The following is a 55959-nucleotide window of genomic DNA, read 5'->3' as shown; positions in this document are numbered from 1 at the left end:
CCCGCGCGGCCGGGGCGGGCCACCGGAAGAAAGTGAGATGTGTCAGGATTCCGTCACCGCTCCGCACGAGAGCCGTCGGCGACGCCGGCTTATCCGGGGACAGGTCGGGCCCGACACCGGGAAACCCGCCGAATGGTCAGCGCCGATCGGCCATTTCTACGCGGGCTGCCCACACCCGGGCAGGCTTACCGGAACGTGAGCAGACTTTCCCTCGTCGTTCGGATCGGGGACACTCAAGGCCACGGTCAGGTCCAGCTGTGCCGTGGACTGCCCGGCTCGGTCGAAAGGGAGCGACAGACTCTGATGCCCTCACCCCATTTGGCCGAGAGCGACGCCGACGGTCTTGCCCTGATGGCCTACCTGGGCTGGCTGCGCCGCCGCTGGTGGATCCTGCTGCTCGCCGCGGTCCTCGGGCTGGGCGGTGGGCTCGTGCTGAACCAGATCCAGGAGGCGCGCTACACCTCGACCACGTCGCTGCTCGTGCGCCCGCTCGGCTCGGGCGCGGAGAGCAACCCCAACACCAAGGTCAACCTCGACACCGAGGCCCAGGTGGTCCGTTCCCTGGTCGTGGCCGAGCGCGCCAAGGCGCTGATGAAGGTCGACACCGGGGCCGACCAGCTCGTCAAGTCGGTGACCGTCAAGGTGCCGCCGAACAGCCAGATCCTCCAGGTGGTCTACGAGGCGAACAGCCCCGAGGGCGCCCAGTCGGGCTCGCACGCGTTCGCCCAGGCGTACCTGGACCTGCGCAAGGCCACCGCGCAGAAGACGCTGGAGAACGAGACGAACGCGCTCAAGCAGCAGATCGCCGAACTGAACAAGCAGTTGAGCGCGGTCGCCGGGCGGATCGCGGCGGCGCCGTCGAACTCGCCCGAGCGGGAGCGGGCCGAGGCCGAGCGGAGCGTGCTAACCAACCAGATCACCGGCCTGAACAACCGGCTCAGCCCGCTGGTGTCGGCCGGCTCCGACCCGGGCGAGATCATCTCCGACGCCCGGCTGCCCGAGTCGCCCAGCTCGCCGAACCGCACGCTCAACCTCGCCAGCGGCATGGGTGCGGGCCTGCTGCTCGGCATCGTGCTGGCGCTGGTGCTGGACCGGCTCGACACCAGGATCCGGCGCGGTCGTGACATCTCCGACCGGGTCGGCCTGCCGCTGCTCGTGGAGCTGCCGTCGCGGACGCCCTCGCTCGCAGTCCTGCCGGCCACCCACCGGGTCTCCCGCGAGCTGGGCCGGCTGCGCAACGTGCTGCTGTCCGCCGTGCCCGAGCCGGCACAGGGTGGACGCGGCCGCCAGTTGCTGCTCTGCGACGCCTCGGCCGGCTCCGCCGCCGGGTTCGTCGCCGCCAACCTCGCCGCCGCGTACGCCCGTACCGGCCAGCAGGTCGCGCTGATCACCACCAAGCCCGACTCGACGGTGGGCGCCATCACCGGCGTGGCCGAGGGGCGGCACAACCTGGCGTCGGTGCTGCGCCGCGACGTACCTCCGCTCAAGGCGCTCGCGCCGGTGCCGGGGCTGGGCCAGCTCCGGGTGCTGGTGCCGGGCGACCTGGACGCGGAGGTCGAGCTGCCGGTCGCCGGTCTGCTGGAGATCATGCACGAGCTGTCCGCGCGCTTCGACCACGTGATCATCGAGACCGCGCAGCCCACGTTCGCCGTGGAGGCCCAGGCCCTGGGCCGGTACGTCGACGCCGTGATCATGGTGGCCGAGGCGGGCAAGACCCGCAGCGGCGAGATCACCGCCGCCCTGCAGCAGTTCGAGCAGGTGAACGCGCCGGTGATCGGTGCCGTGCTGGCCCCGCGCCTGCCCGTCCCGGCGGCCGGCGCCGCCCGGCCGGCGTCCTCGGGCGGTTCGGGCACGCCGAGCACGTCGAGTGCCCCGGTGGCACCGGCCAACCGGCCCAAGCCCCGGCCGAGCCCCGGCCCGTCCGCCGAGTCGACGATGGTGCTGCCGCGCATGCAGTCGTCCCGCCCCGCCCCGGTCAAGCCGGCACCCGGCAAGGCCACCCCGCCGCCGAACCCGGGCAACCAGGGCATGCCGGGCAAGCCGGTGCCGCTCAACGGCACCGGCGGCACGTACCGCTCCCGGGGTGACGGCGACGGCCGCAGCTACGCCCTCGACTCCGGCGAGGATCTGGGGTGAACCGCCGGCAGATGCTCCGCGCCGCCATCGCCCCCGCCGTCGTCCTCGGCGTCGGTACCGGGTGCAGCGAGCCCGAGCCCAAGCCGGGCAAGGTCCAGGTGGTGGACCCGGGCGACGTCACCGCCTCGCCGTCATCGGCCAGTGCCTCGCCGACTCTGCCCACCGGCCCGCTCACCGGCGCGCCGGTGAGCACCCCGGCCGCTGCCACCCGCCAGGCGGTCGCCGTGCCGCTGCGGGTGAGCACCGCGACCACCCCGGCCGGCCTGGACGCCGCCGACCTGGTCTACGCCGAGTTCGCCGAGTCCGACACGCTGCACCTGACCGCCGTGTTCCACTCCAAGGACGCCACCAAGATCGGCCCGGTCACCGAGATCCGGCCGGTCGACATCCGGTCGCTCGCCGTGCTGCGCCCGTTCGTCGGCTACGACGGCGGCCCCACCGGCTTCCTCACCCAGTTCGAGAACTCCGACCTCGACGGCGTGACGCCCGACGACGACAGCAAGGTCTTCTCCGGCGACTACACGTCGACCGCCGCGCTGCTCAAGGCCGCCCCGAAGGGCGGCCAGCCGCCCACCCCGCCGATCGACCACGCCGGCGAGGGCGACGCGCTCGCCGTCCGCGACCTCGCGCCGGCCACCGAACTCACCGTCACCGTCTCCGGCGGCCCGCCGATGGTCTGGCGGTACGACCAGGCGAAGTCCCTGTGGGCCGGCAAGGTCGGCAAGGTCACCGTGACCGCCGCCTCCGTCATCGTGCTGACGATGGAGTACCGCACGCTGGAGGTGCGTAAGCCGTCGGCCCGCTCGCTGCCGTCGGCGAACGTCTTCGGTGAGGGTGCCGTGGTCGCGGTGTCCGGGCCGAACAGCGCGAAGGGCCGGTGGCGCAAGCCCGGCCTGGCCATGGTCTGCACGTTCGCCGACACCGGCGGCGATCTCCTGCACCCCCAGCCCGGCAACGCGTGGGTGATCTACGCGCCGACCACCGCCAAGGTCACCGTGAAATGAGCACCGCCACCCCGCCCCGCACCGCGCGCGGGACGGTTCCGGTCGGGGCGGTGTCGCCTCCGGACGGGAACCGCCTGCGGACGGTGACGGTACGGCCGGAGAGCTGGTCGTGGCGGCTGCCGACGGCATGGCCGCTGATCTCGGTCTTCCTGCTGTACCCGCTGTGGTGGGTGCTCGGCGTGTCGAGCTTCGTCTTCGTCATCTTCGCGGTGCCGATGGTGGTGCAGATGCGCAAGCGGGGCCCGATCCGGGTGCCGCCCGGCTTCGGGATCTGGATGGTCCTGCTGCTCTGGGTGTTCCTGTCCGTGCTCACCCTCGACCTCACCGCGCCGAACACGCTGCCCCCCGGCGGCAGCGGCAAGTACATCGGCTGGGGCATCCGGCTCGCCAACTACGTCGCCATGACGGTGACCATGCTCTACGTCTACAACCTGCGGGAGCGGGAGCTGTCCCAGCGCCGGATGGTCCGCCTGTTCGGGTTCATGGGCGTGGTCGTGGTGCTCGGCGGCTGGATCGGCTCGCTGTACCCGAACCTCACGTTCGTCGCGCCGCTGCGATTCGTCCTGCCCCAGTCGATCGCCGGTCACCCGTACGTCACCTCGCTCATGGAGATCAAGTTCGCCCAGGTGCAGCAGGTGATCGAGGGGGAGGCCAGCTCGCCCCGCCCGTCCGCGCCGTTCACCTACACGAACTCGTGGGGCCAGAACACCGCCATCCTGCTGGTCTGGCTGATCGTCGGCTGGGTCGTGCTGGGCAAGCCGATGCGCCGTACCGCGGGCGTGGCGATCGCCCTGGCGGCGATCTTCCCGATCGTCTACTCGCTGAACCGGGGCCTCTGGATCGGTCTCGGCATCGCCGCCGCGTACGTCGCGCTGCGGCTCGCGCTGCGCGGCCGGATGGTGGTGCTCGGCGGGCTCGCCCTGGCGGTCGGGCTGATCGGGGTGCTGATCGTCGCCACACCGCTCGGCCGCACCTTCGACGAACGCCTCCAGAACGGCCACAGCGACGACATCCGGACCACGCTGTCCCAGGGCGCGGTCACCGCGGCCAACCATTCGCCGATCCTCGGGTACGGCGGCAACCGGGCGCTGATCGGCAGCAACCGGTCCATCGCCATCGGCAAGTCCGAGGACTGCAAGCAGTGCGGCAACCGGGAACTCGGCAGCAACGGCCAGGTCTGGGCGCTGCTCGTCGGGCAGGGCTGGGTCGGCGCGATCTGCTACAACGCCTTCTTCATCTACTGCATCTGGCGCTACCGCCGCGACCACAGCGCGGTCGGCATCGCCGGCACGCTCGTGCTCATCCTCATGCTCTTCTTCCAGTTCACCTACGGTGCGATGGAAGCGACACTCGCCTACGCCCTGATCACTGTCGCCCTGCTGGCCCGCAACGACCGGATACGTCGGTCGCTCGCGCCGGCGCCACCCCAGGGCACGATCGCCGGGCTACGGGCCCGACTGGAAAAGACCGGTGACAGCTGATGGTGTTCCGCGTACCCCCGGACGGCGACGGCCGCGCCGCGTACCTCGGTGAACTGGCCGGGCTGATCTGGCCCGCGCCGGCCGAGCCCAGCCTGCGCCGCGGCGGCGCCGGCTGGGTGGTGGTGCCCTCGGCGTCCCGCCCCCGGCTGCTCGTGCCGACCGGCTCGGGCCGGGCGGCGGCGAGCGCGGTCCGGCACTCCACCGAGGCGGTCGGCCGCAAGGCCAAGCTGGTCCGGCAGGGGCTGTCCACCGCGTTCCGGCTCGGGCTGGGCCCGCTGGTGTTCCGCGACCGGCTGGTGGTCGACGGCGGCGGGCTGGACGCGTACCTGACCGAGGTGCTCGGCGAGCCGGCGCTGGTGAGCCTGCACATCGGCCCGGCCCGGGCGAACCGCAAGCCGGTGCTGCAACTGCTCGCCCCGGACGGCCGGGCCCTCGGGTACGCCAAGCTCGGCGTCGACCCGCTGACCCGCGCGCTGGTGCACGCGGAGGCGGACGCGCTGCGCCGCCTCGCCGAGGTGCCGTTAGGCCCGGTGGTGCTGGCCGGGGTACGCCACCACGGCGACTGGCACGGCCACGCGCTGCTGGTGCAGGAGGCGCTGCCGGTGCGGCTGCCCCGGGCCACCCCGGCCGCCGCGGAGGCGGCCGAACGCGACGCGATGGTGGCGGTCGCGGGCTGTCTCGGCGTACGTCGGCAGTCGTGGGCGGCAAGCGGGCACGCGGCCCGGCTCACGGCCGCGGTGGACGCGCTCGGGCCCCGGCCGGAGGCCGGGCGGCTGCGCGCGGCGCTGAAGTCCGTCGCGGACGCCGACCCGGTGGTGGCCTTCGGCGCCTGGCACGGGGACTGGAACGGCGGCAACAGCGCGGTGCTGGCCGACGGCCGGGTGCTGGTCTGGGACTGGGAACGGTTCGAGGCGGACGTGCCGGCCGGGTACGACGCGCTGCACCTGGCGGTGCAGGGCGCGATGAGCCACGACGGGGTGGAACCGGTCGAGGCGGCCCGCGCGCTGATCGCCGGCGCCGAGGCCACCCTGGCGCCGTTCGACCAGACCGGTGGGGGCGCCGATCTGGTCGCCGTGCTCTACCTGGTGGAGCTGGCGGCGCGCTACCTGCGGGATCGGCAGGCGGAGGCGGGTGCGCGACTGGGGCACGTCGACACCTGGCTGCTGCCCGCCGTCGAGGAACACCTGGCCCGCCGGGCCGGGTGAGAGTGAGGAGTGGGGACGTGACGCTGGCCAAGGAGCAGGCGCTCCGCGCGGTGAAGTCGGTGAGCCGGACGGTCGGCCGGCTGACCGCCGGTTCGCGGATGGTGCCGGGATTCCTGATCGTGGGGGCGCAGCGCTGCGGCACCACCTCGCTGTTCAAGACGCTGTCGCAGCATCCCGGAGTGCTGCCGCCCGCGTACCACAAGGGCGTGCACTACTTCGACATGGACTACCACCGGGGGATGAGCTGGTACCTCGGGCACTTCCCCACCACCGGCAAGGCCGAGGCGGTGAAGGCGCAGATCGGGGTACGCGGGATCACCGGCGAGTCCAGCCCGTACTACATGTTCCACCCGCTGGCCGGGCAGCGCATCGCCCGGGACCTGCCCTCGGTGAAGCTGCTTGTGCTGCTGCGTGACCCGGTGGAGCGCGCCTACTCCGCGCACTCGCACGAGCTGGCCCGGGGCTACGAGACCGAGGCGGACTTCGAGCGGGCGCTCGCGCTGGAGGAGTCCCGTACGGCGGGCGAGCGGGAGCGGATGATCAGCTCCGCGTCGTACGCCAGCGAGCACCTCCAGCACAACGCGTACCTGGCCCGGGGCCGCTACATCGAGCAGCTGGAGCGCCTGGAGGCGCTGGTCGGCCGGGACCGCATGCACGTCATCGACAGCGACGACTTCTTCGCCGACCCGCGTCCCTCCTTCGACGCGGTGTGCGACTTCCTCGGGCTGCCCCGCTGGGCGGACATCGCGTTCGGCAAGCACAACTCCCGGTCCCGTTCGCCCATGTCGGCCGAGCTGAGGACCCGGCTGGAGGACCACTTCGCGCCGTACGACGAGCGGCTGGCGACGTGGTGGGGACGCGTGCCGTCGTGGCGGCGGTGACGCAGGCGGACGCCGGCGGCACCCCGACGCTCACCGCACCGCCCCCCGGGCCGGGCGCGGGGCTGGGCGGCGCGGCCCGGCAGGGCTTCGCCAACCTGGTCGGGGTCGGGCTTGCCGCGGCCGCCGGCTTCGGCCTGAACATCGTCATCGCCCGCGGCTGGTCGGTCCGCGAGGCGGGCATGTTCTTCGCGGCCACCAGCGCGTTCATGATCGCCGCGTCGGCGGCGCGGCTCGGCACCGACGTCGGCACCGTCTACTTCGTCAGCCGCCAGCGCACCCTCGACCGGCGCGACCAGATCCGGGGCACCATCCTGGTCGGGTTGCTGCCGGTGCTCGTGGTCGGCACGCTGCTCGGGCTGGCCGGCTGGCTGGCCGCACCGGCGCTGGCTCGGGCCACCATGCCGGAGGCCGGGCCGGAGGCGGTGACCGCGCTGCGCATCCTGCTGGCGTTCGTGCCGCTGGCCGCACTCAACGACTACGCGCTCGCCGCCTGCCGCGGCTTCGGCCAGATGCGTCCGCTACTCACAGTGGAGCGGCTCGGCCGCACGCTGGTGCAGTTCCTGGCCGTCGCGGTGGCCGCCTGGCTCGGGCTGTCCGCCACCGTCGCGCTGCCGCTGGCCTGGGTGGTGCCGTACCTGATCGCCGCGGTGGTCGCGCTGTTCTGGCTGAGCCGGCTGGTCGGCCGGGCCGGCCGGCAGGTGACCCGGCCGGTGCCGGCGCGTGAGCTGGCCGGACCGTTCTGGCGCTTCACCGGGCCCCGTGCGGTCAGCAGCCTGGCCGCGATCGTGGTGCAGCGGCTGGACATCGTGCTGCTCAGCGCGTTGCGCGGTCCGGCCGACGCGGCGATCTACACGGCCGCGACCCGGTTCCTGGCGTTGGGTCAGCTCTCCAGCGTCGCGCTGTCCAGCTCGGTGCAGCACCGGCTGGCCGCCGCGTTCGCCCGCAACGACCGGGCCGAGGCGGGTCAGCTCTACCAGGTCGCCACCGGCTGGCTCGTGATCCTCTCCTGGCCCGCGTACCTGATCTTCGCGGCGTTCGCCACGCCGATGCTGGCGCTGTTCGGGGCCGGTTACGCCGACGGCCGCCGGGTCGTGGTGCTGCTGGCGCTGACCATGCTGCTGGCCACCGGGTGCGGCATGGTCGACATGGTGCTCAACATGGCCGGGCGCACCGCGTGGACGTTCTACAACGCGATGACCGGCACCGTGCTCAACGTGGTCGGCAACGTTGTGCTCATCCCGCGTTACGGCATCCTCGGCGCGGCCCTGGCCTGGACCGTCTCCATCCTGGTCACCAACCTGGTGCCGCTGACCCAGCTCTGGTGGTCGATGCGGCTGCACCCGTTCGGCGCCGGTACCCGGGCCGCGATGGCGCTCGCAGTGGTCACGCTGGGCCTGCCGCTCGGCGTGGCGACGCTGCTCGGTGCCGGTTCGCTCGTGCTCGCGCTGGTCACGGTCGCCGGGCTGGTCGCGTACGCGGCGGGTGTCTGGCGCTGGCGGCGCACCCTGAACCTCGACGCGCTGCGGTCCCTGCGCCGTGGCCGTAACCGGGCCGGGGCGGACCCGGCCGCCCAGTCCTGACCGATCCTGCACCGATGGGACCTTCGATGACAAGCGACTCCCCCGCCCCGCACTCCGGCCTGTCCACGGTGAAGGCCGCGAAGCTCGCCGCGGTCGGTCTGCTGGCGGACCGGAAGGAACGCCGCGAGCTGGAACGGCCGGTCGAGGGGGGCGGCCGCCGGCTCACCCTGAAGGTGGAGCGTCCGATCTTCATCCTGGGCGCCCCGCGCTCCGGCACCACGTTCCTCGGCAGTTGCGTGGGCGCGCTGCCGGACGTGTCGTACCACTTCGAACCGCGCCTGACGAAGGCCGTCGCCCGCTGTGTCTACGAGGGAAGCTGGACGCCGCAGCGGGCCGCCCGCTACTTCCGCGGCTACTACGGCGCGCTGCTCGCCGCGTCCGGGCACGGCGGCCTGCGCTTCGCCGAGAAGGACCCGGAGAACTGCTTCATCGTGCCGTTCCTGACCGAGGTCTTCCCGGACGCGGTCTTCCTGCACGTCTACCGGGACGGCCGGGACGTGGCGGTGTCGCACGCCGAGCAGCCCTGGCTGAACGCCGCGTCCACCGGCACCGGCCGCAGCGGCCGCGGCGGTACGCCGTGGGGCGCCGCGCCCCGGTTCTGGGTGGAGCCGGAGCGGCGCGAGGAGTTCACGCAGGTCTCCGACCTGGGCCGGTCGGCCTGGATGTGGCGGCGGTTCACCAGCAGCGCGCTGACCCAGCTCGCCGAGCTGCCCGCCGAGCGGGTGCGGCACCTGCGGTACGAGGACATCGTCACCCGCCCGGCCGAGGCGGCCGAGGTCGTGGCCGACTTCCTGGAGGTCGGTGACCCGGCCGGACGGGAGGCGCTGCACGCCCGCTTCGCCAAGGCACGGCCGGGTTCGGTGGGCCGGTGGCGGCAGCGACTGACCGAAAAGGATCTGGCCGACGTGATGGCTCAGGCCGGGCCGCTGCTGACGCGACTCGGCTACCCCGCCTGAGCGCCGCGTCACAGGTAGAGTGCCAGGGGTCGCCCGCCCGGCCCGGCGTGCCTCTCCGCCCACGCGGATCCGTCAGGGCCCCCATACCGTGGCCGGCGACCGTCCTGGGGAGAGGTTGCGGTGGTACGACGGTTACGACTGACGATGGCTGCCGTGCTGGGCCTGGCCTTCCTGGCCCCGGCCGTGGCGGCCTGTGACATCGGCTCGGAGCGATCCGACGAGTCGGCGACGGCGGTGCCGCCGCCGCCGACTGTGACACCGCGGACCGCTCCGGTCCGCACCACCGGGTGGGGACCGGAGCCGCCGGAGAAGGGGGCCTGGCTCGGCACCTGGGTCAAGCCGCAGTACCACAACGCCAGCGGGCGGGCCGCCGCCTTCGACGCGTTCAACCAGGCGGCCGGCGGCAAGCTCACCATCGCGCACATGTTCCACGAGTGGAACGAGCCGTTCCCGAGCGCCACCGAGAAGTTGTTCCAGTCCCGGGGCAAGCTCCAGATGATCTCGTGGCAGGGCACCGACACCCGGTCCACCGTCAGCGGCGTCTACGACGCGCTGATCCGGGAACGCGCCAAGGACGTCAAGGAGTTCGGCGTTCCGGTGCTGCTGCGCTACCGGTGGGAGATGGACCGGCCGAACCTGGCCGCGAGCATGCACTCGCCGGAGGACTACGTCGCCGCCTGGAAGCACGTCCGCGGCATCTTCGCCGAGATGGGCGTCACCAACGCCGGGTGGGTGTGGTGCCCGCACGCGGACGGGTTCGCCGAGCCGCAGCGCCGGGCCGCCGCCTACTACCCGGGCGACGACCAGGTCGACTGGCTCTGCGCGGACGTCTATCCCAGTCCGGAGTGGAACAGCTTCTCCAACCGGATGGACCACTTCATGGCGTTCGCCAAGAAGCACCCGCGGCCGGTCATCATCGGCGAGTACGGCCTGACCCAGGACGGGCGGCCGGGCCAGCGCGCCGAATGGATGCGCGAGGTCGGGCCGTACCTGAAGAAGCACCCGCAGATCAAGGCGGCTGTCTACTTCGCGGCCCGGCAGACGGAGAAGCCCATCTACGACAGCACGTTCGGCAACGACCCGGAGAGCGAGCAGGTCTTCCGGGAGATGGCGACCGATCCGTACTTCCAGCCACCGATGCCCGACCTGAGCGTTTCCTCAGGAACACCCTCCGTGTCCGGGGACTGATCGTCGGTCGTCTTTTCGTGTGACCCGGGCCGTTTCCTCGGCCAAAAAGGCCGAACCCGGGTGGACGGGCGACGGCCGAATGCGAGAAGGTATTGCTCTCACGTCTGCGGTCGGTCGAGTGACGCCCCGCCTCATGTCGGCACCGACCACGATCGCAGCGCCTCCGACGTTTCCCCCCGGAGTAGCCTGTGGCTTCCTCGATCCTGAGACACCGCTCGGTGTCCGCATTCGGCGCTGCCGTGCTCGGCATCGCCACCTTGTTCACACCGGTGCCGGCGCTCGCCGCACCGGCAGCGGCGCCCGCGCCCGACCACAGCACGCTGGTCGGCGAGGTGCCGTCGGACAAGACGCCGAACATCAACGACGGCAACGTCGTGGCCATCCACGACGCCGGCAGCAAGGTGATCGTCGGCGGCTCGTTCACCAACGCGCAGAACCGGGGCTCCTCACCCACCCCGGTCGACCGCCGCGGACTGCTCGCCTTCGACAAGGCGACCGGCAAGATCGACAACGCGTTCGCGCCGGTGCTGGACAACGACGTCACCGCGATCATCGCCGGGCCGACCCCCGGCACGGTGTACGTCGCCGGCAAGTTCAACAAGGTCGGCGACAAGAACTTCCGCAAGCTGGTGCTGCTGAACGTCGCCGACGGCACCCCCGTCGAGGGGTTCAAGGGCCCGGCGTTCAACGGCACGGTGAACGACATCGCGCTCGTCGACGGTCACCTGCTGGTCGGCGGCATCTTCACCACGGCGACCGCGACGATCAACCGCAACGGGCTGGCCTCGCTGAACCCGACCACCGGCGCGGTGGACGAGTACCTCACCGTGGCGCTGACCGAGAACCACAACTGGACCCCGACCAACAACGGCGCCTCGGCCGGTGTCGGCGTGGAGAAGCTCTCCGTCTCCCCTGACGGCAAGCACCTCGTGGTGATCGGCAACTTCAAGAAGGCCGACGGCGTCGTGCACGACCAGATCGTGCGGATCAACCTCGGCGAGAGCTCCGCGACCGTCGCCGACTGGAACACCGACGGCTACTCCGCGGCCTGCAAGTACACCGCGTTCGACTCGTGGGTGCGCGACGTCCAGTTCTCCCCGGACAGCAAGTACTTCGTGGTGGTCACCACCGGCGCGTCGTACCCGGGCACGCTCTGCGACTCCGCCGCCCGCTGGGAGACCTCCGCCACCGGCGCCGGCCAGAAGCCGACCTGGACGAACTTCAGCGGCGGCGACACCTTCCTCTCGGTCGGCATCAGCGAGAAGGCCATCTACGTCGGCGGCCACTTCCGCTGGTCGAACAACCCGCTCGCCCGCGACAAGGCCGGACCGGGCGCGGTGCCGCGGGCCAGCATCGCCGCGCTCGACCCGGTGAGCGGCCTGCCGCTGTCCTGGAACCCGGGCCGCCACCCGCGCGGCTACGGCGTCACCGAGATGCTGGTGACGCAGGAGGGCCTCTGGCTCGGCAGCGACCAGGAGTACATCGGCAACTTCGACTACCAGCGCAAGCGGATCGCCTTCTTCCCGCTGGACGGGGGCAGCACCCCGCACTCGACCAGCACCAAGGGCCTTCCCGGCAACGTCTACCAGGCCGGCCGTGCGGCGCAGACCGAGGTGCTCTACCGGGTCAACGCCGGTGGTCCGGCCATCCCGGCGACCGACGGCGGGCCGGACTGGGCCGCCGACAGCGCCACCGAGCCCAGCCCGTACCACAACACGGGCAACCAGGTCACCAGCTACACCACCAACGCGACGTTCGACTCCACCGTGCCGGCGAGCACGCCGGCCACGCTGTTCAACACCGAGCGGTGGGACGAGGCGACCGCGCCGGACATGCAGTGGGACATCCCGGTCGCCGCAGGCACCCGGGTCGACGTCCGGATCTACATGGGCAACCGCTGGTCCGGCACGAGCAAGCCGGGCGCCCGCAAGTTCGACGTCAGCATCGACGGCGTACTCAAGCTGAACGACTTCGACCCGGTCGTCGCCGCCGGCGGCACCGACCGCGGCACCATGCAGTCCATCTCGGTGGTCAGCGACGGCGTGGTCGACATCGACTTCGGCCGGGTGCTGCAGAACCCGCTGCTGCACGGCATCGAGATCGTCAAGACCGCGCCCACGCCGGACGCCTCCGACGTGCTCTACCGGGTCAACGCGGGCGGCGACCAGCTCGCCGCGCCGAGCGGCCCGGCCTGGGCCGCGGACACCGCCGCCGCGCCGAGCACCTACCACAACGCCGGCAACCAGGTGACCAGCTACACCACGAACGCCACGCTCGACGGCACGGTGCCGTCGGGTACGCCGGTCGAGCTGTTCAACGCGGAGCGGTGGGACGAGTCGCCCGCGCCGGACATGCAGTGGGACTTCCCGGTCCCGGCCGGCACGCCGGTGCAGGTGCGCCTCTACCTGGCCAACCGCTGGTCCGGCACCGCCACCGCCGGCAAGCGCAAGTTCAACGTGTCGATCGACGGCGTGGTCAAGCTGAGCAACTTCGACCCGATCGCCGCGATCGGCGCCACCAACCGGGGCACCATGCGCGCGTTCCCGATCACCAGCGACGGCAACATCGACATCGACTTCGGTCGCGTCCTGGAGAACCCGCTGGTGCAGGGCATCGAGATCGTCAAGCTGCCCCCGGTGCCGCCGGCCACCACCGTCGACAGCATCACCAAGCGGACGTACGACGGCGCCACCTCGGTCGGCAACGCGATGTCGGTGCCGAACGGCGACAACACCGGCTGGTCGAACATCAAGGGCGCGTTCTGGGTCGGCGGTGACCTGTTCTACGGCGTCGGCGGCGACCTCTACAAGCGCTCGTTCGACGGCAACGAGTTCGGCACCCCGAAGAAGCTGGACCCGTACCACGACGCCAAGTGGGACCTGGTCGTGACCGGCTCCGCGCCGGAGGGCTCCACCTACGCCGGCATGACCGGCAACTTCTCCGCGGAACTGCCGAACGTGACCGCGATGTTCTACAAGAGCGGACGCATCTACTACTCGCTGGCCGGTCAGAGCACGCTGTTCTGGCGCGGCTTCACGCCGGACACCGGCACCGTCGGCGCCGAGCGCAACACGGTCACCGGCACCACCGCGTTCGCCGACGCGGGCGGCCTGTTCCTGGACGGCGACACGCTCTACGTCGTCTCCCGGAGCACCGGCAACCTGTCCACGATGGCGTGGTCCGACGGCGTGCCGACCGGCTCCGCCACGGTGCGCAGCGGTCCGAGCGTCGACGACGTGGACTGGCGCGGCACCTCGGTCTTCGTCGGCCCCTGACGGGCGGGCACGACCGAAACGGAACAGATACGACGATGGCCCGGCCGATATCGGCCGGGCCATCGCCCTTTCTCCGGCGCCGCTCGCGCCGGACCACATCAGGTACGGGTCGGCGCGTGCTCACCCGCCCAGACCCGCATCAGGTCCCGTACCGAGATCACTCCCGCCACCTCCCGGCCGTCGAGCACGACCAGGTGACGGAACCCGCCGCGGGCCATCGCCGCGGCTGCCTCCTCGATCGTCCAGTCCGGGCCGGCGTATACGACGTCCCAGGTCAGGTGTGCCCCGGTGCGCTCGACATCCGGGTCGAGCCCGGCGCCGATCGCCTTCAGCACATCGCGTTCGGTCATGATCCCTACTCCCTCGGAGTCCGGGTCGATCACGACCGCCGACCCGACACCGCGGGCCGACATCATCCGGGCCGCCTGCCGGAGCGTGTGCTCCGGCCCGACCACCAGTACCTCGCTGGACATCGCTTCCCGTACCTGCATCACACATCACCCCTGTGGGACGGCGACTGAGTACGGACATGGTGGGCCATCGATGCGTACCGGGACAAGAACGGGCATCGCCGGAGACGGCCCGGATGGCTACTGTCGGAGGGTGCCCACCGAGCCCCTCCGCTGCGCCGGCGCGCTGATCGTCGATGACGACGGCCGCATCTTCATCCAACGCCGATCCCCCGACCGACGCCTCTTCCCGAACTGCTGGGACATCGTCGGCGGCCACCTCGAACCGGGCGAGGAGATCGACGACGCGCTGCGCCGGGAGGTCACCGAGGAGACCGGCTGGGCCGTGTCGCACGTGCTCGGCCTGGTCGGCGAATACCGGTACACCGCCGACGACGGGCTGACCCGGGTGGAGACCGACTTCCTGATCCGGGTGGACGGCGACCTCAGCCGGCCCCGGCTGGAGGCCGGCAAGCACACCGAGTTCCGCTGGCTGGCGGAGTCGGAGATCGCGCTGCTCGACGAGCACCGGGACGTCAACGACGGGCTGATCCGGCGGATCGCTGAGGACGGCTTCGCCGCGCTGCGCTCGATCGGTCTGACGGGCTGAACCACTGCCGCTCCGCGCCCGGCGATATCCTCGCCGGGTGGAATCGGGTCGAGAAGAGGAGCGTGTCGGCATGATCGGGATGGTGCTCGCCGCGGGAGCGGGGCGCCGGCTGCGGCCGTACACCGACACCCTGCCCAAGGCCCTGGTGCCGGTCGACGGGGAGATCACCATCCTCGACATCGCGCTGCGCAACCTCGCCGAGGTGGGGCTGAACGAGGTCGTGATCGTGGTCGGCTACGCGGCCGACGCGGTCGTCGAGCGCCGGGCCGCGCTGGAGGAGAAGTACGGCGTCACCCTCACCCTGGTCCACAACGACAAGGCCGAGGAGTGGAACAACGCGTACTCGCTCTGGCTGGCGCGGGAGCACTTCTCCCGTGGTGTGCTGCTCGTCAACGGCGACACCGTGCACCCGGTGAGCGTGGAGAAGACGCTGCTGGCCGAGCGCGGCCCGGGCATCCTGCTCGCAGTGGACACGCTCAAGCCGCTGGCCGAGGAGGAGATGAAGACCACCTTCGACGCCGCCGGCCAGCTCACCCGCATCACCAAGCTGATGGACCCGGGCGAGGCGTACGGCGAGTACATCGGCGCGACGCTGATCGAGCCGCAGGTGGCGGTGCCGCTCGCGGACGCGCTGGAGGCGACCTGGCGGCGCGACCCGAACCTCTACTACGAGGACGGCTACCAGGAGTTCGCCGAGCGCGGCGGCGAGGTGCGGGCGGCCCCGATCGGTGACGTCTCCTGGGTCGAGGTCGACAACCACGCCGATCTGGCCCGGGCGCGGGAGATCGCGTGCCGCTACTAGCCCGCAGCGTCCTCACCCCGCTGCACATCGACGTGCGGCGGGGCGCGGTGGCCGACCTGGCGGCGATCCTCTCCGACGGGCGGATCTCCGCCGGTGGCGACGTCGCCGTGGTGGTCGGGCCGGGGCAGGGCGAACGGATCGCCGAACTGATCCGGCCGTCGCTGCGCTCGGCCGACGTGTTCACGGTGGCCGGGGGCACGCTCGACGCCGCCGACGACCTGGGGGCGAAGCTGCGCACCCGGTCGTACGACGCGGTGGTCGGCATCGGCGGCGGTAAGACCATCGACGTGGCCAAGTACGCCGCCACGCGTCGCGGCCTGCCGATGGTCTCGGTGGCGACGAGCCTCGCCAACGACGGCATCGCCTCCCCGGTGGCGAGCCTGATCACCGAGGGCCTGAAGGGGTCCTACGGGGTGCACATCCCGATCGCGGTGATCGTCGACCTGGACTTCGTGGAGGCCGGGCCGGAGCGGCACAACCGGGCCGGCATCGGCGACGTGGTCAGCAACATCAGCGCGCTGGCGGACTGGGAACTGGCCCGGCGGGTCCGCGGTGAGCGGGTCGACGGGCTGGCCGCCTCGCTGTCGCGCGCAGGTGCCGAGGCGGTGCTCAACCACCCGGGTGACATGAACGACGACGGCTTCGTCACCGTGCTCGCCGACGCGCTGATCTCCAGTGGCCTGGCGATGGCGATCGAGGGCACCAGCCGGCCGTGCAGCGGCGGCTGCCACGAGATCATGCACGCGATCGACGCGCTGTTCCCCGGCACCGCCTCGCACGGCGAACTGGCCGGGCTCGGTGCGCTGTTCTGCACGTACCTGCGCGGCGACGAGCGCCGGTTCGCCGAGATGGCGGCCTGCCTGACCCGGCACGGGCTGCCCCGGCTGCCCGCCGAGGTCGAGCTGACCGACGACCAGTTCGTCGAGGCGGTGCAGTTCGCGCCGGCCACCCGGCCGGACCGCTACACCATCCTCGAACACCTCGCGATGTCCGCTACCGAGACGCGGGAGCGGCTGGCAGACTACGCCGGTGCCCTCCGCGACCACATTGGCTGAGCCCCGCCCCACCGTCGCCGACTTCCACCGGGTCAACCGGGGAGGCGGCCTGTTCAGCGAGTCGATCAGCCAGTGGATCGGGGCGGCCTTCGCGCTCGCCGCGCAGCGCCTGGGGTTGCGCCCGACCGCGCTGACGCTGACCAACCTGGTGCTGGGACTGGCCGCCTCGGTCACCGTGGTGGCACTCGCCGACGACGTGGCCGCCGGCACCGTACCGGCCTGGGCGGTCGGGCTGTTCGCGCTCGTCGCGTGGCAGATCGCGTACGCGCTGGACTGCGCCGACGGGCAGCTCGCCCGGGTGACCGGTCAGGGCAGCGCGGCCGGCGCCCGGATCGACGTGCTCTGCGACGTGGCCGCCCAGATCGCGCTCGTCGCCGCGATCGGTGCGACAGCCGTGGCGCAGCGCCCGTCCACGCCGGTCTGGCTGGTGGCCGTGTTCGCCGGCACCTGGATGGTCAACCTGGTGACCTCGGTGATGCAGTCCGGGCCGAACGCGGCGAGCATGGTCACCTCGACCTCGCTCCCGGTGCGCCTGGTGAAGCTGGTCCGCGACTACGGCGCGGTGATCTTCGTGGCCGGCCTGGTGCTGGCCTTCGCGCCCGCGCTGGCGTTCTGGGTGATGGTCGCGTTCACCGTCGTAAACGGCGGATTCCTGCTGGCCAGCATCGTCTTCTCCGCCCGCGCCTCCCTGCGCTGAAGCCTCCTCCCGCCCTCGCCTCACTCCGGCTTCGCCGCCCTCGTCGGCCCCTCCGCCGCCGTCGTGCCCTGCGCTGTCGTGCCCTTCGCTGTCGTGCCCTGCCGCGCGTAGTGCTGCCGTCGTCACGCTCAATGAGAAGGCCGCCCTGTCCGACGCGCCGATGGCGCCTGCGCAGGCGAGTCCGTCGCCGCACCAGACGTCAGTCACTGATAGTGACGTCCCCGCGAGGGTGGGCGGTTCACCTTCGGCGCCTTTGCTCTGCAGCCATATGCGCACCAGGAACTCTCGGTCACTGCCGCGTCGATGGCTGCAGAGCAAAGGCGGCGGAGAGGCAACTACCGGCGGAGTCGGCTCTCAGACATTCGAGCAGCTCAAGCCCATGATCGATGATCGAGGGCGCGGATCGACGAGAAACCGCCCGTCACAGACGGTGACCGGTGCAGGTGCACACCTACCAGTAACGCAAAGTGGTCAGATCGCGTCAGGCGCGGCTCTGCAAGCCGGCGTAGATGTCGATCAGGCGCTTGGTGATCACGTCGGGGTGGAAGGTGCGCTCGTAGCGGGACCGGGCCGGACCGGCGAGCGTCCCCGCCTCGGCGGCGGCCAGCGGCAGCGCGGCGGCCAGCGCGTCCACCTCCGGCGCCACCACCCAGCCGGCCTCGCCGCGCTGCACCCCGGCCGGCAACGCGACAAGCCCGTCGCCCGGCGCCGCGGTGGCCACCTCGGCCGGGCCGGTGCCTGCGGGCTCGCGCGGGCCGTCCGCGCCCACCAGATACGGGATGCCGCCGAGCGCGGTGCCGAGCACCGGCCGCCCCGACGCCAGCGCCTCGATGATCACGGTGGGCAGCACGTCGTGCCAGGTGGAGGTGGCCAGCACCACGGAGCTGTCGGCCAGCACCGCGCGTACCCCGGAGCGGTCGAGCTGGCCCAGGTAGTGCACGTCGGGCCGTTCGGCGGCGGCCGCCTCGGCGAGCGGACGGAGCTCGCCGTCACCGGCGATGCGCAGCGGGCCGAGCGCGCCCACCGGGTGCCGCCGCCACGCCGCGAGCAGCAGGTCCAGGCCCTTCTCCGGGCTGAGCCGCCCCATGAAGAGGAAGCCGTTCCCCGCCGGCGCCGGGGCGCCCGGGTCGGGCACCGCGTTCGGCTTCACCACGATCCGCTCGTCCGGGATGCCGTAGTCGCGCAGATGATCAGCCACAGCCGTGGTGAGCGCGATGTACCGGTCCACCGACTTCCAGGTCGGGCGGTGCACGGCGAGCGTGGTCGCCATCAGCGCGCTCTGCGCCCGCGAGTTGCGGTAACAGCGGTGCACGATCGCCGGCACGCCCAGCGCCCGGCCCCGGCAGTCCTGGCAGATCACGCCGTCGCGGAAGTACAGCCCGGAGGAGCAGACCTGCCGGTAGTTGTGCACCGTCTGCACCACCGGCACCCCGCGCTTGTGCGCGGTCCGCACCACCCAGGGCGAGAGCAGAGGGTACGGGTTGTGCAGGTGCAACACGTCCGGCCGATGCTCGGTCAGCAGGCGGTCGAGGTCGTGCTGGGCCTTCGGTGCCCAGATCGGCGAGATCGGCAGCAGCGCCTTTGCCGGCTTGGACATCGACGGGATCTCGTCCGAGCTGCGCAGGAACGGCAGCACCTCCACGCCGGCGGCGGTGAGCTGGGCGATCTCCGCGTCGACGATGGTGTTCTCGCCGGAGGGCTGGGCTTCCCGGTACCGGTTGTGCGCCACCACGATTCTCACGGGAAAGAAGGCTACCGTTGGACGATGCCCGAACTACCGGAGGTGGAAGCGCTCGCCGGTTACCTGCGCGAGCGTGCGGTGGGCCGCCGCGTCGAGCGGTTCGAGGTCGCCGCGATCAACGCGCTGAAGACGTACGACCCGCCGCCGAGCGCGGTCGCCGCCCGCACCGTCACCGGCGCCGGCCGGTACGGCAAGTTCCTGGACGTCCGGTTCTACGAGGGACTGCACCTGGTGGTCCACCTGGCCCGGGCGGGCTGGCTGCACTACCGGGAGGCGTTCCCGTCGGCGGCCCCGCTGCGGCCCGGCAAGGGGCCGATCGCGGTGCGCGTACGCCTCGACGACGGCTCCGGCTTCGACCTGACCGAGGCCGGCACCCAGAAGAAGCTGGCCGCCTACCTGGTCACCGATCCGGCGCAGGTGCCCGGAGTGGCGAAGCTCGGGCCGGACGCGCTGGAGGCGGATCTCCCGACCTTCGCCGAGCGGCTGCGCAGCCGTAAGGGCCAGGTGAAGGGCGTGCTGACCGACCAGTCGGTGCTGGCCGGCGTCGGTAACGCGTACTCCGACGAGATCCTGCACGCGTCGCGGCTCTCGCCGTTCGCGATCACCGACCGGCTCACCGACGACCAGCTCGCCGGCCTGCACGCGGCGACGCGCACGGTCCTCGGCGACGCCGTACGCCGGTCGATGGGCCAGCGGGCCGCGGAGCTGAAGGGCGAGAAGCGCTCGGGCCTCAAGGTGCACGCCCGGAAGGGGCTGCCGTGTCCGGTCTGCGGCGACACCGTGCGGGAGGTGTCGTTCGCCGATTCGAGCCTGCAGTACTGCCCCACCTGCCAGACCGGCGGCAAGCCCCTGGCTGACCGAAGGTTGTCCAGGCTCGTACGGTGAGTAACCGGATCCGCCGGTTACCGAGCGGAATCGACCGGCGATCGCCTAAGGTCCGGTCCGCCCCTCTACCCGAGCCGTCATCCATCGGTATAGTGGCTCGGTCCCCGGCTTCACAACTGATTCGGAGCCGGCCAGATCTCACCGAGCACCAGCGGAACGGCTTCCTCGCGGGGGCCGGTCCGGGCCGGGCCCGCGTGGGAGACTGGGACGGTGAGCGACCCGGGCCCTCACGGCGAGTGAGGACGCGGGTCATGCGGGAGGACATGGGTTGAGGTGACGACAAGCCTCCAGCGCCCGGTAACCGACAGAGGCCGGAGCAAGAGCGTGCGGCACGTCGACAGCTTTGAGATCCAGCCGCCGACTCCGCCGTCACACAACGGCGTACCGCGGTCGGCGTGGGCCCGCGCCCGCCGCCGGGTGTCCCGGTGGCACCGGCCGTACATCGCCCTCCTGCTGCTGCTGGACTTCGGTGCGGCCGCCCTGGCCAGCTTCCTGGCCGTACAGATCTTCGAGCAGGCCGCCTCCGGCTTCCGCGACGCGCCCGAGGCGTGGTTCTACACAGTGGCGTTCGTGCTCCTGCCGCTCGGCTGGGTGCTCATCCTCTGGGGCAACCGGGCCTACGACCGGCGCTACCTCGGTCTCGGCCCGGACGAGTACAAGCGGGTGATCCGGGCCGGCGTGGCGGTCGCCGCGACGGTCTCCTTCCTCGCCTTCGCCACGAAGACCACCCTGTCCCGGTGGACGGTCGGCTTCGCGCTGCTCGGCGCCCTGCTACTGATCCTGCTCGTCCGCATGATCGCCCGGGCCTGCCTGCACACGCTGCGCCGCCGCGCCGGCCACGCCGGGCACCGGATGGTGCTCGTCGGCACGCTTCCGGAGTGCCTGGAGGTCTACACCACTGTCACCCGGAACCCGTCCGTCGGCCTGGTGCCGGTGGCCATCCACCTCACCGACGGGTACGCCGCCGCGCGCGGCCTGGAGACCCCGGTGCCGGTGTACGCGGGCCGGGACGTCCTGGCCCTGGTACGTGAGGTCGGCGGCGACACCATCGCGGTCTGCGGCTCGGCCAGCGCCGAGCCGGGTGAGCTGCGCCGGCTGGCCTGGCAGCTGGAGGGCTCCGGCGTCGACCTGGTGGTCGCGCCCCAGCTCACCGACATCGCCGGTCCCCGGGTGCACATCCGCCCGATCGAGGGCCTGCCACTGCTGCACGTCGAGGAGCCGACCCTGTCCGGGCCGGCGCTGCTGGCCAAGAACCTGATGGACCGGGTCGCCGCCGGGCTGGGCCTGCTGCTGCTGGTCCCGCTCTTCCTCGCCGTCGCCGTGGCCATCCGGATCTCCGACCCCGGGCCGGTCTTCTTCCGCCAGCCCCGGGTGGGGCACGAGGGGCGGACGTTCCGGGTCTGGAAGTTCCGGACCATGTACGTCGACGCCGAGGAGCGGCTGGCCGGCCTGGTCGACCGCAACGAGACCGACGGCATGCTGTTCAAGATGAAGCAGGACCCCCGGGTCTTCCCGGTGGGCCGCTTCCTGCGCGCCACGTCGCTGGACGAGCTGCCCCAGCTGATCAACGTGCTCTGGGGCGAGATGTCGCTCGTCGGCCCGCGCCCGCTGCCCGCCGACGACGGCGACTTCCTCGGCGACGTCCGCCGCCGGCTGCTGGTCCGGCCGGGCATGACCGGTCTGTGGCAGGTCTCCGGCCGTTCCGACCTGTCCTGGGACGAGGCGGTCCGGCTCGACCTCTACTACGTCGACAACTGGTCGCTGGCGTACGACCTCAGCATCCTGTGGCGGACCGTCGGCGTGGTGCTGGCCCGCAAGGGCGCGTACTAGCGCTACCGGGCCGCCACCCGGCAGGATCGCTGCGTGGGTGGCAACCTCTCCGCCGTCTTCGCCGTCGTCTCGCTGGTCACCGCGTTGGCCGCGGCGCTCTGGGCGGTGCTGCGGCTGCGCGGCCGGCGGGGCATCGCCACCGCCACTCAGCGGGCCACGTACGAGGTGCTGCACACCGCGGGGCTCGCCGCCGAGCCGCTGCGCGCCGGCCTGACCGCGGCGGACGCGGCGAAGGCCGTACGCCATCTGCGGGCCCTCGTCGGCGCGGCCGGCCTGGCGCTGACGGACCGGGACGCGTTGCTCGCCATCGACGGGCAGGGCGCGCATCACGGCGACCAACTGGTCGCGGCGGCCCGGCGGGCGGCCGACAGCGGGCGCTCGACGGTGCTGGGCGAGTCGGAGCTGCGCTGCGACCTGGTCGACTGTCCGGTACGCGGCGCGGTGGTGGCGCCGCTGCGCGCGGACGGGCGGGTGGTCGGGGCGCTGGTGGCGGTGGCCGACGAGCGCCCGGCCCCGGGTCTGGTGCAGGCGACGCTGGAGACCGCGCACTGGGCGGGTGACCAGCTCGCGCTGGCCGAGCTGGAGTCGTCGCGGGAGCGGCTGGCGCGGGCCGAGGTACGCGCGCTGCGCGCCCAGATCAGCCCGCACTTCATCTACAACGCGCTGACCGCGATCGGCTCGTTCGTGCGCACCGACCCGGAGCGGGCGCGGGAGCTGATCCTGGAGTTCGCCGAGTTCACCCGCTACTCGTTCCGGGCGCACGGCGAGTTCACCACGCTCGCCGAGGAGCTGCGCTCGATCGACCGCTACCTGACCATCGAGCGGGCGCGCTTCGGCGAGCGGCTCCAGGTACGCCTGCAGATCGCACCGGAGGTGCTACCGGTGACGTTGCCGTTCCTCTGCCTCCAGCCGCTCGTGGAGAACGCGGTCCGCCACGGGTTGTCCCGCAAGCCGGGCACCGGCATGGTGAGCATCGAGGCCCGGGACGCGGGCGCGGAGTGTCACATCACGGTGGAGGACGACGGGGTGGGGATGGATCCGACGACGCTTACCGCCGGCATCGCCGAGGTGTCGGGCGCGACCGGCGACCCGGCCGACGACCCGGGGCAGCACGTCGGCCTCTCGAACGTCGACGAACGGCTCCGGTCGGTCTTCGGGGACGGGTTCGGCCTGGTCGTGGAGACCGGCCTGGGTTCGGGTACGAAGGTCAGCATGCGCGTACCGAAGTTCCACCCCGGCGTCCGGGCGTCGTCGTGACCGTCACCGGCACCGGATTCCTCCGGGTGCTGGCGGTGGACGACGAGCCGCCCGCGCTCGACGAGCTGGCGTACCACCTGCGCGCCGATCCCCGGGTGGCCCGGCTGCACACTGCCGGGGACGCGACCGAGGCGCTGCGGGTGCTGCGCGACGACGACGTGGACGTGGTGTTCCTCGACATCCGGATGCCGGGGCTGGACGGCATGGAGCTGGCCCGGGTGCTGCGCCGGTTCGCCCGTCCGCCGGCGATCGTGTTTGTCACCGCGTACGACGACGGCGCGGTGGACGCGTTCGACCTGGGCGCCACCGACTACGTGCGCAAGCCGGTACGCGCCGAGCGGCTGGCCGAGTCGCTGCGAAGGGTGATCGGCTCCCGGGTGGTGCCGTCGCATCCGGCCGCGCTGGCCCGGGCGGAGGAGGATCCGACCATTCCGATCGAGCTGGCCGGCACCACCCGGATGCTGCCTCGCTCGGCGGTGCGGTGGGTGGAGGCGCAGGGCGACTACGCGCGGCTGCACACGGCGGAGGGGTCGCACCTGGTCCGGGTCTCGCTGGCGACGCTGGCCGAGCGCTGGGCCGACGCCGGGTTCGTCCGGATCCACCGCTCGTATCTGGTGCAGCTGCGGCTCATCGCCGAGCTGCGGCTGGTCAACTCCGGCTACGTGGTGGTGATCGACGGATCCGAGCTGCCGGTGAGCCGCCGGCACACCCGGGAGCTGAAGGACAAGCTGGTGCGTGCCGCGAAGCAGGACTGGAGTCGCTGAGGGGCGGGGTGCCGTCGGCGCGGTGGTCGGCTTGTCGCTGCCGCGCGCTGGCGTACAATGTACGGCAGACCGTACGACAGGGTGGGGGACCGCATGTCCGACGACCGCTTCGACGCCGCTACCGAATTCGACAGCCAGCTCGACCGCCTCGTGCAGCTCGGCTACCCGGCACTGGCCGGGCAGACCGAGGAGGAGTTCCGGACGCTGCTCACCCCGCTGCGCGACGCGGCGGTCACCGGTGCCGCCGGCTTGGCCGGGCCCACCGACGCGCGGGTGCCGTTCCTGCTGGTGACAACGCGGGAACTGGTGCCGGTGCCGGAACGGATCGCGCTCACCACGCTGGCGGGCAAGCGCAAGACCGGCGTCCTCGACCGCAACTTCCCCGCCGACGACCTGCCCACCTTCCACCCGATAAAGGAGCTCGAGGTGCCCGCCGGGCCCGCGTACCTGCTGTTCGACGTGGACCGGGGCGAGGAGTACCGCAACGTGCCGCCGTCGGCCGCGCTGGAGGACATGACCGCGAAGGACCGGCTGCCGATCACCATCGACGAAGGTCTGGCGTTCGTCACACTGCACCCGCAGGCGCTGGCGAGCAACAGGTGCTTCTCGCTCGTCGGGTCGCGCTGCGGCGACCGGCGGGTGCCCGCGCTGTGGATCAGCCAAGGTGCCCCGAAGCTCGGCTGGTGCTGGTTCGGCAACCCGCACACCTGGCTCGGCTCGGCGACCGCCAACCCGGTACGGGTGGGGCTGGACTGAGCGGTGGCCGGGGCGGGCCGACACGGTCCCGCCCCGGCACGGTCAGGAGGAAGCCAGCAGGATCCGCGTCCAGACCTGCCCGTCACGCGTGAGGACCAGATGGTCCGCCTCCCCGTCCCGGCCGTCGTCCCGGCCGAACAGCCACGCGTACCCCGGCGCGACACTCACCGAGGCGACCGGCATGCCGCCCGCCCGGGCCACGGCGAGACTCCGGCCGTCGTCGCGGCTGACCCGCACCTCCGCGACCCGGTGGTCGCCCGCACCGGTCTGGGTGACTGCCAGCAGGGATCCGTCCGATCCCACTGTCAGATCCCAGTGCGTCACCTCCGGCAGCCCGGTCACCGTGGTGGACCAGGTCGTCCCGCCGTCCTGGGTCCGCTCCAGCGTCACCGCGCCGTCCGCGTCCGCGACGATCTGGTAGCCCACCCGCCGGTCCACGCCGGCCAGCGCCAGAACCGTCCTCCCCGCGGCCGGCGTCCAGGTGTTCCAGGTCGCTCCCCGGTCGGCGCTACGGGCCCCGACCGTGGTCCCGTTGATCCCGTACGTGGTCCAGATGCTGCCGTCCGACGCGGGGTAGACGCCGGCGAGCGGCAGCGGCGACGGCGGCTGCCCGCTGAGCCGGTAGACGTCCCCCGTCGACGGGTCGACCGCGAGTGGCTCGGTCACCGCCGGCGACGCCAGTCCGCGCGGGACGGGCCGGGCGGCGGGCGGGAAGGCCCCCACGGCGGTGATCGCCTGCTCGGCGTCCCGCCAGGTGCGGCCGTAGTCGGTGGAGAGGCGACGCACCCCGTCGTCGTCGACCAGGTAGGTGCGGTCGCTCAGGACGGCGTACTCCAGGCTCTTCCCGCTGCGGGCCGGACCGGGCTCGCAGTCGGCGGCCCGGTAGCGCGCATCGTCCCAGTCGGTCCAGGTCCGGCCCCCGTCGACGGTCCGGGCGAAGCGCAACACGCATGTCGCGACACGGACGTCCACGCCGGAGGCCGGGCCGGTCAACGTGAAGTCGCCGGCCCTGCCCGGCAGGGTCGGCCCGGGCGGATCCGCCGATCCGAACTGTGCGGACCGGCTCGCCAGCGGCGTGGCGACCAGGGCCGCCAGCACCACCAGGGCGGTAGCGCCCAGGGCACCGGACCGACGCCGGCGGAAGTGGGCCACGGACCGCAGCTCGCCGAGCGGCGGCTGCCGGACGGCGGCGGCGATCGTGTCGACGTCGAAACCGGAGAGCCTACGATCGGACATCGATCCTCCCGTTGCTGGGGCTGCCGTTGGCGTCGGAGTCGGTGAGCAGCACCGCGAGGGCCTGCCGTCCACGGGAGAGCCGGGACTTCACGGTGCCGGCGGAGACGCCGAGGGTGGCCGCGATCTCCTCCACCGGCAGGTCGACCAGGTAGTGCAGAGCGAGCGCGGTTCGCTGCCCCTCGGGCAGTTCCCGCATCGCGGCCAGCAGGGCCAGGTGTTCCGGCGCCCGGTCGGCGACGGCGGGCGGAGGACCGATCCGGAGCAGCAGCCGGTCGAGGACCCGCCGACGCCGGTGCCGGCTGCGGGCGACGTTCACCGCGACCCGCCGCAGCCACGCCTCCGGGTTCTCCAGCCGGGCGAACCGCCCGGGCGCTACCAGCGCCTTGGTGAACGCCTCCTGGACCGCCTCCTGGGCCTCGCTCAGGTCACCGGTCACCGCGTAGAGCTGGACCACCAGCCGGCGGAAGGACCCCGCGTAGAGCTCCGCGATGAGATCACCGTCGGGCACCGTCACCCCCTCTCCCCACCTGTTCACTCACGGGACGGCGGGAAGGTTCCGGGGGATCGTTCAGAAGATCTCGCCGACCGGCAGGACGAGCGTCCACAACGACTCCACGCCATCCACCGGGTTATCCACAGCCGTGAAGCGTTATCCACAGGTTGTGCACAGGGCTCGGAACCGTGCTCTTGACATTCCCGCTGAGCGGGCGAGACTGCCGGAGGTGACCGGAGCCGAGGAACAGCATCCATCGGGGCGGCCCGCCGAGGCCACCCCGGTTCCCGGCCCCCGCGCGTCCCCGCCCGGCCGCCACGAGCCGGGCAGCGGGGCGCCGCCGGCCGCCGCGCCGAAGCGGACCCGGATCGTGCTGGCCGAGGTCTCCCGGGTCGGCAATCCGGCCGACCGCACCCGCTCCGAGCTCACCCAGCAGACCCCGGTCGGTGAGACGCTCGTGCAGGGGCTGATGCGCGCCCAGCTCTCCCTAGCGCTGCGGCTCAGCCTGCTGGTGCTGATCGGGCTCGGCGGCCTGCCCTGGCTGTTCGCCATCGCGCCCACGGTCGGCCGGGTCACGGTGCTCGGGGTCAACCTGCCGTGGCTGCTGCTCGGCGTCGTGTCCTTCCCGTTCCTGATCGTGGTCGGCTGGGCGTACGTGCGGCTGGCCGAACGCAACGAGCAGGACTTCGTCGACCTGATCCGACGGCCGGAACGCTGATGGCCAACGACTACGTGGTCCCGGCGATCGTCGCCGTCACCCTGGTCACCGTCGGCATCGGCTTCTACGGGTTGCGGCTGGCCCGCACCACCTCGGACTTCCTGGTCGCGTCCCGGGCGGTCAGCCCGACCTGGAACGCCGCCGCTATCGGCGGGGAGTACCTGTCGGCGGCGAGCTTCCTCGGCGTCGCCGGGCTGATCCTCAAGTACGGCGTGGACGTGCTCTGGTACCCGGTCGGCTTCGCCGCCGGATACCTGGCGCTGCTGCTGTTCGTGGCCGCGCCGCTGCGCCGCTCCGGCGCGTTCACGCTGCCCGACTTCTGCGAGGTGCGGCTCGGCTCCCGCCGGCTGCGCACGCTCGCCACCGTATTCGTGATCTTCATCGGCTGGCTCTACCTGGTGCCGCAGTTGCAGGGCGCCGGGCTGACCCTGGCCACGCTCACCGGCTCGCCGTATCCGCTCGGGGCGCTGCTCGTCGCCGTGGTGGTGACGGCGAACGTGGCGCTGGGCGGCATGCGGGCGATCACCTTCGTGCAGGCGTTCCAGTACTGGCTGAAGCTCACCGCGCTCGCCGTACCCGCGATCTTCCTGGCGTTGCAGTGGCAGGCCGACGCCCGCCCGGCGGTGACCCCGCCCGACGGCCCGACGTTCCGGACCGCGACCACCGTCGTGGTCGAGCACCGCGCGACGCTCACCCTGCCCGACGGCGACATCCGGGAGGTACGCCCCGGCGACCGCCTCGAGTTCGCCGCCGGTGACCCGGTGCCGGAGGTGTCCGGCGCGGCCACCGGAGCCACCGAGTGGCTGCTGCCGGACACCGCGGGCGAGGACGACAGGGGACTGTTCGCCACGTACTCGCTGATCCTGGCCACGTTCCTCGGCACGATGGGCCTGCCGCACGTGCTGGTCCGCTTCTACACCAACCCCGACGGCGCCGCCGCCCGCCGGACCACGCTCGTGGTGCTGGCGCTCGTCGGCGTCTTCTATCTGCTGCCCACCGTCTACGGCGTGCTGGGCCGCATCTACACCCCGCAACTGCTGGTGAGCGGCCAGACCGACGCGGTGGTGGTGCTGCTGCCCGGCGCGGCGCTGGGCGACGGCACCACCGGCCGGCTGCTCGCCGCGCTGGTCGCGGCCGGCGCGTTCGCGGCGTTCCTGTCCACCTCGTCCGGCCTGCTCACCAGCGTCGCCGGGGTGATCTCGACGGACGTGCTGGGCCGCGGCTCGGTACGCGGCTTCCGGCTCGCCACGGTGATCGCCGGTGGGGTGCCGGCGGTGCTCTCCCTGAACGTCTCCGGGCTGGACGTGTCGCAGGTGGTGGGGCTGGCGTTCGCGGTGGCCGCATCCAGTTTCTGCCCGCTGCTGGTGCTCGGCATCTGGTGGCGCGGCCTGACCGACCTGGGCGCCGCCGCCGGGGTGCTGGTCGGCGGCGGCGCAGCGGTCGGCGCGGTGCTGCTCACCGTGCTCGGCCCGCCGCTGACCGGCTGGCCGGCGACGCTGACCACCCAGCCGGCGGCGTGGACGGTGCCGCTGGCGTTCACGGTCATGGTGGTCGTGTCGATGGCGAGCCGGCGGCGGCTGCCCCGCGACGTCCGCGCGACCATGCTCCGCCTGCACACCCCGGAGTCCCTGCGCCTGTGAGGCGGGGCCCGCTCGCGCCGGCCCCGCCGCACACCCGAGCACCAGTCAGCAGGTGTCCGTGCCGGCGCAGAGGCGGTTGACCACCCACCCGACCACTCGCTTGGCCTCGCTCGGCGTGGTCTGGTGGTCGACCCGCAGTTGGGCGACCAGGTCGCCCTGCCGCACCACCACCCAGCGGGCAGGCGTCCCCATGTCGCCGCCCACGAGCACCGCGTCGTCGCCGCCGAGCGACTCCGCCATGATGGACAACGAGTCCTCCGGGCGCGTCGGCCGGCAGCCCGTGACCAACTGGCGGACCCGCTTCATGACAGTGTCGGCGGAGGTGCCCGAGTGCCGCGTCACCCGCTCGACGATCCAGTCGCTGGGTGAGTCGAACTGCACCGACCTGCTGGCCACCTGACCGGCGTTCAGCGCCGGCGACTCGTTCTCGCAGTAGATGGTCACGGACTCCAGGGACCAGTCCCCCTCCACCTTGGTCGTCATCGTGAAGCCCGTCGGCAGGTCGGCGAGCTGGAGCATCGCCGCCGCCGGAATCGTCCTGGTCGGCGCGCGGCCGGTCTCGCCGCCGGTCGTGCCGGGTGGCCGTCCGGTGGTGCGGCTCGGCGTCGGCGACCCGCTCTCGGACGGCTCGGCCGATGGCGTGGAACTCGGCGTGGGCGCCGGCGTCGGCGTCGGCGGGGTGGGAACGACGGTGGCCGGCGGCACGGGTGGCGGTGCGGCGTCGGGACGGGCCAGCGCCACACCCGACGCGACGACGCCCACCGCTACCGCGGCGGCCAGACCGGCGGCGATCTGAATACGCCGCGTCCGCTGCCGACCTCGACGCCGCACCTGCTCGGTGGGTGGCCAGACGAGGTGCTCGGTGTCCCGGTACAGGTCCGAGAAGATCGGATCAGGCATTGCGGATCTCCTCCGGCAGGGTCATGTCGAGCAGGGCGGCGAGGGCCTTGCGGCCCCGGGAGAGGCGAGCCTTGACCGTCCCGCTGGGTACGCCGGTCTGCGCGGCGATCTCCGCGACCGACAGGTCGGCCAGGTGATAGAGGACCACTGCCTGCCGCTGGTCCGCGGAGAGCTGCCGCAGTGCGGCGACCAGCGCCACCGTGTTCTCCGAGGGTGGCCGCACCGGCGGTGGTGGACCGTGCCGCCGGTAGGCGACGACGCTGTTGCGCACCTTGCGCCACCGGTTGACCAGCAGGCGGTGGCCCACCGTACGGACCCACGCCTCCGGGTCGTCGTACTCGCTGACCTGCGACCAGCGCTGCCAGGCCCGCGCGTACGCCTCCTGGGCGGCGTCCTGAGCCTCGGCCCGGTCACCGCCGAGCGCGTACAGCACCGTCACCACGCGTTGTCTGCTGCTCCGGTAGAACTCCTCGAACGCACTGTCCGCATCCATGTCTCTCCCCGCTGCCGTCCCTGGGACTGACACCCACCGCCCGGGTCGCCGGTTGCAGGCCGTCGGCAATGCGACTCGTACCTCTCAGGGATGATGCGAGATCATCCTGCCGTCCGAGCGGCCCCTGGCCGGAGCCCGATACGGTCGGACCATGACCGATCAGCACCCGGCGCTGTCCCTTCGTGGTCTGGCCAAGCGCTTCGACACCAAGGTCGCGGTGGCGGGCGTCGACCTCGCCGTGCCGACCGGCTCGTTCTACGGCCTGCTCGGCCCGAACGGCGCGGGCAAGACCACCACCCTCTCCATGGCCGTCGGCCTGCTGCGGCCCGACGCCGGTGAGGCGCGGGTGCTGGGGTACGACGTCTGGGCCGACCCGGTACGCGCCAAGAGCCTGCTCGGTGTGATGCCGGACGGCGTACGCCTCTTCGACCGGCTGAGCGGGGCGGAGCTGCTGGCGTACCACGGTCTGCTGCGCGGCATGGACCCGGCGGTGGTCGACCAGCGGGCGGCGGAGCTGCTCGACGTGCTGGCGCTCTCCGACGCCGGCCGCACGCTCGTGGTCGACTACTCGGCGGGCATGAAGAAGAAGATCGGGCTGGCCTGCGCGCTGCTGCACGGTCCGCGCCTGCTGGTGCTGGACGAGCCGTTCGAGGCCGTCGACCCGGTCTCGGCGGCGCTGATCCGCGACATCCTGCACCGGTACGTCGGCGGCGGCGGCACGGTGATCTTCTCCAGCCACGTGATGGAGGTGGTCGAGCGGCTCTGCTCCCACGTGGCGATCCTGGCCGAGGGCCGGATCAAGCGGGTGGGCACGCTGACCGAGGTGCGCGGCGACCGGTCACTGGAGGACGTCTTCGTGGAGGTGGTCGGCGGCCGGACCGCGACCGGCGAGGAGCTGTCGTGGCTGTCCCGGTGACCGTGCCCGAGCGCCCGGCCCGGCGGGTGTCGCCCTGGCACTTCGTCCGGCTCAAGCTGCGGGTGCTCGGCAACAACTTCCGGGGCCAGACCTGGCGGGTCGCGTTGTTCGTCCTCGGCCTGCTGTTCGGGCTCTGGTTCGCCGCCGTCGGGTTCTTCCTGCTGGCCGCGCCGGGCCTGGCCGGTGAGTCCCGGTACGCGCTGATGATCGCCGCCTTCGGCGGTGGCCTGCTCACGCTCGGCTGGTTGCTCCTGCCGCTCGTCTTCTTCGGCGTGGACGAGACGCTCGACCCGGCCCGGTTCGCGCTGCTGCCGCTGTCCCGCCGCACCCTGGTCACCGGCCTGCTCGCCGCCGCCCTGGTCAGCGTGCCGGCGTTGGCGACAGCGATCACGGCGGCCGGGCTGGTGGTCACCGCCGGTGCGCTCGGTGGATGGGCGGCCGCACTGGTCGGCGCGCTCGGCGTGGTCGTCGGGCTGCTCGTCTGCCTGGCCGGTGCCCGCGCGCTCACAAGTGCGTTCGCGACGATGCTGCGCTCTCGCCGGGTCCGCGACCTGGCCGCCGTGCTGCTCGCGGTGCTGGCCGCGCTGCTCGGGCCGTTGCAGTTGCTGGTGCTCGCCGCGGTACGGCAGACCGACTGGGACCGGCTGGACGGTGTCGCCCGGGTGGTCGGCTGGACGCCGTTCGGCGCACCGTGGACCGCCGGTCTGGACGTGGCCCAGGGGCGGACCGGCGCGGCGGTGGTGAAGCTGCTGATCGCGCTCGCGACGCTCGGCGTACTCCTGTTCTGGTGGTCCCGGTCGCTGGAGACGGCGATGGTGGGCGCGGCGAGCAGCGGCCCCGCGCGGACGCCGCGCGCTGTGGCCGGCGGCGCGGTCGCGCAGCTCTTCCCCCGCGCGGTGGGCTGGGCCCGGCGGGACCGGTTCGGCGCGCTCGTCGCCCGCGAATGCCGCTACTGGTGGCGGGACGCCCGCCGCCGGGCCAACCTCATTACGGTCGCCGTGGTCGGCGTGTTCGTGCCGGTGATGGTCAACCTCGGCGGCGTGTCGTTCACCACCGAGGGTGGGGCGGAACTCGGTGGCGCCGATTCCTCACCGGCGCTGGTCAGCCTGTCCATGATCTTCGTCGGGGCGCTCGCGTCGCTGACGCTGGCCAACCAGTTCGGCTTCGACGGCAGCTCGTACGCGGCGAACGTGGTCGCCGGTGTGCCGGGGCGGGTGGAGCTGCGGGCGCGGATGGCCGCGTTCTCGATCTACGTGGTGCCGATGCTCGTGGTGATCGCGGTGGCGCTGGCGGTCGTCCTCGGCCGGCCCGAATGGCTCGGCGTGATGGGTGGCGCGTTGTTCGCCGCGTACGGCTGCGGGCTGGCGATCAACGCGTTCGTCTCCGTGCTCGGCGCGTACTCGCTGCCCGAGTCGAGCAACCCGTTCGCCCTGAACAGCGGCGCGGGCTTCACCAAGGGTCTGCTCACCCTGGTCTCCATGGTCGGCTCGGCGGTGGTGGCGGTGCCGTTCGTGGTGGCCGCCGCGCTGCTCGGCGACGTGTGGCTCTGGCTGGCGCTGCCGCTCGGCCTGGCGTACGGCGGGGGCGCGGCGCTGCTCGGCGCGTACATGGCCGGGGACACGCTCGACCACCGGCAGCCGGAGCTGCTGGCGAATGTCACCCCGAGGCGCTGATGCCTGTCGTCGAAGCGGTCGTCACCGTCCCGGTCCCCCCGGAGCTGGCGTTCGCCGTCTCCCAGACCACCGCCCCGGTGCGGTACCGCTGGGATCCGTTCGTCCGGGAACAGCACTTCGTCGACGGCGCGACGCGGCCCGGGCGGGGCGTGCGCACGTACACCCGCTCCCGGCACGGCCTGGTCATGGTCAGCGAGTACGTCTCCTGGTCGCCGCCGACGAACGTCGGCATGAAGATGGTGCGCGGACCGTGGTTCTTCGAGCGGTTCGGCGGCGGCTGGCGGTTCGCGCCCGGCCCGGATCCCGGCACCACTGTCGCGACGTGGCGGTACAACTTCCGCTGCCGCCCGGCGTTCCTGCGCCCGGTCGCCGAGCGGATCGGGGAGTGGCTGCTCGGGCGGGACATCCAGCGCCGGATCGCCGGGTACGCGGCCGGCTGCGCCGACCCGGAGGTGCTGGCCGCCGCCCGCCGGTTGCTCGCCGACGACTGATCCGTGCGTCTCGGCCCGCCGTCAGGCGGTGCGGCGCATCGCCGCGTAGACGTGGTGGCCGTCGCCGACGCTGGTCATGGTGACCAGCTCCCAGCCGTAGTTGGACAGGTGCTCGACCGCTTCCATCAGCGGCTGGTACGCCCTGCGGCCCCAGGTGTTGTTCGCCCTGACCAGCAGGTGCCGGTGTGGATAGGCACGCAGGTCGACCTGGCCGCCGAGGATGGCGTCGGCGGCGACGACCCGTTCCTGGGCGAGCTGCTGCGGGGGGATGAGATTCATGCCCGGCAGGGTAGGGCGTTCCGTCGAACCTCGCCCGGTGGCGGGCGGCACAATGTTTCACGTGAATCCAGAGCCGGGCGCGCAGATCCACTCCACCGACCCGTTCGCGGCGCCGGCCGCGCAACGCTCGCCGGTACGCCGGCTGCGCGGACGGCTGGCCGCCCCGGTGACGCTCTGGACCGCGCCCGGCCCGGCCGGGCTGACCGTCTCCTCCACGCTGGTCGCCGAGGGTGAGCCGGACCGGCTGCTCGGTCTGGTCGACGCGGAGTCGGACCTGTGGGCGGCCATCGAGGAGGCGGGACGGTTCGCGGTGGCCCCGCTGGGCCCGCAGCACCGGCAGCTCGCCGACCGCTTCGCCGGCCTGTTCCCGTCGCCCGGCGGCCTGTTCGCGCTGGACGCCTGGACCGAGACGCCGTACGGGCCGGTGCCCGCGGACGCCGGCGGGTGGGCGGGCTGCCGCCTGGACACCGCCCGGGAGTACGGCTGGGCCCTGCTGGTGGAGGCGACGATCGAATCGGTGGACCTGCCCCGGGACACGCCCCCGTTGCTGCACTACCGAGGCCGCTACCACGACCTCCCCGGCTGACCCCTCCGCTCCGTCGATCATGAGGTTGGCCGCGTTCCGCGTCCGATTCGTCGCCGCCAACCTCATGATCGACCGGGTGGGGGTGACCGGTTAGCGGAGTGACGTGGGTCACTGGGCGCAGTGGGGGTGCCGTTCGGCGCAAGCGTCGACCGGCCCTCGGCGGAGCCTTCCCGGGCCGGGAGCGCGCTCTCTACCGTGCGCGAAACTCCCCCACGCCTTGCGAAGGTGGTGATCCACAGATGTCCACGGACACACCCGCGTCCGCACCCGCCGAGTCGGCGGCGGAACGGTACCTCGCCGTCCAGCGGTCGGACGAGTTCGCCGGGTTGCGGCGCACGCTGCGCGGCTTCGTCTTCCCGATGACCGTCGCGTTCTTCCTGTGGTACGCGCTCTACGTCATCCTCTCCGCGTACGCGCGGGGATTCATGGGCACGAAGCTGATCGGCAACATCAACGTCGCCCTGGTCTTCGGCCTGCTCCAGTTCGTCTCCACGTTCCTCATCGCCTGGTTCTACTCGCGGTTCGCCAGCCGCCGGATCGACCCGGTCGCCGACCGGATCCGCGACGAGATGGGGGAGGTGACCCATGAACACGGTCCTCGCGGCTGAGGCGGGCAGCACCACCGCCCGGAACCTCACCATCACGCTGTTCCTGGTCTTCGTGGCGATCACGCTGGCGATCACCGTCTGGGCCAGCCGGCAGACCAAGACCGCCACCGACTTCTACGCCGGCGGCCGGTCCTTCTCCGGCTTCCAGAACGGCATGGCGATCGGCGGCGACTACATGTCGGCGGCGTCCTTCCTGGGTATCGCCGGCATCATCGCGCTCTACGGCTACGACGGCTTCCTCTACTCGATCGGCTTCCTGGTCGCCTGGCTGGTGGCGCTGCTGCTCGTGGCCGAGCTGCTGCGCAACTCCGGCCGGTACACGATGGCGGACGTGCTGGCGTTCCGGATGCGGCAGCGGCCGGTCCGGACCGCGGCGGCGGTCTCCACCATCACGGTGTCGATCTTCTACCTGCTGGCCCAGATGGTCGGCGCCGGCGCGCTCGTCGCCCTGCTGCTCGGCATCAAGCCGGGCACCACGTTCCTCGGCATGGACGCCGACACCGCCAAGGTCGCCACCATCATCATGGTCGGCGCCCTGATGGTCATCTACGTGACGGTCGGCGGCATGAAGGGCACCACGTACGTCCAGATCGTCAAGGCGTTCCTGCTGATGGGCGGCGCGCTGGCGATGACGCTGCTGGTGCTCGCCAAGTACAAGTTCAACCTGTCCTCGCTGCTCGGCGACGCGGCCAGCGCCTCGGGCAAGGGAGCGGCGTTCCTCGAACCCGGGTTGCGCTACGGCGTGGAGACACCCGGGGACGCGCTGAAGACGTTCTACAGCAAGATGGACCTGCTCTCGCTGGGCATCGCGCTGGTCCTCGGCACGGCCGGCCTGCCGCACATCCTGATCCGCTTCTACACCGTGCCGACCGCGCGGGCGGCCCGCAAGAGCGTGCTCTGGGCGATCGGCATCATCGGCACGTTCTACCTGCTGACCCTGGCGCTGGGCTTCGGCGCGGCGGCGATCGTCGGCGGGTCGGAGATCACCGCACAGGACAAGGCCGGCAACACCGCGGCGCCACAGCTCGCCGAGAAGCTGGGCGAACAGTTCCTCGGCGGGGACCTGGGCGGCGCGACACTGCTGGCGATCATCGCAGCGGTCGCGTTCGCCACGATCCTCGCGGTGGTCGCCGGGCTCACCCTGGCGTCGTCGTCCAGCCTGGCGCACGACTTCTACGCCAACGTGATGAAGAACGGGCAGGCGTCGGAGCGGCAGGAGGTGACAGTCGCCCGGGTCTCCGCGCTGGTCATCGGCGCGATCTCGATCGTCCTGTCGATCTACGCGCAGAACCTGAACGTGGCGTTCCTGGTCGCGCTGGCGTTCGCGGTGGCCGCGTCGGGCAACCTGCCGGCGATCCTCTACAGCCTGTTCTGGAAGCGGTTCAACACCTCGGGCGCGGTCTGGGCCATCTACGGCGGCCTGCTCGCCGCCGTGGTGCTCGTCTTCTTCTCGCCGGTCGTCTCCGGCGCGCCGACGGCGATGTTCCCCGACCACGACTGGCAGTGGTTCCCGCTGTCGAACCCGGGCATCATCTCGATCCCGTTCGGCTTCCTGTGCGGCTGGCTCGGCACGATCCTGTCCAAGGAGAGCGACGAGGAGAAGTACGCGGAGCTGGAGGTGCGCTCGCTCACCGGAGCCGGCGCCCACTGAGCACCACAGTCGAGCGGGGCCCCTGCCTTACGCGGGGGCCCCGCCTCGCGTGTATAGGCTGACCGCCATGAAGGTCGCTCCCCGCTTCGGTTCCGGACACCGCATCCTCGTCACCGGCGGCGCCGGTTTCGTCCCGTCCCACCTCGTCGACCGGCTCGTCGAGCGCGGCTGCACCGTCGTGGTGCTGGACAACTTCGTGACCGGGTCCAAGGACAACGTGGCCCACCTGCTGGACGAGCCGACCTTCACGCTCGTCGAGGCGGACATCTCCGACGGGCTGCCGCAGCACCCGGCGATGGCCGAGCGGTTCGACGCGATCCTGCACATGGCGTCCCCGGCCAGCCCCACCGACTTCGAGAAGCTGCCGGTGGAGATCCTCCGGGTCGGCTCGGTGGCGACGCTGGCGCTGCTGGAGCGGGCCACCGACGACGGCGCGCGGTTCCTGATGGCCTCCACCTCCGAGGCGTACGGCGACCCCAAGGAGCACCCGCAGCGCGAGACGTACTGGGGCAACGTCAACCCGATCGGCATCCGGAGCGTCTACGACGAGGCGAAGCGCTTCTCCGAGGCGGCCACCATGGCCTACCACCGCAGCCGGGGCACCGACACCGCGATCGTGCGGATCTTCAACACGTACGGCCCGCGGATGCGCCCGGACGACGGCCGCGCCATCCCGACGTTCATCTCCCAGGCGCTGCGCGGCGAGCCGATCACCGTGCACGGCACCGGCGACCAGACCCGTTCGATCTGCTACGTCGACGACCTGGTGCGCGGCATCCTGCTGCTGCTCGACTCGACCCAGACCGGGCCGATCAACTGCGGCACCGAGCACGAGATGTCGATGCGGCAACTGGCCGAGACGGTCGTGTCACTCACCGGAAGCACGTCCGAGGTGAGCTACATCACTCGTGCCTCCGATGACCCGGAGATGCGCCGTCCGGACCTGACCCTCGCCCGCGAACTGCTGGGATACGAGCCGAGCGTCACGCCCGAAGACGGCCTCCGACGCACGATCGAGTACTTCCGCGGGCGTCTCGGGTACTGAACCCGCCGGGGACGCGGCTGACATCGGCGCGCGTACGAGGGCGTCGGTGGCCCGGCCGACCTACCCTCGGTTACATGTCAGCGACCTCGTCTGCCGGCGCCCCGATCCCCCGACACCTCAGCCGGGGCGCGGGCCGCGCCTCGGTTCCCGGCTCCGACCGGTCCGCCACCGGGCGCGCCCGGCCCTCGGAAACCAGGTGGTACCCCGCACACGACGAGGCGCCCCGCTCCGGCGGTCCCGGCGGCCCGGCCGGGCCGACCGGGCCCGGTGGTCCGGGCGGTGGCGGTCCGGGCGGGTCCGGGCGGCGTGGCCCCCGGCCGCGCTGGGGGCGCATCGGCTTGGTGGCGGGTGTCGCGGTGCTGGTGCTGGCGCTGCTCGGCGGCCTCGGCGCGTGGTTCTACGCCCGCAACCTGGACGACGACCTGGCGCGCACCGACCCGTTCGCCGGGATCACCGGCGGCCGGCCGGCCAAGCAGGTCGAGGGCGCGTTCAACATCCTGCTCGTGGGCAGCGACTCGCGGGATCCGGACGCCCCTGTCGACGGTTCCGGCAAGTGGCGCGCGGACACCGTGATCGTCATGCACATCCCGGCCGACCACAAGAGCGCCTACCTGGTCTCGGTGCCGCGTGACCTGTACGTGCCGATCCCGGAGAGCGCCGGCGCGTCCTGCGACTCGGGCTCGCGCAACAAGATCAACGCGGCGTTCGCGTTCGGCGGCCTGCCGCTCGCGGTGAAGACCGTGGAGTGCTTCACCGACGTACGGATCGACCACGTCATGGCCATCGACTTCGGCGGTTTCAAGGAGGTCACCGACGCGCTGGGCGGGGTCGACCTCAAGGTGGAGCGGACCATCACCTCGATCCACAAGCCGTACCGGACGTTCACCAAGGGCGTGAACCACATGAACGGCGCCGAGGCTCTGGACTGGGTCCGGCAGCGCAAGCAGTTCCCGGACGGCGACTTCGCCCGGATGCGGCACCAGCAGGAGTTCCTGAAGGCGCTGATGGACAAGGCGGCCAGCACCGGGACGCTCACCAACCCGAAGAAGCTGAACGACTTCCTCAAGGCGGTGACCGCCGCCGTCACGGTCGACCAGGGATTCTCGTTGACCGACATGGCAGTGCAGTTCCGCAGCCTGCGGGGCGAGAACCTGACGTTCGTCACCAGCCCGCACCTGGGCGGCCAGACCATCGACGGCCAGTCGGTGGTGGTCTCCGACCGGGAGAAGGCGCTGGCGATGTACAAGGCGATCGCCGCGGACCGGATGGCCGAGTGGATGCAGGCCAACCAGAAGGGTTCGGGCGACAACGCGGGCGGCTGACGCCGACACGACATGACCGGCAACGAGCGCTAGGGCCTCGCCACCACGGAGGCCAACCGCCGACCGGCTCCTTACCCCTGCCCGTTCGGCCACAACCCGAGGATGTAGGCCGGTATTGACGGGAATTGCGAGCCTACAAGGTCGCGAATACGGGAACAGATACGTAAAGTGGTCCCGCCCCCGATCACCGAGCTGGAGCACGCATGTCGGTCCAGACCAGCCGTCGCCCGCAGTCACCGGCACCCGGATCATCCGGGCGGGTCCCTCCGGTCATCCCCACACAGCCCGGTTCCGGCGGTCGCGGTCCCGGCGGTGGCAAGAAGAAGCGCACCAAGCGCAAGGACCCGCTCTGGGCCAAGCTCACACTGGTGCTCGGCGCGGTGCTGATGGTGACCAGCGGCGTCGCGATCGTCGGCAGCAAGGCGGTCATCGGCCAGGCCACCGACAACATCGCCCAGCGCAATCTGCTCGGCGGGGCGGGCAAGAGCGAGGCCGAGGGCGGCAACAGCCTCGAAGGCCCGATCGACATGCTGCTGCTCGGCGTGGACGCCCGCGAGCGCTGGGCCGCCGACGACGTCCGGTCGGACACGATCATCATCCTGCACATCCCGGCCAGCCACGACCAGGCGTACCTGATCTCGATCCCCCGGGACACCGAGGCACGTATCCCGGCGTTCGAGAAGAGCGGCTACAAGGGCGGCACCGACAAGATCAACGCGGCCTTCTTCCACGGCGCCCAGAACGGCGGCGGCTGGGAGGGCGGCGCTCAGCTGATGGCCAAGACGATCAAGTCGATGACCGGCATCGGTTTCGACGGCGCCGCGATCATCAACTTCGGCGGCTTCAAGAGCGTGATCGACGCGCTCGGCTCGGTGCGGATCTGCGTGAGCCACGAGGTCAAGTCGCACCACATGTCGTACGTCGACGGCAAGCCGATGTGGAACGCCGACGCGAAGAAGACCGGCAAGCCGTACAAGACAGTGGTGCACAAGAAGGGCTGCCGGGAGATGGAGGGCTGGGAGGCCCTGGACTACTCCCGCCAGCGCTACGGCCTGCCGAACAGCGACTACGACAGGCAGCAGAACCAGCAGCAGCTGATCAAGGCGATGGCCAAGAAGGCCACCGAGGGCGGCATGCTGACGAACCCGATCAAGCTGAACTCGCTGATGAAGGCGGCCGGCAAGGCGTTCGTCCTGGACACCGGCGGCGTGCCGATCGCCGATTTCATCTTCACGCTCAAGAACCTCAACGGGAACGACCTGGTCACGCTGCGGACCAACGGCGGCACGTTCGCCGGCAACAACAACGGCCGGGAGACGTTCAACGAGACGACGATGGACATGTTCCAAGCCGTCAAGAACGACAAGCTGGCCGAGTTCGTGGTGAACAACCCGGACGTCCTCTCCACCCGTAAATGACCCGCTGACCTGCGCGAAAGCGATACCGGTCGGCCGATCCCCCCGTAGCCTGACGTGAGCGGGTCTCATGTCGCGGCTACGGGGGGATCGTCACGTCCAGGCCAGCACGGAACCGACGCGGGCGGGGTGGACCCGCCCGCTGGGCCCGATTCCTGCTCGGCGCCGGGCTCGCCCTGGTCCTGCTCGCCACGCTCGGCGTCGCCGGGCTGCACTGGCTCACCTCGCGCTACGACCGCACGGTGGCCAAGGAGCAACTGCTCGACCCGGCCGCCCGGAAGAAGCGGACGGACCTGGACGGCGCGCTCAACTACCTGCTGATCGGCTCCGACCACCGGCCCGGCGCCAACCCGGAGGACCAGCGCTCGGACAGCATCCTGATCGTGCACGTACCGGCCGGGATGCGGCAGGCGTACCTGATCTCCGTACCGCGCGACCTGCTGGTGGCGCTCCCGCCGGCACCGGGCTTCCCCGGCGGCCAGGACAAGGTCAACGCCGCGTACGAGCACGGCGGCGGCGGTGAGGGTGGCGCGCGCCTGCTCAGCACCACCCTGAACCGGCTCACCGGGATCCGCTTCGACGGCGCGGCACTCGTCGACTTCTCCGGCTTCAAGGAGGTGATCGACCAGCTCGGCGGCATCCGGATGTGCGTGGACACGCCGGTGCGCTCGATCCACACCCGGTACCAGTTCGACGCCGGCTGCCAGCAGATGGACGGCGCGCGGACGCTCGACTACGTGCGGCAGCGCTACGACCTGCCCGGTGGCGACTTCGACCGGCAGCGGCACCAGCAGCAGATGCTGCGGGCGGTGCTCGACCGGGCGGGCGAGACACGGCTGCGCAGCGACCCGGTCAAGCTGGACCGGGTGCTGCGCGCGGCCGGCGGGGCACTGACCGTGGACACCAACGGCGTACCCCTGGACGAGCTGTTGTTCGCGCTGCGCGGCCTGCCCGCGGACGCCCTGCGCGGGGTCCAGGTGCCCTCCTACCCGCAGACCATCGACGGCGTCTCGTACGTCGTGCTGGACGACGGCGGCGCCGGGCTGTTCGGCGCGCTGCGCGACACGCGCGTGCCGGAGTGGGCCGGCGCCAACCCGCGCTGGGTCAACCGGCTGTGAGCGCCGCGGGCGACTAGGCTTGGTTACCGTGTTCGGAGCCTCACTACCCAGCGTGCCCGCGTCGGCCGTGCCCGACGACATCTACCTGCTCGACGTCCGCGAGGACGACGAGTGGGCCGCCGGCCACGCGCCGGCCGCCCACCACCTGCCGATGACCGAGCTGCCCGCCCGGATCGCCGAGATCCCGCAGGACCGCGACGTGGCGGTGATCTGCCGCTCGGGCGGCCGGTCCGCCCAGGTGGTCGGCTACCTCATGCGCAACGGCTGGGACCAGGTCCGCAACGTCGACGGCGGGATGGGCGACTGGGCCGCCGCGGGCCGTCCGGTGGTCACCGACGACGGGCAGCCGGGCCGGGTCGCCTGAGCCGGTGACGCGGCCATGACCGTCCCCCTGGTCTTCGCCCATCGCGGCGCCTCGTACGACCTGCCGGAGCACACACTCGCCGCCTACCTGCGCGCCCTGGACGAGGGCGCGGACGGGCTGGAGTGCGACGTCCGGCTGACCCGCGACGGGCACCTGGTCTGCGTGCACGACCGCCGGCTGGACCGCACCAGCAACGGCCACGGCCTGGTCAGCGCGCGGACGCTCGCCGAGCTCGAGGCGCTGGACTTCGGTTCCTGGCACCGGGCCGCGACGCTCGCCGAGGACGACGTGCCGCTCGACGAGTCGCACACCCGGCTGCTCACGCTGGAGCGGCTGCTCGACGCGGTGCTGGCCGCCGGGCGGCCGGTCCGGCTGCTGATCGAGACCAAGCACCCGTCGCGCTACCGGGGCGAGGTCGAGCGGCGCCTGGTCGAGATGCTGCGCCGGTACGGGCTGGCCGAACCACGGCCGGAGCATCCGGTCCAGGTGACGGTGATGTCGTTCTCGCCGCTCGCCGTACGCCGGGTCCGGGAACTCGCGCCGGCGCTGCCCACCGTGCTGCTGCTGGAGGTGCTGCCGCGCCTGCTGCCGCTGGGCCGGCTGCCGTTCGGCGCCCGGATCGCCGGCCCCGGCGTGGACCTGGTCCGGGCCCGCCCCCGCCTGGTCCCCTCGCTGCGCGCCGCCGGCAACTCGGTGTACGTCTGGACCGTCAACGAGCCGGAGGACCTGGAACTCGTGCTGGAAGCGGGCGTGGACGGGGTGATCACCGACCGGCCGGCCCACGCGCTGGCCCGGTTGGGCCGGTGAGCCCCGTCGATCGGTACCGGAGACGGTCGACCGGCCGGGGGTGTCCCGGACGCGGACGGCGCGGCACACTCGGGACATGCCGGAGCGAACCGACTACCCCGCCTTCATCGCCGGCCACACCGCAGTGATCAACATGATCAACTCGGGCGAGTCCGGCCTCGCCGTCCTCACCCGCCTGCTCCGCGAGGTCGAACCCGCGGTCGGCGCGGCCGGCCTGGTCTTCGTGGAGTTCACCCCCGCCGGCGGACGGGTCGTCGCCGCGACCGGCAGCGCCGAGTTCGTCCTCGGCCGCCCGCTGCCCGCCACCGACCCGGCCACCGTCTGCCTGCTCGCCGGCCCGCCGGTACGGGAGGTCCGGGTCGACGCGATCCCCGGTGCGCTCGCCGACGAGGTCGCCGGCCGGGGCCTCTGCCGGATGATCGTGGCGCGCGCCGAGATCGGCGGGCTCACCATCGGCAGCCTGCACGCGCTCTACCCGCTGGGCGAACCGCTGCAACCCTCGCAACGCGCCGTCATCGGCTACATCGCCGCCTGCATCGCCCACATGTACGGCGACCAGACCGGCCTGCCCGTACACGGGGACGGCCCGGTCGTGGCGGCGCTCGCCGACGGCCTCGCGGTGGTGGACCGGGACGGCCGGGTCCGGCTGTGGAACCCGGCCGCGGTCGAGGTGACCGGCCGGCCGGCGGACGAGGCGCTGAGCCGGCCGCTGCCGTTCCCGCTGCCGCCGCCCGGCCAGGTGCTCGACCACCGGCTGCCGGACGGCCGCTGGCTGCGGATCACCTCCGGCGAACTGCCCGGCCCGAACGCGCTGCGCGTGGTCAGCTTCCGCGACACCACCGACCAGCAGCGCCGCGACCACGACCGGGACCTGTTCGTCGCGGTGACCAGCCACGAACTGCGCACCCCGGTCACCGTCATCAAGGGGTACGCGGACACGCTCACCGACCACTGGGACTCGCTGAGCGACGGCGACCGCAGGCAGGCCGCCCGGATCATCGGCCAGCGCGCCAACGAACTGGCCCGCCTGGTCGACCGGCTGCTGACCACCGCCACCGAGAACCGTCCGGGCGGTGAACCGGCCGCGCCGTTCGACCTGGTCGACGCGCTGCGCGCGGCGGTGGTGGACCTGCCGGCGGACGTCCGGCACCGGGTCGTGCTCGACCTGCCCGCCGACCTGCCCAAGGCGCTCGGCGACCGGCACAGCCTCGCCACGGTGCTCACCGAACTGGGCACCAACGCCGGGAAGTACTCGCTGCCGGACACACCGATCGAGATCACCGCCGAGGCGAACGAGCGGACCGTCTCGTTCCGGGTCGCCGACCGGGGCATCGGCATCCGGCCGGAACACGTGGAGCGGGCCTTCGACCGGTTCTGGCAGGGGGAGTCCGGCGACCGCCGCCGGTATCCCGGTGCCGGGCTCGGTCTCTATCTCGTCCGCCAGATCGTTGAACAGCAGAATGGATGGGTATCCCTCCGGCCCAGACCCGGTGGCGGTACGGTCGCAGAGGTGCGGCTGCCCCGGGGTTGACCGGGGCGCTCACGGGCGGGGAAGGAACGACGTGTCGACTGGTCCGGCCGAACGGTCGTGGTGCGTGGTGGTGCCCCACGACGCCACCGGCGCGCGCCTGGCCCGGCATCGGCTCGCCGACGAGCTGACCGGTGTCGTACCCCCGGGCCTGGTGGCCGACCTGGTCGCGGTCCTCGCCGAGCTGGTCGGCAACGCGGTCCGGCACGCCGACTCCCTGCCCGGCGGGGTGGTGCGGGTCGCCTGGCGGCTGCGCCCGGCCGAGCAGGGGCCGAGCGTCGAGCTGCGGGTCACCGACGGCGGTTCCGGTGCCGGCCCGTGCATGCGTACCGCCTCGCCGGACGCGGCCGACGGCCGCGGGCTGCACATCGTCGCCGGGCTCGCCAGCGGCTGGGGCGTGGAGCGCGACGGCCTGGGCCAGAGCGTGTGGGCGCGGTTCGACCCGGTCCCGGCGCAGCGGACCGACCTGGTCGCCGCCGGCTGACCGACGCGGCGGACGGGTCCGGCCCCCGCCGCCGAGACCCGGCATCTAGGCTGTCTCGCCATGACCGAGCGGAGCGGAGCGGGCGCATGAGCAAGCGTCGGAAGAACCAGCGGGCCGGCGAGGCCACCCCGAAGCGGGAGAAGGTGCGCGACGTCTTCGTGCCCCGGCCGTTCGAGGGCCTGGCGGACGAGCCGGAGTGGATCGCCCTGCGCGAGCTGGTCCCGGCGGCGTCCGCGCCGCTGCGGCTGACCCCGGAACTGATCGAGGAGTACGGCGACCGGCCGGTCACGCTGGCGACTGTGCTGCCGATGGCCGCACCGGCGATGACCAAGCCGGACGGGCGGGTCTTCATCGGCCTGCAGCGGCACCAGCAGTCCGGCGACGTCTCCCGCGACCTGGCCGACGCGCTGATCTCCGCGCTGCGCACCGAGCCGGGCGGCCAGGTGAGCGTGCCGCCGCTGCCCGGGCCGGGCCCCCGCCTCCAGGACATCCTGGTGGACGGCCCGCTGGAGATCACCATGCACGACGGGTTCGACTTCTGGCTCGACCCGGGTGCCGCCGACGACCCGAACGTCCAGGCGTCCCTGGAGCGGGCCAACTCGGCCGTCTACCCGACCGTCAAGCTGGCCGCCGCGCCGGCCGCGTACTGGTGCCAGGTGCCGGAGAAGGCCCACGTGCGCCTGGTCCTGCCGGAGGACGAGGACACCGCGCTCGACGCGCTGTCCCGGCTCGCCGCGGCGGGCACGCTGACGCTCGGCGACGACACGAAGTTCGCGGGCATGTTCCGGGCGCACGGGCGCCTCGCGCCGGTCTGGGACCTGCCGGAGGACACCCCGGCCGCCGAGTGGGAGGCGCCGGTGGCGGAGTTCGCCAAGCGCTACGCCGAGGCGGTCGCGGAGCGGGAGCCGCTCGACGCGGCCGGCCGCCGGGCCCGCCAGGGCCTGCTCGGCCGCCAGCTGACGCTGCGCTGACGTCTCCGGGTCAGGCGGCCCCGCCCTTCTCCCGCACCAGCGGACAGGACATGCAGCGCGGGCCGCCCCGCCCGGAGCCCAGTTCGGACCCGGCGATGGCGATCACCTCGATACCGGCGCGTTCCAGTTGCGCGTTGGTCTCCACGTTGCGCTCGTAGCCGACGCACAGCCGGGGCGCGAGCGCGAGCGTGTTGTTGCCGTCGTCCCACTGCTCGCGTTCGGCGGTGACCGGGTCCAGACCGGTGTCGATCACCCGGAGCTGGTCCAGGTCCATCGCGTCGGCGGCGGCTCGCAGGAACGGCGCGGGGCCGTCGACCCGCAGGTCGTCGCCGTCCGCGCCGGCGATGACCGTGTACGCGGACAGCTCGTGGGCGACGTTCGGGTACATCAGCACGGCGTCCACGTCGACCATCGTGCAGATGGTGTCCAGGTGCATGGTGGCGCGTTCCTGCGCGATCGGCACCACCAGGATGGTGTGCGCCAGGCCGGCCGCGAACACCTGCCGGGCCAGCCGTTCCGCGCCGGCCGGGGTGGTGCGTTCGCCGACGCCGACGGCGAGCACCCCCGGCGCGAGCAGCAGCACGTCGCCGCCCTCCAGGTGCTCCATCCGGGGGTGGTAGACGAACTCGGTGCCGACGAAGCGCGGGTGGTAGCGGTAGATCGCGTCGGTGAGCGTGGTCTCCCGCCGCCGGGCCGGCATGGCCAGGCTCGTCACGCCGACCCGGTCGCCGATCCAGACCGACGAGTCGCGGGTGAACAGCAGGTTGGGCAGCGGGTCGATGACGAAGTCGTGCCGGTCCATGAGCGTCCAGACCAGGCCGCCGGGGCGGTCGGCGCCGAGCCGCAGTTCCTCGTGGGCGAGCCCGGCGGTGAGCACGTCGGCCAGCCCGGCCGGATCGAGGTACGCCAGATGGTCGGCGACGCGGCGCCGCAGGGTGTGGCCGAGCCGGCGGGACCGCAGCACCTGCTCGGTCAGTTCGGCCCGGGCGTCGGGTACGGCGAGCGTCTCGGCCAGCAGGTCGGCCAGATAGAGCACCTCGACCCCGCGGGACCGCAACGCCGCCGCGAACGCGTCGTGCTCCTCCTGCGCGCGTCCCACCCATGGGATAGCGTCGAACAGAAGGCTGTCGTTGTTGCGTGGGGTGAGGCGGGCCAGTTCCGGTCCCGGGCGGTGCAGCAGCACCGTCCCGAGCCGGGCGACTTCGCTGTCCACATAGTGGGTCACCCACGCAGCCTAGGGCAGGCTTACGCACCATCCGGAAAAGAAGTGTGAATGAATATGGCATTCATCCGCACTCACTCCGGCGGTCCAACTTGCCGAGCCCCCGGGGGCGCAACGTAGGGTAGTGGAGACATAACTTCGAGAGACCTTTTGCCGGAGGTCGCGATGACTGTCTTTCCCGCTCGTCAGGCTGTACCGAGCAGGGCACTGCCGCCCCGCACGGTGCCGCACTCCCGGGTCGAGCCCACCTCGGTGCTCGAGCCGGCCCGACCGACTCCATTGGAGTGGGCCCGGCGTCGCCGGGCGGAGCGGGGGGCCCGCCGGTTGGAAGCGGCAGGGGCTCGCGCCCTGGGCCAACTCGACCACCTCGGTCCCGCCTGGCACGTCATCGAGTGGCCCCGGACGGACCCGGCCGACATGCTGCTCGACCGCGGCCGCGACGACCGGGCCGGGTTCCTGGCCATCGGCCCGAGCGGTCTGTTCGCGGTCACCATCGCCGACCACGGCCGGGCCCGCGTGCTGGTGGCCGGCGACGTGGTCCAGATCAACGGCAAGCGCCCGCCGTACGTGCAGGAGGCCCGCCGGGACGCCAAGCGCGCCAGCAAGGCCCTCTCCGACGCGGTCGGCCTGCCGATCCCGGTGACGCCGGTGCTGACGTTCGTCGGCTCCGGGGTGATCAGCGTCTACGGCCTGCCGAAGGACTGCCTCATGGCCACCCACCGCGAGCTGGACCGCCTGCTCGTGGCCGGTGGGAACCGGATCAGTCCGGCCACCGCCGAGAAGCTCTCCCGCGTCGCGCAGGCGCCGGCCACGTGGTTCAACGGCACGTACCGTCCAACCGCCGACTACCGGTGGTATGACGAGGGCCGAACGGCCGCTGACAAGCGGGCCGCCCGCCGGTAACGTCTCCGGCGACGCCACGCGGCCCACGGCACCGCCCCCGACTGGTTCCGTCGGTCCGCGCCGTCGCCGGCCGCCCGGCAGCCGATGCTTCCGCCGCACCGACCGGCTAGCGTGGACAGACCGTCGGTGTACATAGGAGGCGCGGTGGCCCACGTCGAACTCTCACTCTCGGAAGTGTTCGCGCCCGCGGCATCCACCGAGCAGGAGTCCGACAACTTCGGGCAGTGGTCCGGCATGGTCTCCCGGGCCGCCGAGCCGTGCCTGCTGATCGACGCCGGCACCACCGTCGTGGCGATCTCCTCGTCCGGCTGCGACCTGCTCTGCCTGGGCGCCCCGGAGGACGTGATCGGCCTGCCGCTGCTGGAGGGCGGCCTGCGCCTCGTCGACTTCACGGCGAGCCCGAGCGAGCTGACCGAGCAGGAGACCGACAAGATCCCGCCGCTGCTCGCGCTGCACTCCGGGCGGCTCGCCCGCGGCCTGCTGCGGGTGCAGGGGCCCGGCTCCGACGCCGGCCGGACCGTCGACGCCATCTCCACGCCGGTGCTCACCGACGGCGCGGTGGCCGGGTCGCTCACCTTCCTCTCCGCCGTCTGACCCGGCGCGCTTCACCCGGGCCGGTCCTGCTCCTACGATGACCTCGGCCCCACCGTACGACGACATCCCTCGATGCCCGAGGACGCCCCCGTGCCCCGCACCCCTCACCCCCGACGCCGCCGGCGCCCGCTGGCGCTGCTGACGCTGCTCGCCCTCGCCTCCTGCGGCACCCCGCCCGAGCTGCGAGCCCCGCCACCCGCCGCCGCCACTCCGGTCCCGTCGGCGTCCGCCTCGCCCAGCCCGAGCGCCACGCCGACCCCACCCGTACCGGTTCTCCCGTCCACGCTCTCCCCGTCCGCGCCGGCGTCTGCGGCGCCCTGCCGGGGGCGGCCCTCCGGCGACCGGATCGTCGCGCTGCTGCGCGGCTCCGCCGGCGTGCTGCCCCGCGACGTCCGGGTCACCGTGTCGACCGGTCCGCTCTGCGCCGACGGCTGGCAGTACACCGTGCTGTCGGTCACCGGGCACGAGGAGTTGCAGGTGGTCACGCGCGGCGAGAGCGGCACGCCGCGGCTGGTCACCGCCGGCACGGACGTGTGCGGCGTCGAGGTGCGGACCGTGGCGCCGGCCGGCATCCGTACCCTGGCCTGCGACGGCACGCCGGGTGCGTAGGCTGGTCGGCATGCCGGGAACACCGCCGACCCGCTTCGTCTACCTGGGCCCCGAGGGCACCTTCGCCGAGCAGGCCCTGCGTACGGTGCCCGCCGCCGAGCGCGGGGACCGCACGCCGGCCCGCAGCGTCGGCGAGGCACTCGACGCGGTACGCGCCGGAGAGGCGGACGCGGCGCTGGTGCCACTGGAGAACTCCATCGGCGGCGCGGTCGGGGTGACGCTCGACGAGCTGGTCGAGGGCGACCCGCTGGTGATCACCCGCGAGGTGGTCCTCCCGGTGGAGTTCGTGCTGGCCGCCCGCACCGGCACCACGCTGTCCGACGTCCGTTCCGTCGCGGCCCACCCGCAGGCGTCCACCCAGTGCCGGGGCTGGCTGCGGGAACACCTGCCGGACGCCACAGTGGTCGACGTGCTCTCCAACGGCGCCGCCGCGGCCGGGGCGGCGAGCGGCGAGTACGACGCCGCCATCTGCGCCCCGATCGGCGCGAGCCGGCACCGCCTGGCGGTGCTGGCCGACAAGATCGCCGACCACCCGGACGCGGTGACCCGGTTCGCGCTGGTGTCCCGCCCCGGACCGCCCCCGCCGCCCACCGGCGACGACCTGACCTCGCTCGCGGTGTGCCTCGCCCACGACCGGGTGGGCGCGCTGCTGGCGGTGCTGATGGAGCTGGCCGTACGCGGCGTGAACATGACCCGGATCGAGTCCCGCCCGACCGGCGAGGCGCTCGGCCGCTACGTGTTCTTCCTGGACTGTGCCGGGCACGTCGCCGACGTACGCCTCGGCGAGGCGTTGCAGGGGCTGCGCCGGGTCTGCGCGGACGTTCGGTTCCTGGGGTCGTACCCCCGGCACCGCTGGAGCACGGCGGCGGGTGACCAGCAGACGCCGGTGCCGCCGGGGCTCACCGACGCCGACTACGCCGACGCGGCGGCCTGGGTGGCCCGGCTGCGGGCCGGTGAGCTGAGCTGACCGGCCCGGGGCGACCTCGACGGACGCCCCGGGCACCGGACGGTCACTGCAACAGGCCGCCGAGCACGCCGCCCTGCTGCTGGGAGCCGCTGCCGGCCACCGGAGGCTCCTCCGAGGGCTGGACCACGACGAAGCCCTGACCGGCGAAGCTCATCGTGAACGCCTCACCGGTGCTGCGGCCGAGCAGCGTGCCGAGGCCGAGCTGTTCGGCACGGTGGTAGCCGGTCTGGAGGTTCGCCGACCAGCAGACGGCCGCCTGCGGGTCCACGTACGTCGGGGCGTCCACGTTGAGCACCACCGGAGTGCCCTTGGTGGTGATGGCGATCCGGCCGTGGCCGGTGAAGACGCAGTTGAACAGGCCGGACGAGGACGCGAAACCGGCACCGCCGACCATCTTGATGTCGTACTGGAGCGTCGAGTCGAACGCCAGCACGCTGGAGCCGTTGATGGACAGCGCGTCGCCCGGCTCCAGGTCGATGATGTGCACGTCCTTGGCGAAGTCGGCGAGGAAGACGTCACCGCGCCCGGAGACCTTCATCAGCGGCACGCCCTCACCGGTGAGCCGCTGCTTGATGAACTTGCCGATGCCGCCGGAGCCGAGCGCCTGGAACTGCACCTGCCCCTGGTAGGCGACCATCGACCCGACCCGGGCCATCGCCTCGCCGTTCAACTCGATCTTCAGCATCTTGGAGTTCTGCAACCGCATGCCCGGCTGCTGGGACTCCTTCTCAAGGTTCTCCGCGGAGAACAGCGCGCTGCGCATGGGTTTTCCTCCTGCATCAGGATCTGCCTGATCCGCAGGTTAGGGGACCGGCGCAACCGCCGGGATCAGCCGGGCGGGGACGCGCCGGAGGCCGGTCAGCCCCAGCCCAGGGCGTGCAGGCGCTCGTCGTCGATGCCGAAGTGGTGGGCGATCTCGTGCACCACTGTGATCGCGACCTCGTCGACGACGTCGTCGTCGGTGTCGCAGATCGCCAGGATCGGGTTTCGGTAGATCAGGATGCGGTCGGGCAGCACGCCGGAGTAGTCCCAGCCGCGAGAGGTGAGCGCGTGCCCCTCGTACAGGCCGAGCAGGTCCTCACCCGGCGGCGGGTCGTCCTCCACCAGGATGACCACGTTGCTCATCAACCCGAGCAGTTCCTCGGGTACCTCGTCGAGCGCCTCGCCGACCAGTTCCTCGAACCGGTCCCGGCTCATCTCCACGGCCACGCGGCCCGGTCACTCCCTCCGGATCGGGCACACCGCACGGCGAGGGCGTCCCGCAGGACACCCCCGCCGTGCCGTACGCGATGTCAGGCCAGACGGGCGTTCAGCGTGATCTGCGCGCCCGGCGACAGCAGCCGGGAGATCGGGCAGTTCTCCTTGGCCGCCTCGGCGAGCTTGGTGAACTCGGCCTGGTCGATGCCCGGAACCTGACCCACGGTCTCCAGGTCGATGCGGGTCACTGTCATGCCGGCGTCGGTCTTGTCGAAGTGCACCTTGGCGGTGGTCTCCACCGCCGTCTCCTGGGCGCCGGCGTCGGCGAGCTGCTTGGAGAGGGCCATCGAGAAGCAGCCGGCGTGCGCGGCGCCGATCAGCTCCTCGGGGTTGGTGCCCTCGCCCTCCTCGAAGCGCGACTTGAAGGAGTAGTTGCCGGACAGGCCGCCCTTGCCGGTGCGGACGGTGCCGGACCCCTCGGTGAGGTTGCCCTGCCAGCGAGCGGATGCGGTACGGATAGGCATGGCACCGACGCTAACCGAAAGCGGGCCGCCCCGCACCGGACCCCGGGGTCGCGATCCGGGCCGGCGGGAGCGGGCTGTGCCATGATTCGACGCAGGCCCGCGTACGGGAAGGGTGGCCATGTCGCAGGATCTCCCCGTTCCCCGGCAGGACAAGCGAATCCCCATGCAGGACACCAGGTCCGACGACACCACGATCGTCGAGTGGGGCGACACCGAGCCGGAGTCGTCCGGCCGGGCCGCGCGCTCGCTCGCCGCGCTGGGCCGGGACCGCCGTCTGCCGCCCGTGCTCACCGGGCTCGGCGCGGTGGCCGCGCTGGCCTCGCTGATCGGCGAATGGCTGACGATCACCGTGCCGGCCGAGACCCGGGGCGAGGACGCACCGGCCCGGTTGACCAGCGGCATCTCCGAGATCGGCGGGCTCGGTACGGCGTACCTGGTGGGCCTGCTCGGGCTGTCGGTGGCGGTGGGGCTGGCGCTGCGCGGTGCCCCGGCGGTGCGGCAGCACGCCCGGCTGGCCGGGCTGGGTCTCGCGGCGGCCGTGCTCGGGGTGCTGGTCGCGACCGCCGCCTCCCTCGAACAGCTGGCCCGGCGCATTCTGTTCTTCGTCAGCGAGCAGAGCCTTCAGGTCGAGCACGGACGCGGCCTGGTCAGCGCGTTCGTCGCTGTCGCACTGCTGGCGGCCGCGCTGCACCTGGCCGGCCGGGCGGCCGGCGTGACCTCCACCGACGGGGAGCCGGACGAGGACCGGCCCGAGCGCCGCCGCCGGGCGGACGAGGACGACGTGCCCCCGGGCCCGGCGGACCTGACGGTGCAGCCCACGGTGCCGTTCGCCGGCCCCGAACGGGCGTACTGAACCAGCTCCGGCAGCGCGTCCGGCGGCCACCGGAGCTTCGCCGCCGATTCGCCGGAAAGCTGTGGTTGCCGTCCGTTCCGCGAGATACGGTTGCTGCCCGCCGTCCCATGGTCGCGGCACCGAGGACCTGGTCGGCCGGCGTGACGGCGGCGGGCGAAGGAGGAACCATGACCCGCCCGGGACTGCCCAAGCTGATCGCCACCGACCTGGACGGCACGCTCGTCCGCAGCGACGAGACCGTCTCCGCGTACACCCATCGGGTGCTGGACCGGGTGCGGTCCGCCGGGATCCCGGTGGTCGGCGCGACCGGCCGCGGACCGCGCCTGACCGAGCTCACCCGTAACGACATCCGGGCCGCCGACTTCCTGGTGATGGCCGGCGGCGGCCGGGTGGTGGACCAGAGCGACCCGGAGGGGCCCCTGGTGCTGCGGGACGAGCGGCTGCCCGGTGAGGTGCTGGCCCGGATCCTCACCGACCTGGAGGCGGCGGTGGGCCCGCTCACCGTGATGGTGGAGGCGTCGGACGAACACGACGCGCCGCTCTGGGGCGACTACCACCCGAGCTGGCCCTACCCGGACCGGTTCGAGGCCCGCAGCCGGGTCGAGTGCCTGTCCTGCGACGTGATCAAGGCGTTCGCCCGTACCGCCGACCACCACGTGGACGAGCTGCTGGCCGCGGCGCGGGCGATCGTGCCGCCGGACGTGGCGACGCTCACCCAGGCCGGGCTCGACTTCGTCGAGATCTGCCCGCCGCGCACCGACAAGGCCAGCGGGCTCAGCGTCATCGCCGAACGGCTCGGCGTGGACCCGGCCGACGTGCTGGTCTTCGGCGACCAGCCGAACGACCTGCCGATGTTCGGCTGGGCGGGATGGGCCCGGGTGGCGGTGGCGAACGCCCACCCGGAGGTACGCGCCGCGGCGGACGAGATCACCTTGCGCAACGACGACGACGGCGTCGCGGTCTACCTGGACCGGCTACTCTCCCGGTGATGGAAGATCCACCTCGGCTCGTCGCCTCCGACATCGACGGCACGCTGCTGCGCGACGACCGGACGCTCAGCCCGCGTACCGCCGCGGTGCTGGCCCGCATCGCCGCCGCCGGCACGCCGGTGGTCCTGGTCACCGGCCGTCCGATCCGCTGGCTCCAGATGGTGTACGAGCAGCTCGCCGAGCCGTTGCCGGCGATCTGCGCCAACGGCGCGGTGGTGTACGACCCGGCCACCGACCAGGTGCTGCGGGCCGACCCGCTCGCCCCGGAACTGCTGGCGGAGGTGGCCCGGCGCCTGCGCGCCGAGGTGCCCGGGGTGAGCTTCGCGGTGGAGATCGTGGACAGCCGGCAGATGCGGCACGAGGCGCACTACCCGCTGCGCTGGGACGCCGACCTCGACGCGATCCGGGCCGTCGAGTCGCCGGAGGAGCTGCTGGCCGCGCCCGCGGTGAAGCTGCTGGCCCGGGCCGGTGAGCAGGACCCGGACGTCTTCGTCCAGGTGGTGGCGGGCGCGCTGGAAGGGCTGGCCGAGGCGACCCACTCGTCGTACAGCGGGCTGATCGAGATCTCGGCCGCCGGCGTGACGAAGGCGGCCGGCCTGGCCTGGTACGCGGAGCGGCTCGGCGTCGACGAGCGGGACGTGGTGGCCTTCGGCGACATGCCCAACGACGTGCCGATGCTGGCCTGGGCCGGACGGGCGGTGGCCGTCGCCAACGCCCACCCGGCGGTACGGGAGATCGCCCACGAGGTCACCGGGCCGAACACCGAGGACGGTGTGGCCGCGTACCTGGAGAAGGTCTTCGAGCTGGGCTGAGCGGCCGGGGCACCGCGCGGCGCCCCGGCCGACGGGTCACAGGTACTGGCCGGGCGCGTGGCCCTCGCCGGCGCCGGGCATCCCCGGCATGCCCGGCATCACGCCGCCCGGGCCGCTGGGCAGCGCCTGGCGGCCGGATCGCATCTGCTCGAGCTGGACGCGGGCGGCCATCTGCTGGGCCACCAGCGCGGCCTGGATGCCGTGGAACAGCCCCTCCAGCCAGCCCACCAGCTGGGCGTGCGCGATGCGCAGCTCGCCCTCGCTCGGCGCCTGCTGCTCGGTGAACGGCAGCGAGATCCGCTCCAGCTCCTCGCGCAGCTCGGGGGCGAGGCCCTCCTTCAGCTCGACGATCGAGCGCTCGTGGATCTCCCGCATCCGGTGCCGGCTCGCGTCGTCGAGCGGCGCCGCCTTCACCTCCTCCAGCAGCTGCTTGATCATGCTGCCGATCCGCATCACCTTGGCCGGCTGCTCGACCAGACGGGTCGGGTCCTCGCCCTTGCCCTCGTCGGTCTGCACCGTGCCGACCGGGCGGCCGTCCGGCCCGACCACCACCACGGTGCCCGGGATGCCATCGTTGCCCTGTTCGTCGTCGTGTCCGGCGGAGTGCGCTTCGGTCATGGCACCCATCTTTACCCACGCCGACCATGTGCACGCGGCCGGTCCGGGGGACGCTACGGTCGCCGCATGCTCTCCGACCCGCGCGAGGTGCTGACCCGCCCGTCCCCGCCCCCGGATGCCACCGTCTCCTACGGCGACCACCCGGACCAGTGCGCCGACCTGCGGCTGCCGGCCGGTGACGGGCCGCCCCGGCCGCTCGTGGTCGTGGTGCACGGCGGTTTCTGGCGGGCGGAGTACGACAGGGCCCACACCGGACCGATGGCGGCGGCGCTGGCCGCGCTCGGCCACCCGGTCGCGCAGATCGAGTACCGGCGGACCGGCCGGCCGGGCGGTGGCTGGCCGCACACGCTGACCGACGTCCGCGCCGGGATCGCCGCGCTGCCGGCACTCGCCGCCGCCGCGCTGCCCGGACGGGTGGCGCCCGTACCGCCGATCCTGGTCGGTCACTCCGCGGGCGGGCACCTGTCCCTGTACGTGGCCGCGCACGCCCCGGAGACGGTCGGCGGGGTGCTCGCGCTGGCGCCGGTGGCCGACCTCGCGCAGGCGTACCGGCTGGACCTGGACGAGGGTGCGGTGGCCGCGTTGCTCGGCGGCGGCCCGGACGACGTGCCGGACCGGTACGCGGCAGCCGATCCATCGGCATTGGTACCCATTCGAACACGCACAGTAGTCATTCACGGTGATCAAGATATTCAGGTCCCGATCGCGATCAGCCGGTCCTGGGTGGCCGCAGACCACGCTGCCGGGGGCTCCGCCACGCTCGTTGAGCTGCCCGAATGCGAGCATTTCGGGCTGATCGCACCGGGCTCCACCGCGTGGCCCCAGGTGGTGGCGGCGTTGCGGTCGCTTCACGATGATCTTCAAGGCATTGACGCAGCGTCGTCGACCAGGTAGAACGCCGAAGGGGTGTGCACCATGGCCACCCCGTCGGGAAGGAAATTCGGTGGCACAGATGAACCGCAGGCGGGCGCTGCAACTGCTGGCCGCGCTGGGTACCACCGGACTGGCGGCGGGTTGCGGCTCCGGGGACGACGAGTCCGGGGACCAGGCCGGATCCGGCAGCCCGATCAAAGTCGGGCTGATCGTGCCCGGCAGTGGAGCGAACAAGGCCATCGGTGACGAGATCACCAACGGCTTCCAGCTCTTCCTCAGCATGCGCGGCCAGCAGATCGCCGGCCACCCGGTCACGCTCGTGACCGCCGAGGAGGGCGACACCGCCGCCACCGGAAAGGCCGCCGTCGACCGGCTGCTCAAAGAGGGCGTGCTCGCGCTCACCGGCGTGGTCAGCCCCACCGTGATGACCGGCATCAAGGACGCGGTCGAGGAGGCCCGGGTGCCCCTGCTGGGCTCCAACGCCTCCCCGTCGACGCTCCAGGGCGTC

56 protein-coding genes (1 of these 56 only partly in view) are annotated in these 55959 nt (G+C 72.5%); 44 read left to right on the top strand and 12 right to left on the bottom strand.

Annotated elements, in window-relative coordinates; all coding sequences use genetic code 11:
* The first annotated feature begins 303 nt into the window (after positions 1 to 303).
* The 9 genes from OC439_RS08790 to OC439_RS08750 all read left to right on the top strand — a co-directional run bounded on the left by OC439_RS08790 (position 304) and on the right by OC439_RS08750 (position 13706).
* Positions 304 to 2136 (top strand): Wzz/FepE/Etk N-terminal domain-containing protein, encoded by a 1833-nt coding sequence (locus OC439_RS08790; RefSeq protein ID WP_262012995.1) that lies wholly within the window; start codon positions 304 to 306, stop codon positions 2134 to 2136.
* Positions 2133 to 3140, top strand: coding sequence for a DUF3048 domain-containing protein (locus OC439_RS08785; protein ID WP_262012994.1), 1008 nt, complete (start codon positions 2133 to 2135; stop codon positions 3138 to 3140). Before OC439_RS08790 ends, OC439_RS08785 begins: the two co-directional genes overlap by 4 nt.
* Positions 3137 to 4621 (top strand): O-antigen ligase family protein, encoded by a 1485-nt coding sequence (locus OC439_RS08780; protein WP_194800369.1) that lies wholly within the window; start codon positions 3137 to 3139, stop codon positions 4619 to 4621. The genes OC439_RS08785 and OC439_RS08780 overlap by 4 nt, the downstream gene beginning before the upstream one ends.
* A complete protein-coding gene (locus OC439_RS08775; RefSeq protein ID WP_262012993.1) occupies positions 4621 to 5826 on the top strand; it encodes a hypothetical protein in 1206 nt (401 codons plus the stop codon). Before OC439_RS08780 ends, OC439_RS08775 begins: the two co-directional genes overlap by 1 nt.
* 17 nt (positions 5827 to 5843) lie before the next feature.
* The gene (locus OC439_RS08770) at positions 5844 to 6707 is read left to right on the top strand and encodes a sulfotransferase family protein (protein WP_013477472.1); all 864 of its coding nucleotides are present in this window, start codon (positions 5844 to 5846) and stop codon (positions 6705 to 6707) included.
* On the top strand, positions 6674 to 8287 hold the full coding sequence (locus OC439_RS08765; RefSeq protein ID WP_262012992.1) for an oligosaccharide flippase family protein: 1614 nt from the start codon (positions 6674 to 6676) through the stop codon (positions 8285 to 8287). The genes OC439_RS08770 and OC439_RS08765 overlap by 34 nt, the downstream gene beginning before the upstream one ends.
* 26 nt (positions 8288 to 8313) lie before the next feature.
* On the top strand, positions 8314 to 9243 hold the full coding sequence (locus OC439_RS08760; RefSeq protein WP_013477473.1) for a sulfotransferase family protein: 930 nt from the start codon (positions 8314 to 8316) through the stop codon (positions 9241 to 9243).
* A 144-nt stretch (positions 9244 to 9387) separates the two neighbouring features.
* Positions 9388 to 10431: a glycoside hydrolase family 26 protein gene (locus tag OC439_RS08755; RefSeq protein WP_262012991.1), complete on the top strand. Its 1044-nt coding sequence runs from the start codon at positions 9388 to 9390 to the stop codon at positions 10429 to 10431.
* A gap of 218 nt (positions 10432 to 10649) precedes the next feature.
* The gene (locus OC439_RS08750) at positions 10650 to 13706 is read left to right on the top strand and encodes a malectin (protein WP_262012990.1); all 3057 of its coding nucleotides are present in this window, start codon (positions 10650 to 10652) and stop codon (positions 13704 to 13706) included.
* Positions 13707 to 13804: 98 nt separating this feature from the next.
* Here OC439_RS08750 and OC439_RS08745 read toward each other — a convergent pair whose 3' ends face one another.
* Positions 13805 to 14197, bottom strand: coding sequence for a cyclic nucleotide-binding/CBS domain-containing protein (locus OC439_RS08745; RefSeq protein WP_135242510.1), 393 nt, complete (start codon positions 14195 to 14197; stop codon positions 13805 to 13807).
* 112 nt (positions 14198 to 14309) lie between these two features.
* Here OC439_RS08745 and OC439_RS08740 point away from each other — a divergent pair, with 112 nt between their 5' ends.
* The 4 genes from OC439_RS08740 (at position 14310) to OC439_RS08725 (ending at position 17319) form a co-directional block, all read left to right on the top strand.
* On the top strand, positions 14310 to 14765 hold the full coding sequence (locus OC439_RS08740) for an NUDIX domain-containing protein (RefSeq protein WP_262012989.1): 456 nt from the start codon (positions 14310 to 14312) through the stop codon (positions 14763 to 14765).
* Between the two features lie 70 nt (positions 14766 to 14835).
* Positions 14836 to 15567 carry a phosphocholine cytidylyltransferase family protein gene (locus tag OC439_RS08735; protein ID WP_262013030.1) on the top strand — a complete coding sequence of 244 codons (732 nt, stop codon included), beginning with the start codon at positions 14836 to 14838 and terminating at the stop codon, positions 15565 to 15567.
* Positions 15555 to 16622 (top strand): iron-containing alcohol dehydrogenase family protein, encoded by a 1068-nt coding sequence (locus OC439_RS08730; protein ID WP_030499402.1) that lies wholly within the window; start codon positions 15555 to 15557, stop codon positions 16620 to 16622. Before OC439_RS08735 ends, OC439_RS08730 begins: the two co-directional genes overlap by 13 nt.
* Positions 16597 to 17319, top strand: coding sequence for a CDP-alcohol phosphatidyltransferase family protein (locus OC439_RS08725; protein ID WP_262012988.1), 723 nt, complete (start codon positions 16597 to 16599; stop codon positions 17317 to 17319). The genes OC439_RS08730 and OC439_RS08725 overlap by 26 nt, the downstream gene beginning before the upstream one ends.
* 481 nt (positions 17320 to 17800) lie before the next feature.
* Here OC439_RS08725 and OC439_RS08720 read toward each other — a convergent pair whose 3' ends face one another.
* Positions 17801 to 19060 carry a glycosyltransferase gene (locus OC439_RS08720; protein ID WP_262012987.1) on the bottom strand — a complete coding sequence of 420 codons (1260 nt, stop codon included), beginning with the start codon at positions 19058 to 19060 and terminating at the stop codon, positions 17801 to 17803.
* A gap of 24 nt (positions 19061 to 19084) precedes the next feature.
* Between OC439_RS08720 and OC439_RS08715 the strand changes: the two genes are divergently transcribed.
* The 5 genes from OC439_RS08715 (at position 19085) to OC439_RS08695 (ending at position 24552) form a co-directional block, all read left to right on the top strand.
* The gene (locus OC439_RS08715) at positions 19085 to 19945 is read left to right on the top strand and encodes an Fpg/Nei family DNA glycosylase (RefSeq protein WP_262012986.1); all 861 of its coding nucleotides are present in this window, start codon (positions 19085 to 19087) and stop codon (positions 19943 to 19945) included.
* A gap of 324 nt (positions 19946 to 20269) precedes the next feature.
* Entirely contained in the window at positions 20270 to 21775 is a 1506-nt protein-coding gene (locus OC439_RS08710; RefSeq protein WP_262012985.1) for a sugar transferase, read from the top strand.
* 33 nt (positions 21776 to 21808) lie between these two features.
* Positions 21809 to 23032, top strand: a complete 1224-nt coding sequence (locus OC439_RS08705) for a histidine kinase (protein WP_262012984.1) — start codon at positions 21809 to 21811, stop codon at positions 23030 to 23032.
* The gene (locus OC439_RS08700) at positions 23029 to 23796 is read left to right on the top strand and encodes a LytR/AlgR family response regulator transcription factor (protein ID WP_013289288.1); all 768 of its coding nucleotides are present in this window, start codon (positions 23029 to 23031) and stop codon (positions 23794 to 23796) included. The genes OC439_RS08705 and OC439_RS08700 overlap by 4 nt, the downstream gene beginning before the upstream one ends.
* A 93-nt stretch (positions 23797 to 23889) precedes the next feature.
* Positions 23890 to 24552, top strand: a complete 663-nt coding sequence (locus OC439_RS08695; RefSeq protein ID WP_262012983.1) for a DUF5701 family protein — start codon at positions 23890 to 23892, stop codon at positions 24550 to 24552.
* Positions 24553 to 24594: 42 nt separating this feature from the next.
* Here OC439_RS08695 and OC439_RS08690 read toward each other — a convergent pair whose 3' ends face one another.
* The gene (locus tag OC439_RS08690; protein ID WP_262012982.1) at positions 24595 to 25788 is read right to left on the bottom strand and encodes a WD40/YVTN/BNR-like repeat-containing protein; all 1194 of its coding nucleotides are present in this window, start codon (positions 25786 to 25788) and stop codon (positions 24595 to 24597) included.
* Positions 25775 to 26302, bottom strand: coding sequence for an RNA polymerase sigma factor (locus OC439_RS08685; RefSeq protein ID WP_262012981.1), 528 nt, complete (start codon positions 26300 to 26302; stop codon positions 25775 to 25777). Before OC439_RS08685 ends, OC439_RS08690 begins: the two co-directional genes overlap by 14 nt.
* A gap of 346 nt (positions 26303 to 26648) precedes the next feature.
* Between OC439_RS08685 and OC439_RS08680 the strand changes: the two genes are divergently transcribed.
* The gene (locus OC439_RS08680) at positions 26649 to 26999 is read left to right on the top strand and encodes a hypothetical protein (protein WP_262013029.1); all 351 of its coding nucleotides are present in this window, start codon (positions 26649 to 26651) and stop codon (positions 26997 to 26999) included.
* Positions 26999 to 28639, top strand: coding sequence for a cation acetate symporter (locus OC439_RS08675; RefSeq protein WP_262012980.1), 1641 nt, complete (start codon positions 26999 to 27001; stop codon positions 28637 to 28639). The genes OC439_RS08680 and OC439_RS08675 overlap by 1 nt, the downstream gene beginning before the upstream one ends.
* Before the next feature lie 45 nt (positions 28640 to 28684).
* Here the strand turns inward: OC439_RS08675 and OC439_RS08670 are convergent, their stop codons facing one another.
* Complete coding sequence (locus tag OC439_RS08670) at positions 28685 to 29539, bottom strand: hypothetical protein (protein ID WP_262012979.1); 855 nt, start codon at positions 29537 to 29539, stop codon at positions 28685 to 28687.
* Positions 29532 to 30032: a SigE family RNA polymerase sigma factor gene (locus OC439_RS08665; protein WP_262012978.1), complete on the bottom strand. Its 501-nt coding sequence runs from the start codon at positions 30030 to 30032 to the stop codon at positions 29532 to 29534. The genes OC439_RS08670 and OC439_RS08665 overlap by 8 nt, the downstream gene beginning before the upstream one ends.
* Positions 30033 to 30183: 151 nt before the next feature.
* Between OC439_RS08665 and OC439_RS08660 the strand changes: the two genes are divergently transcribed.
* From OC439_RS08660 to OC439_RS08650, 3 genes are read left to right on the top strand one after another with little or no spacing between them, the layout of a single operon-like run.
* Complete coding sequence (locus OC439_RS08660; RefSeq protein WP_135242523.1) at positions 30184 to 30948, top strand: ABC transporter ATP-binding protein; 765 nt, start codon at positions 30184 to 30186, stop codon at positions 30946 to 30948.
* Positions 30933 to 32621, top strand: a complete 1689-nt coding sequence (locus OC439_RS08655) for an ABC transporter permease (protein WP_262012977.1) — start codon at positions 30933 to 30935, stop codon at positions 32619 to 32621. The genes OC439_RS08660 and OC439_RS08655 overlap by 16 nt, the downstream gene beginning before the upstream one ends.
* Positions 32621 to 33112 (top strand): SRPBCC family protein, encoded by a 492-nt coding sequence (locus OC439_RS08650; protein WP_262012976.1) that lies wholly within the window; start codon positions 32621 to 32623, stop codon positions 33110 to 33112. The genes OC439_RS08655 and OC439_RS08650 overlap by 1 nt, the downstream gene beginning before the upstream one ends.
* Before the next feature lie 21 nt (positions 33113 to 33133).
* On the opposite strand, the gene OC439_RS08645 is transcribed toward OC439_RS08650, so the two are convergent.
* Positions 33134 to 33391, bottom strand: coding sequence for a hypothetical protein (locus tag OC439_RS08645; RefSeq protein WP_262012975.1), 258 nt, complete (start codon positions 33389 to 33391; stop codon positions 33134 to 33136).
* Here OC439_RS08645 and OC439_RS08640 point away from each other — a divergent pair.
* The 12 genes from OC439_RS08640 (at position 33381) to OC439_RS08585 (ending at position 45290) form a co-directional block, all read left to right on the top strand.
* Positions 33381 to 33977 carry a flavin reductase family protein gene (locus OC439_RS08640; protein WP_315985916.1) on the top strand — a complete coding sequence of 199 codons (597 nt, stop codon included), beginning with the start codon at positions 33381 to 33383 and terminating at the stop codon, positions 33975 to 33977. The two genes, OC439_RS08645 and OC439_RS08640, sit on opposite strands and share 11 nt — an antisense overlap.
* Positions 33978 to 34216: 239 nt before the next feature.
* On the top strand, positions 34217 to 34585 hold the full coding sequence (locus OC439_RS08635) for a DUF485 domain-containing protein (RefSeq protein ID WP_013289297.1): 369 nt from the start codon (positions 34217 to 34219) through the stop codon (positions 34583 to 34585).
* On the top strand, positions 34563 to 36236 hold the full coding sequence (locus tag OC439_RS08630) for a cation acetate symporter (RefSeq protein ID WP_262012973.1): 1674 nt from the start codon (positions 34563 to 34565) through the stop codon (positions 36234 to 36236). Before OC439_RS08635 ends, OC439_RS08630 begins: the two co-directional genes overlap by 23 nt.
* Positions 36237 to 36303: 67 nt before the next feature.
* Positions 36304 to 37281, top strand: coding sequence for an NAD-dependent epimerase/dehydratase family protein (locus tag OC439_RS08625; protein WP_262012972.1), 978 nt, complete (start codon positions 36304 to 36306; stop codon positions 37279 to 37281).
* A 74-nt stretch (positions 37282 to 37355) separates the two neighbouring features.
* Positions 37356 to 38603, top strand: a complete 1248-nt coding sequence (locus tag OC439_RS08620; RefSeq protein WP_262012971.1) for an LCP family protein — start codon at positions 37356 to 37358, stop codon at positions 38601 to 38603.
* 203 nt (positions 38604 to 38806) lie between these two features.
* Positions 38807 to 40021, top strand: a complete 1215-nt coding sequence (locus OC439_RS08615; RefSeq protein WP_262012970.1) for an LCP family protein — start codon at positions 38807 to 38809, stop codon at positions 40019 to 40021.
* A gap of 179 nt (positions 40022 to 40200) precedes the next feature.
* Complete coding sequence (locus OC439_RS08610) at positions 40201 to 41136, top strand: LCP family protein (RefSeq protein ID WP_262013028.1); 936 nt, start codon at positions 40201 to 40203, stop codon at positions 41134 to 41136.
* A gap of 28 nt (positions 41137 to 41164) precedes the next feature.
* On the top strand, positions 41165 to 41500 hold the full coding sequence (locus OC439_RS08605; RefSeq protein ID WP_262012969.1) for a rhodanese-like domain-containing protein: 336 nt from the start codon (positions 41165 to 41167) through the stop codon (positions 41498 to 41500).
* 15 nt (positions 41501 to 41515) lie between these two features.
* On the top strand, positions 41516 to 42307 hold the full coding sequence (locus OC439_RS08600; RefSeq protein ID WP_262012968.1) for a glycerophosphodiester phosphodiesterase: 792 nt from the start codon (positions 41516 to 41518) through the stop codon (positions 42305 to 42307).
* A 76-nt stretch (positions 42308 to 42383) separates the two neighbouring features.
* Positions 42384 to 43838: an ATP-binding protein gene (locus OC439_RS08595; RefSeq protein ID WP_262012967.1), complete on the top strand. Its 1455-nt coding sequence runs from the start codon at positions 42384 to 42386 to the stop codon at positions 43836 to 43838.
* A gap of 31 nt (positions 43839 to 43869) precedes the next feature.
* Positions 43870 to 44319: an ATP-binding protein gene (locus OC439_RS08590; protein WP_262012966.1), complete on the top strand. Its 450-nt coding sequence runs from the start codon at positions 43870 to 43872 to the stop codon at positions 44317 to 44319.
* A gap of 86 nt (positions 44320 to 44405) precedes the next feature.
* Positions 44406 to 45290, top strand: a complete 885-nt coding sequence (locus tag OC439_RS08585) for a DUF5926 family protein (protein ID WP_262012965.1) — start codon at positions 44406 to 44408, stop codon at positions 45288 to 45290.
* 10 nt (positions 45291 to 45300) lie between these two features.
* On the opposite strand, the gene OC439_RS08580 is transcribed toward OC439_RS08585, so the two are convergent.
* On the bottom strand, positions 45301 to 46515 hold the full coding sequence (locus OC439_RS08580) for an arginine deiminase (RefSeq protein WP_262012964.1): 1215 nt from the start codon (positions 46513 to 46515) through the stop codon (positions 45301 to 45303).
* 162 nt (positions 46516 to 46677) lie between these two features.
* Here OC439_RS08580 and OC439_RS08575 point away from each other — a divergent pair, with 162 nt between their 5' ends.
* The 4 genes from OC439_RS08575 (at position 46678) to pheA (ending at position 49585) form a co-directional block, all read left to right on the top strand.
* A complete protein-coding gene (locus OC439_RS08575) occupies positions 46678 to 47415 on the top strand; it encodes a hypothetical protein (RefSeq protein ID WP_194800337.1) in 738 nt (245 codons plus the stop codon).
* 144 nt (positions 47416 to 47559) lie between these two features.
* Positions 47560 to 48009: a hypothetical protein gene (locus OC439_RS08570; RefSeq protein ID WP_013289310.1), complete on the top strand. Its 450-nt coding sequence runs from the start codon at positions 47560 to 47562 to the stop codon at positions 48007 to 48009.
* Positions 48010 to 48081: 72 nt separating this feature from the next.
* The gene (locus OC439_RS08565; protein ID WP_262012963.1) at positions 48082 to 48618 is read left to right on the top strand and encodes a hypothetical protein; all 537 of its coding nucleotides are present in this window, start codon (positions 48082 to 48084) and stop codon (positions 48616 to 48618) included.
* Positions 48619 to 48628: 10 nt separating this feature from the next.
* Positions 48629 to 49585, top strand: a complete 957-nt coding sequence (gene pheA / locus OC439_RS08560) for a prephenate dehydratase (protein WP_262012962.1) — start codon at positions 48629 to 48631, stop codon at positions 49583 to 49585.
* Positions 49586 to 49628: 43 nt separating this feature from the next.
* Here pheA and OC439_RS08555 read toward each other — a convergent pair whose 3' ends face one another.
* The 3 genes from OC439_RS08555 to OC439_RS08545 all read right to left on the bottom strand — a co-directional run bounded on the left by OC439_RS08555 (position 49629) and on the right by OC439_RS08545 (position 51306).
* The gene (locus tag OC439_RS08555; RefSeq protein WP_262012961.1) at positions 49629 to 50348 is read right to left on the bottom strand and encodes an AIM24 family protein; all 720 of its coding nucleotides are present in this window, start codon (positions 50346 to 50348) and stop codon (positions 49629 to 49631) included.
* A 95-nt stretch (positions 50349 to 50443) separates the two neighbouring features.
* On the bottom strand, positions 50444 to 50788 hold the full coding sequence (locus tag OC439_RS08550) for a metallopeptidase family protein (RefSeq protein WP_262013027.1): 345 nt from the start codon (positions 50786 to 50788) through the stop codon (positions 50444 to 50446).
* Between the two features lie 89 nt (positions 50789 to 50877).
* Positions 50878 to 51306, bottom strand: coding sequence for an OsmC family protein (locus OC439_RS08545; protein ID WP_013289315.1), 429 nt, complete (start codon positions 51304 to 51306; stop codon positions 50878 to 50880).
* Between the two features lie 163 nt (positions 51307 to 51469).
* On the opposite strand from OC439_RS08545, the gene OC439_RS08540 reads away from it, so the two are divergent.
* The 3 genes from OC439_RS08540 (at position 51470) to OC439_RS08530 (ending at position 53960) form a co-directional block, all read left to right on the top strand.
* Entirely contained in the window at positions 51470 to 52159 is a 690-nt protein-coding gene (locus tag OC439_RS08540; RefSeq protein WP_262012960.1) for a hypothetical protein, read from the top strand.
* A 167-nt stretch (positions 52160 to 52326) separates the two neighbouring features.
* Positions 52327 to 53148, top strand: a complete 822-nt coding sequence (locus tag OC439_RS08535; protein WP_262012959.1) for an HAD family hydrolase — start codon at positions 52327 to 52329, stop codon at positions 53146 to 53148.
* Positions 53148 to 53960: an HAD family hydrolase gene (locus OC439_RS08530; RefSeq protein ID WP_262012958.1), complete on the top strand. Its 813-nt coding sequence runs from the start codon at positions 53148 to 53150 to the stop codon at positions 53958 to 53960. The genes OC439_RS08535 and OC439_RS08530 overlap by 1 nt, the downstream gene beginning before the upstream one ends.
* 36 nt (positions 53961 to 53996) lie before the next feature.
* On the opposite strand, the gene OC439_RS08525 is transcribed toward OC439_RS08530, so the two are convergent.
* On the bottom strand, positions 53997 to 54587 hold the full coding sequence (locus OC439_RS08525; RefSeq protein ID WP_135242545.1) for a bacterial proteasome activator family protein: 591 nt from the start codon (positions 54585 to 54587) through the stop codon (positions 53997 to 53999).
* Between the two features lie 57 nt (positions 54588 to 54644).
* Between OC439_RS08525 and OC439_RS08520 the strand changes: the two genes are divergently transcribed.
* Positions 54645 to 55472 carry an alpha/beta hydrolase family protein gene (locus tag OC439_RS08520; RefSeq protein ID WP_262012957.1) on the top strand — a complete coding sequence of 276 codons (828 nt, stop codon included), beginning with the start codon at positions 54645 to 54647 and terminating at the stop codon, positions 55470 to 55472.
* 49 nt (positions 55473 to 55521) lie between these two features.
* Positions 55522 to 55959, top strand: partial view of an ABC transporter substrate-binding protein gene (locus OC439_RS08515; RefSeq protein ID WP_262012956.1) — the 5' end (the start) only. The gene runs 786 nt beyond the window's last position; 438 of the gene's 1224 nt are visible here — the first part of the coding sequence; its start codon is at positions 55522 to 55524; its stop codon lies beyond the right edge, outside the window.

The sequence above is a fragment of the Micromonospora sp. Mcm103 genome, assembly GCF_024519755.1.
Taxonomy (GTDB): domain Bacteria; phylum Actinomycetota; class Actinomycetes; order Mycobacteriales; family Micromonosporaceae; genus Micromonospora; species Micromonospora aurantiaca.
The sequence above is the reverse complement of the archived record's forward strand: the minus strand, read 5'-3'. Positions and strand labels throughout refer to the sequence as shown.

What these genes read in the sequence shown, in the direction of transcription:
- OC439_RS08790 (WP_262012995.1), top strand. Translation starts at nt 304, where the DNA reads ATGCCCTCACCCCATTTGGCCGAGAGCGACGCCGACGGTCTTGCCCTG.
- OC439_RS08780 (WP_194800369.1), top strand. Translation starts at nt 3,137, where the DNA reads ATGAGCACCGCCACCCCGCCCCGCACCGCGCGCGGGACGGTTCCGGTC.
- OC439_RS08775 (WP_262012993.1), top strand. Translation starts at nt 4,621, where the DNA reads ATGGTGTTCCGCGTACCCCCGGACGGCGACGGCCGCGCCGCGTACCTC.
- OC439_RS08760 (WP_013477473.1), top strand. Translation starts at nt 8,314, where the DNA reads ATGACAAGCGACTCCCCCGCCCCGCACTCCGGCCTGTCCACGGTGAAG.
- OC439_RS08755 (WP_262012991.1), top strand. Translation starts at nt 9,388, where the DNA reads ATGGCTGCCGTGCTGGGCCTGGCCTTCCTGGCCCCGGCCGTGGCGGCC.
- OC439_RS08745 (WP_135242510.1), bottom strand. Translation starts at nt 14,197, where the DNA reads ATGCAGGTACGGGAAGCGATGTCCAGCGAGGTACTGGTGGTCGGGCCG.
- OC439_RS08735 (WP_262013030.1), top strand. Translation starts at nt 14,836, where the DNA reads ATGATCGGGATGGTGCTCGCCGCGGGAGCGGGGCGCCGGCTGCGGCCG.
- OC439_RS08715 (WP_262012986.1), top strand. Translation starts at nt 19,085, where the DNA reads ATGCCCGAACTACCGGAGGTGGAAGCGCTCGCCGGTTACCTGCGCGAG.
- OC439_RS08695 (WP_262012983.1), top strand. Translation starts at nt 23,890, where the DNA reads ATGTCCGACGACCGCTTCGACGCCGCTACCGAATTCGACAGCCAGCTC.
- OC439_RS08690 (WP_262012982.1), bottom strand. Translation starts at nt 25,788, where the DNA reads ATGTCCGATCGTAGGCTCTCCGGTTTCGACGTCGACACGATCGCCGCC.
- OC439_RS08675 (WP_262012980.1), top strand. Translation starts at nt 26,999, where the DNA reads ATGGCCAACGACTACGTGGTCCCGGCGATCGTCGCCGTCACCCTGGTC.
- OC439_RS08670 (WP_262012979.1), bottom strand. Translation starts at nt 29,539, where the DNA reads ATGCCTGATCCGATCTTCTCGGACCTGTACCGGGACACCGAGCACCTC.
- OC439_RS08665 (WP_262012978.1), bottom strand. Translation starts at nt 30,032, where the DNA reads ATGGATGCGGACAGTGCGTTCGAGGAGTTCTACCGGAGCAGCAGACAA.
- OC439_RS08660 (WP_135242523.1), top strand. Translation starts at nt 30,184, where the DNA reads ATGACCGATCAGCACCCGGCGCTGTCCCTTCGTGGTCTGGCCAAGCGC.
- OC439_RS08650 (WP_262012976.1), top strand. Translation starts at nt 32,621, where the DNA reads ATGCCTGTCGTCGAAGCGGTCGTCACCGTCCCGGTCCCCCCGGAGCTG.
- OC439_RS08640 (WP_315985916.1), top strand. Translation starts at nt 33,381, where the DNA reads ATGAGATTCATGCCCGGCAGGGTAGGGCGTTCCGTCGAACCTCGCCCG.
- OC439_RS08645 (WP_262012975.1), bottom strand. Translation starts at nt 33,391, where the DNA reads ATGAATCTCATCCCCCCGCAGCAGCTCGCCCAGGAACGGGTCGTCGCC.
- OC439_RS08635 (WP_013289297.1), top strand. Translation starts at nt 34,217, where the DNA reads ATGTCCACGGACACACCCGCGTCCGCACCCGCCGAGTCGGCGGCGGAA.
- OC439_RS08630 (WP_262012973.1), top strand. Translation starts at nt 34,563, where the DNA reads ATGAACACGGTCCTCGCGGCTGAGGCGGGCAGCACCACCGCCCGGAAC.
- OC439_RS08625 (WP_262012972.1), top strand. Translation starts at nt 36,304, where the DNA reads ATGAAGGTCGCTCCCCGCTTCGGTTCCGGACACCGCATCCTCGTCACC.
- OC439_RS08620 (WP_262012971.1), top strand. Translation starts at nt 37,356, where the DNA reads ATGTCAGCGACCTCGTCTGCCGGCGCCCCGATCCCCCGACACCTCAGC.
- OC439_RS08615 (WP_262012970.1), top strand. Translation starts at nt 38,807, where the DNA reads ATGTCGGTCCAGACCAGCCGTCGCCCGCAGTCACCGGCACCCGGATCA.
- OC439_RS08600 (WP_262012968.1), top strand. Translation starts at nt 41,516, where the DNA reads ATGACCGTCCCCCTGGTCTTCGCCCATCGCGGCGCCTCGTACGACCTG.
- OC439_RS08595 (WP_262012967.1), top strand. Translation starts at nt 42,384, where the DNA reads ATGCCGGAGCGAACCGACTACCCCGCCTTCATCGCCGGCCACACCGCA.
- OC439_RS08585 (WP_262012965.1), top strand. Translation starts at nt 44,406, where the DNA reads ATGAGCAAGCGTCGGAAGAACCAGCGGGCCGGCGAGGCCACCCCGAAG.
- OC439_RS08575 (WP_194800337.1), top strand. Translation starts at nt 46,678, where the DNA reads ATGACTGTCTTTCCCGCTCGTCAGGCTGTACCGAGCAGGGCACTGCCG.
- OC439_RS08565 (WP_262012963.1), top strand. Translation starts at nt 48,082, where the DNA reads ATGCCCGAGGACGCCCCCGTGCCCCGCACCCCTCACCCCCGACGCCGC.
- pheA (WP_262012962.1), top strand. Translation starts at nt 48,629, where the DNA reads ATGCCGGGAACACCGCCGACCCGCTTCGTCTACCTGGGCCCCGAGGGC.
- OC439_RS08555 (WP_262012961.1), bottom strand. Translation starts at nt 50,348, where the DNA reads ATGCGCAGCGCGCTGTTCTCCGCGGAGAACCTTGAGAAGGAGTCCCAG.
- OC439_RS08545 (WP_013289315.1), bottom strand. Translation starts at nt 51,306, where the DNA reads ATGCCTATCCGTACCGCATCCGCTCGCTGGCAGGGCAACCTCACCGAG.
- OC439_RS08540 (WP_262012960.1), top strand. Translation starts at nt 51,470, where the DNA reads ATGCAGGACACCAGGTCCGACGACACCACGATCGTCGAGTGGGGCGAC.
- OC439_RS08535 (WP_262012959.1), top strand. Translation starts at nt 52,327, where the DNA reads ATGACCCGCCCGGGACTGCCCAAGCTGATCGCCACCGACCTGGACGGC.
- OC439_RS08530 (WP_262012958.1), top strand. Translation starts at nt 53,148, where the DNA reads ATGGAAGATCCACCTCGGCTCGTCGCCTCCGACATCGACGGCACGCTG.
- OC439_RS08525 (WP_135242545.1), bottom strand. Translation starts at nt 54,587, where the DNA reads ATGGGTGCCATGACCGAAGCGCACTCCGCCGGACACGACGACGAACAG.
- OC439_RS08520 (WP_262012957.1), top strand. Translation starts at nt 54,645, where the DNA reads ATGCTCTCCGACCCGCGCGAGGTGCTGACCCGCCCGTCCCCGCCCCCG.